The organism is Pseudomonas sp. Irchel s3a10, from assembly GCF_900187525.1.
GTDB classification, from domain to species: domain Bacteria; phylum Pseudomonadota; class Gammaproteobacteria; order Pseudomonadales; family Pseudomonadaceae; genus Aquipseudomonas; species Aquipseudomonas koreensis_G.
Genome location: NZ_FYDR01000015.1, coordinates 1 through 57,671 on the forward strand (window position 1 = coordinate 1; position 57,671 = coordinate 57,671).

At 59.9% G+C, this 57,671-nt stretch carries 45 protein-coding genes; 25 read left to right on the plus strand and 20 right to left on the minus strand.

The window, feature by feature from the left end:
• The first annotated feature begins 303 nt into the window (after window positions 1–303).
• On the plus strand, window positions 304–2,196 hold the full coding sequence (mrdA, locus tag CKW11_RS26280) for a penicillin-binding protein 2 (protein WP_027611428.1): 1,893 nt from the start codon (window positions 304–306) through the stop codon (window positions 2,194–2,196).
• A 68-nt stretch (window positions 2,197–2,264) separates the two neighbouring features.
• On the opposite strand, the gene CKW11_RS26285 is transcribed toward mrdA, so the two are convergent.
• The 5 genes from CKW11_RS26285 to CKW11_RS26305 form a co-directional block, all read right to left on the minus strand.
• Entirely contained in the window at window positions 2,265–2,936 is a 672-nt protein-coding gene (locus CKW11_RS26285) for a hypothetical protein (RefSeq protein ID WP_095140015.1), read from the minus strand.
• A gap of 78 nt (window positions 2,937–3,014) precedes the next feature.
• A complete protein-coding gene (locus CKW11_RS26290; protein WP_003226632.1) occupies window positions 3,015–3,221 on the minus strand; it encodes a helix-turn-helix transcriptional regulator in 207 nt (68 codons plus the stop codon).
• Between the two features lie 9 nt (window positions 3,222–3,230).
• Window positions 3,231–3,836 (minus strand): DUF2975 domain-containing protein, encoded by a 606-nt coding sequence (locus tag CKW11_RS26295; RefSeq protein WP_095140016.1) that lies wholly within the window; start codon window positions 3,834–3,836, stop codon window positions 3,231–3,233.
• A gap of 219 nt (window positions 3,837–4,055) precedes the next feature.
• Entirely contained in the window at window positions 4,056–4,460 is a 405-nt protein-coding gene (locus CKW11_RS26300; protein WP_095140017.1) for a lysozyme inhibitor LprI family protein, read from the minus strand.
• Between the two features lie 56 nt (window positions 4,461–4,516).
• The gene (locus tag CKW11_RS26305; RefSeq protein WP_095140018.1) at window positions 4,517–5,437 is read right to left on the minus strand and encodes an ADP-ribosylglycohydrolase family protein; all 921 of its coding nucleotides are present in this window, start codon (window positions 5,435–5,437) and stop codon (window positions 4,517–4,519) included.
• Window positions 5,438–5,634: 197 nt separating this feature from the next.
• On the opposite strand from CKW11_RS26305, the gene CKW11_RS26310 reads away from it, so the two are divergent.
• Window positions 5,635–6,123 carry an SRPBCC family protein gene (locus tag CKW11_RS26310; protein WP_095140019.1) on the plus strand — a complete coding sequence of 163 codons (489 nt, stop codon included), beginning with the start codon at window positions 5,635–5,637 and terminating at the stop codon, window positions 6,121–6,123.
• Window positions 6,110–6,931 carry an aminoglycoside phosphotransferase family protein gene (locus CKW11_RS26315; RefSeq protein WP_095140020.1) on the plus strand — a complete coding sequence of 274 codons (822 nt, stop codon included), beginning with the start codon at window positions 6,110–6,112 and terminating at the stop codon, window positions 6,929–6,931. Before CKW11_RS26310 ends, CKW11_RS26315 begins: the two co-directional genes overlap by 14 nt.
• Before the next feature lie 341 nt (window positions 6,932–7,272).
• Here CKW11_RS26315 and acnA read toward each other — a convergent pair whose 3' ends face one another.
• Window positions 7,273–10,014 carry an aconitate hydratase AcnA gene (acnA, locus tag CKW11_RS26320; RefSeq protein WP_095140021.1) on the minus strand — a complete coding sequence of 914 codons (2,742 nt, stop codon included), beginning with the start codon at window positions 10,012–10,014 and terminating at the stop codon, window positions 7,273–7,275.
• 222 nt (window positions 10,015–10,236) lie between these two features.
• On the opposite strand from acnA, the gene rlmM reads away from it, so the two are divergent.
• Both rlmM and tusA read left to right on the plus strand, forming a co-directional pair.
• Window positions 10,237–11,310: a 23S rRNA (cytidine(2498)-2'-O)-methyltransferase RlmM gene (gene rlmM / locus CKW11_RS26325; protein WP_095140022.1), complete on the plus strand. Its 1,074-nt coding sequence runs from the start codon at window positions 10,237–10,239 to the stop codon at window positions 11,308–11,310.
• A 178-nt stretch (window positions 11,311–11,488) separates the two neighbouring features.
• On the plus strand, window positions 11,489–11,740 hold the full coding sequence (gene tusA, locus CKW11_RS26330; RefSeq protein WP_003226616.1) for a sulfurtransferase TusA: 252 nt from the start codon (window positions 11,489–11,491) through the stop codon (window positions 11,738–11,740).
• 137 nt (window positions 11,741–11,877) lie between these two features.
• Here the strand turns inward: tusA and CKW11_RS26335 are convergent, their stop codons facing one another.
• Window positions 11,878–13,287: an MATE family efflux transporter gene (locus CKW11_RS26335; protein ID WP_095140023.1), complete on the minus strand. Its 1,410-nt coding sequence runs from the start codon at window positions 13,285–13,287 to the stop codon at window positions 11,878–11,880.
• A gap of 309 nt (window positions 13,288–13,596) precedes the next feature.
• On the opposite strand from CKW11_RS26335, the gene pdxB reads away from it, so the two are divergent.
• Window positions 13,597–14,739: a 4-phosphoerythronate dehydrogenase PdxB gene (pdxB, locus tag CKW11_RS26340; protein WP_095140024.1), complete on the plus strand. Its 1,143-nt coding sequence runs from the start codon at window positions 13,597–13,599 to the stop codon at window positions 14,737–14,739.
• Between the two features lie 158 nt (window positions 14,740–14,897).
• Here pdxB and CKW11_RS26345 read toward each other — a convergent pair whose 3' ends face one another.
• Entirely contained in the window at window positions 14,898–15,077 is a 180-nt protein-coding gene (locus tag CKW11_RS26345) for a PA1571 family protein (RefSeq protein ID WP_095140025.1), read from the minus strand.
• A 257-nt stretch (window positions 15,078–15,334) separates the two neighbouring features.
• Between CKW11_RS26345 and CKW11_RS26350 the strand changes: the two genes are divergently transcribed.
• On the plus strand, window positions 15,335–17,113 hold the full coding sequence (locus tag CKW11_RS26350) for an ABC transporter transmembrane domain-containing protein (RefSeq protein ID WP_095140026.1): 1,779 nt from the start codon (window positions 15,335–15,337) through the stop codon (window positions 17,111–17,113).
• Window positions 17,114–17,197: 84 nt separating this feature from the next.
• Here CKW11_RS26350 and CKW11_RS26355 read toward each other — a convergent pair whose 3' ends face one another.
• Window positions 17,198–19,126, minus strand: a complete 1,929-nt coding sequence (locus CKW11_RS26355) for a transglycosylase SLT domain-containing protein (protein WP_095140027.1) — start codon at window positions 19,124–19,126, stop codon at window positions 17,198–17,200.
• 214 nt (window positions 19,127–19,340) lie between these two features.
• Here CKW11_RS26355 and CKW11_RS26360 point away from each other — a divergent pair, with 214 nt between their 5' ends.
• Window positions 19,341–21,263: an ATP-binding cassette domain-containing protein gene (locus tag CKW11_RS26360; RefSeq protein WP_027611442.1), complete on the plus strand. Its 1,923-nt coding sequence runs from the start codon at window positions 19,341–19,343 to the stop codon at window positions 21,261–21,263.
• A 180-nt stretch (window positions 21,264–21,443) separates the two neighbouring features.
• On the opposite strand, the gene CKW11_RS26365 is transcribed toward CKW11_RS26360, so the two are convergent.
• Window positions 21,444–21,881 carry a universal stress protein gene (locus tag CKW11_RS26365; RefSeq protein ID WP_095140028.1) on the minus strand — a complete coding sequence of 146 codons (438 nt, stop codon included), beginning with the start codon at window positions 21,879–21,881 and terminating at the stop codon, window positions 21,444–21,446.
• Window positions 21,882–21,984: 103 nt separating this feature from the next.
• Between CKW11_RS26365 and CKW11_RS26370 the strand changes: the two genes are divergently transcribed.
• From CKW11_RS26370 to CKW11_RS26405, 7 genes are all read left to right on the plus strand, one after another.
• Window positions 21,985–22,422, plus strand: coding sequence for a hypothetical protein (locus tag CKW11_RS26370; protein WP_027611444.1), 438 nt, complete (start codon window positions 21,985–21,987; stop codon window positions 22,420–22,422).
• Window positions 22,423–22,951: 529 nt separating this feature from the next.
• Complete coding sequence (gene fadB, locus CKW11_RS26380) at window positions 22,952–25,099, plus strand: fatty acid oxidation complex subunit alpha FadB (protein WP_024013640.1); 2,148 nt, start codon at window positions 22,952–22,954, stop codon at window positions 25,097–25,099.
• Window positions 25,100–25,128: 29 nt separating this feature from the next.
• Entirely contained in the window at window positions 25,129–26,304 is a 1,176-nt protein-coding gene (gene fadA, locus CKW11_RS26385) for an acetyl-CoA C-acyltransferase FadA (protein WP_095140029.1), read from the plus strand.
• Between the two features lie 99 nt (window positions 26,305–26,403).
• Window positions 26,404–26,640, plus strand: a complete 237-nt coding sequence (locus CKW11_RS26390; RefSeq protein WP_095140030.1) for a DUF1653 domain-containing protein — start codon at window positions 26,404–26,406, stop codon at window positions 26,638–26,640.
• A gap of 114 nt (window positions 26,641–26,754) precedes the next feature.
• Complete coding sequence (topA, locus tag CKW11_RS26395; RefSeq protein ID WP_095140031.1) at window positions 26,755–29,385, plus strand: type I DNA topoisomerase; 2,631 nt, start codon at window positions 26,755–26,757, stop codon at window positions 29,383–29,385.
• 144 nt (window positions 29,386–29,529) lie between these two features.
• Window positions 29,530–30,054 (plus strand): DUF6586 family protein, encoded by a 525-nt coding sequence (locus CKW11_RS26400; protein WP_095140032.1) that lies wholly within the window; start codon window positions 29,530–29,532, stop codon window positions 30,052–30,054.
• Between the two features lie 106 nt (window positions 30,055–30,160).
• Window positions 30,161–30,394, plus strand: coding sequence for a hypothetical protein (locus tag CKW11_RS26405; RefSeq protein ID WP_003226592.1), 234 nt, complete (start codon window positions 30,161–30,163; stop codon window positions 30,392–30,394).
• Between the two features lie 94 nt (window positions 30,395–30,488).
• On the opposite strand, the gene sulA is transcribed toward CKW11_RS26405, so the two are convergent.
• Both sulA and lexA read right to left on the minus strand, forming a co-directional pair.
• On the minus strand, window positions 30,489–30,962 hold the full coding sequence (sulA, locus tag CKW11_RS26410) for an SOS-induced cell division inhibitor SulA (protein ID WP_095140033.1): 474 nt from the start codon (window positions 30,960–30,962) through the stop codon (window positions 30,489–30,491).
• Window positions 30,963–30,972: 10 nt separating this feature from the next.
• Window positions 30,973–31,581 carry a transcriptional repressor LexA gene (gene lexA, locus CKW11_RS26415; protein ID WP_003226590.1) on the minus strand — a complete coding sequence of 203 codons (609 nt, stop codon included), beginning with the start codon at window positions 31,579–31,581 and terminating at the stop codon, window positions 30,973–30,975.
• A 229-nt stretch (window positions 31,582–31,810) separates the two neighbouring features.
• On the opposite strand from lexA, the gene CKW11_RS26420 reads away from it, so the two are divergent.
• The 4 genes from CKW11_RS26420 to CKW11_RS26435 all read left to right on the plus strand — a co-directional run bounded on the left by CKW11_RS26420 (window position 31,811) and on the right by CKW11_RS26435 (window position 37,739).
• Window positions 31,811–32,518, plus strand: coding sequence for a TetR/AcrR family transcriptional regulator (locus tag CKW11_RS26420; protein ID WP_007961819.1), 708 nt, complete (start codon window positions 31,811–31,813; stop codon window positions 32,516–32,518).
• Window positions 32,519–32,676: 158 nt separating this feature from the next.
• A complete protein-coding gene (nagZ, locus tag CKW11_RS26425) occupies window positions 32,677–33,687 on the plus strand; it encodes a beta-N-acetylhexosaminidase (RefSeq protein ID WP_095140034.1) in 1,011 nt (336 codons plus the stop codon).
• Window positions 33,688–33,698: 11 nt separating this feature from the next.
• Entirely contained in the window at window positions 33,699–34,436 is a 738-nt protein-coding gene (locus CKW11_RS26430) for an S-methyl-5'-thioinosine phosphorylase (protein ID WP_095140035.1), read from the plus strand.
• Between the two features lie 9 nt (window positions 34,437–34,445).
• The gene (locus tag CKW11_RS26435; protein ID WP_095140036.1) at window positions 34,446–37,739 is read left to right on the plus strand and encodes a DEAD/DEAH box helicase; all 3,294 of its coding nucleotides are present in this window, start codon (window positions 34,446–34,448) and stop codon (window positions 37,737–37,739) included.
• A 147-nt stretch (window positions 37,740–37,886) separates the two neighbouring features.
• Here CKW11_RS26435 and CKW11_RS26440 read toward each other — a convergent pair whose 3' ends face one another.
• The 3 genes from CKW11_RS26440 to mfd are packed head-to-tail and all read right to left on the minus strand — an operon-like array spanning window position 37,887 to window position 44,615.
• Window positions 37,887–40,577, minus strand: coding sequence for a DEAD/DEAH box helicase (locus CKW11_RS26440; RefSeq protein ID WP_095140037.1), 2,691 nt, complete (start codon window positions 40,575–40,577; stop codon window positions 37,887–37,889).
• An 11-nt stretch (window positions 40,578–40,588) separates the two neighbouring features.
• Window positions 40,589–41,155, minus strand: coding sequence for a CsiV family protein (locus tag CKW11_RS26445; protein WP_095140038.1), 567 nt, complete (start codon window positions 41,153–41,155; stop codon window positions 40,589–40,591).
• 10 nt (window positions 41,156–41,165) lie between these two features.
• Complete coding sequence (gene mfd, locus CKW11_RS26450; protein ID WP_095140039.1) at window positions 41,166–44,615, minus strand: transcription-repair coupling factor; 3,450 nt, start codon at window positions 44,613–44,615, stop codon at window positions 41,166–41,168.
• A 354-nt stretch (window positions 44,616–44,969) separates the two neighbouring features.
• Between mfd and CKW11_RS26455 the strand changes: the two genes are divergently transcribed.
• Window positions 44,970–46,433, plus strand: a complete 1,464-nt coding sequence (locus CKW11_RS26455) for a glyceraldehyde-3-phosphate dehydrogenase (protein ID WP_095140040.1) — start codon at window positions 44,970–44,972, stop codon at window positions 46,431–46,433.
• A gap of 181 nt (window positions 46,434–46,614) precedes the next feature.
• Here the strand turns inward: CKW11_RS26455 and CKW11_RS26460 are convergent, their stop codons facing one another.
• Complete coding sequence (locus tag CKW11_RS26460) at window positions 46,615–47,916, minus strand: MFS transporter (RefSeq protein ID WP_095140041.1); 1,302 nt, start codon at window positions 47,914–47,916, stop codon at window positions 46,615–46,617.
• A gap of 72 nt (window positions 47,917–47,988) precedes the next feature.
• Between CKW11_RS26460 and CKW11_RS26465 the strand changes: the two genes are divergently transcribed.
• Complete coding sequence (locus tag CKW11_RS26465; protein ID WP_177440044.1) at window positions 47,989–49,038, plus strand: FAD:protein FMN transferase; 1,050 nt, start codon at window positions 47,989–47,991, stop codon at window positions 49,036–49,038.
• A gap of 197 nt (window positions 49,039–49,235) precedes the next feature.
• On the plus strand, window positions 49,236–50,630 hold the full coding sequence (gene sthA / locus CKW11_RS26470; RefSeq protein WP_003226580.1) for a Si-specific NAD(P)(+) transhydrogenase: 1,395 nt from the start codon (window positions 49,236–49,238) through the stop codon (window positions 50,628–50,630).
• A 42-nt stretch (window positions 50,631–50,672) separates the two neighbouring features.
• Here the strand turns inward: sthA and CKW11_RS26475 are convergent, their stop codons facing one another.
• Entirely contained in the window at window positions 50,673–51,395 is a 723-nt protein-coding gene (locus CKW11_RS26475; protein WP_095140042.1) for a glycerophosphodiester phosphodiesterase, read from the minus strand.
• Between the two features lie 14 nt (window positions 51,396–51,409).
• Window positions 51,410–51,991, minus strand: a complete 582-nt coding sequence (locus tag CKW11_RS26480) for a PilZ domain-containing protein (protein WP_039772787.1) — start codon at window positions 51,989–51,991, stop codon at window positions 51,410–51,412.
• A 94-nt stretch (window positions 51,992–52,085) separates the two neighbouring features.
• Here CKW11_RS26480 and CKW11_RS26485 point away from each other — a divergent pair, with 94 nt between their 5' ends.
• The 3 genes from CKW11_RS26485 (at window position 52,086) to CKW11_RS26495 (ending at window position 55,336) form a co-directional block, all read left to right on the plus strand.
• Window positions 52,086–53,336 carry a lipoprotein-releasing ABC transporter permease subunit gene (locus CKW11_RS26485; RefSeq protein WP_095140043.1) on the plus strand — a complete coding sequence of 417 codons (1,251 nt, stop codon included), beginning with the start codon at window positions 52,086–52,088 and terminating at the stop codon, window positions 53,334–53,336.
• Window positions 53,337–53,343: 7 nt separating this feature from the next.
• Window positions 53,344–54,027: a lipoprotein-releasing ABC transporter ATP-binding protein LolD gene (gene lolD / locus CKW11_RS26490; RefSeq protein WP_177327499.1), complete on the plus strand. Its 684-nt coding sequence runs from the start codon at window positions 53,344–53,346 to the stop codon at window positions 54,025–54,027.
• Window positions 54,028–54,091: 64 nt separating this feature from the next.
• Window positions 54,092–55,336: a lipoprotein-releasing ABC transporter permease subunit gene (locus tag CKW11_RS26495; protein ID WP_041068958.1), complete on the plus strand. Its 1,245-nt coding sequence runs from the start codon at window positions 54,092–54,094 to the stop codon at window positions 55,334–55,336.
• Between the two features lie 163 nt (window positions 55,337–55,499).
• Here the strand turns inward: CKW11_RS26495 and CKW11_RS26500 are convergent, their stop codons facing one another.
• Window positions 55,500–56,849 carry a heavy metal sensor histidine kinase gene (locus CKW11_RS26500; protein ID WP_095140044.1) on the minus strand — a complete coding sequence of 450 codons (1,350 nt, stop codon included), beginning with the start codon at window positions 56,847–56,849 and terminating at the stop codon, window positions 55,500–55,502.
• Window positions 56,849–57,529 (minus strand): heavy metal response regulator transcription factor, encoded by a 681-nt coding sequence (locus CKW11_RS26505; RefSeq protein ID WP_095140045.1) that lies wholly within the window; start codon window positions 57,527–57,529, stop codon window positions 56,849–56,851. Before CKW11_RS26505 ends, CKW11_RS26500 begins: the two co-directional genes overlap by 1 nt.
• Between the last annotated feature and the right edge of the window lie 142 nt (window positions 57,530–57,671).

The following is a 57,671-nucleotide window of genomic DNA, read 5'->3' on the forward strand; positions in this document are numbered from 1 at the left end:
AAGTGAAACGATGCATCGCCGATGGTAGTGTGGGGTTTCCCCATGTGAGAGTAGGTCATCGTCAAGATTAAATTCCGAAACCCCAATTGCGAAAGCAGTTGGGGTTTTGTTTTGCCTGCAGGAAAGTGGTTTGCCTGCCAATTCATGCGGTATGAGCGTCCCAGCTGTCACCAGGGACTGCCATTAGGGAAAAACCATCTGAACTGACCACTCGGTTTTTGGTATGGTGCAGCTCGTTTTTTAACGGACTGATGTCATGCCCACGGATCGGCACTCAAATTATGTCAAAGAGTTGCTGTAGAAATGCCTGAACCCATCCCGATCAAGGATCACGAAAAAGAGACGCGTCTGGTCAACAAGCGGTTGATCGCTTGTGCTCTGTTCGTCTTTGCCATCAGTTGCGCGCTGGTGGTACGCCTGTACATCCTGCAAGTGGTTGAATACGACTACCACTCGACCATCTCTGAAAACAACCGCGTGCACGTCCTGCCGATTCCGCCGACAAGAGGCCTGATCTACGATCGCAATGGTGTGCTGCTCGCTGATAACCGTCCCAGTTACAACCTGATCATTACCCGCGAACGCGCCACTGATGTTAATCAGGAGCTGGACGAGGTAATCAATCTGCTGCATTTACCCGCCGAAGATCGTACGATTTTCGATAAGGCCATGAAGCAGTCCCGTCACCCATTCACCCCGGTGACACTGTTCTACGAGCTGACGGAGGAACAAATCGCCGTGTTGGCGGTTAACGAGTTCCGTCTGCCGGGCCTTGATGTCGAGCCGCAGTTCGTTCGGCATTACCCGTTGGGGGCGCACTTCGCGCATTCGATCGGCTACGTTGGCCGCATCAACGAAAAAGAATCCAAGACCCTCGATTCGGTTGAATACCGTGGCACGCAATCCATCGGTAAAACCGGTATCGAACGCTTCTACGAAGCGCAGCTGCACGGCCACGTCGGTTATGAAGAGGTTGAGACCAACGCCCAAGGCCGCGTGCTGCGAGTGCTCAAGCACACCGATCCAGTGCCTGGCAAAAACATTGTTCTGAGTCTCGATGTCAAACTGCAGGAGGCTGCCGAAGCCGCGCTGGGTGATCGTCGTGGGTCGGTGGTCGCGCTTGATCCATCCACGGGTGAAGTGCTGGCCATGGTCAGCAATCCGAGTTTCGACCCGAACCTGTTCGTGACCGGTATCAGCTCCAAGGAATACTCAGCGCTACGCGATTCCATCGATCGCCCGCTGTTCAACCGTGTGCTGCGCGGCCTTTATGCGCCGGGCTCGACCATCAAGCCGGAAGTGGCAATCGCCGGCCTCGATGCCGGTGTAGTGACGCCGCAGACCCGCGTCTTCGACCCAGGCTACTACCAACTCCCGGATTTCGATCACAAGTACCGCAACTGGAACCACAGTGGCGATGGCTGGGTGGACATGGACGCGGCGATCATGCGCTCCAACGACACCTACTTCTACGACCTGGCACACAAGCTCGGCATCGATCGTCTGCACGACTATATGGCGATGTTCGGCCTCGGCGAAAAAGTCTCGCTGGACATGTTCGAAGAGTCGCCCGGTTTGATGCCATCTCAGGCCTGGAAACGTGCCACACGTCGTCAGGCGTGGTTCCCTGGGGAAACGGTGATTCTGGGTATCGGCCAGGGTTATATGCAGGTTACGCCGTTGCAACTGGCTCAGGCCACCGCGCTGATTGCCAACAAGGGCGTATGGAATCGCCCGCACCTGGCGAAAACGGTCGATGGCGTGGCACCGGTCGACGAGCATCCGATGCCGAATATCCTGCTGAAAAACCCGCGTGACTGGGATCAGGTCAACCACGGCATGCAGATGGTAATGCACGATGCCCGGGGTATCGCGCGCGCCGCAGCGGCAGGTGCGCAGTACCGCATTGCCGGTAAGAGTGGTACCGCGCAGGTGGTAGCGATCAAGCAGGGCGAGCGCTACAACCGCGAGAAAACCCTCGAACGTCATCGCGACAACGCCTTGTTTGTCGGTTTCGCTCCGGCGGAGCACCCGAAGATCGCCATCTCGGTGATGATCGAAAACGGTGAGGCCGGTGGTCGAGTGGCCGGCCCTGTGGTGCGGCAGATCATGGACGCCTGGTTACTGGACCAGGACGGCCACCTCAAGCCGCAATACGCGGCGCCGGCCAAGCCGCCGGGTGATCCCCACGTCTAACCCGAGCCAGCTTCACAGCACCGCCTCACGCCGGCTGAGCTGTGAAGCTCTCACGTTTGGGCAACTGACTACTTGCAGCTGTAACCCTCGGGCATCGTGACGCTGTAGTTGCGTTGCATGCGATCCTGGAAGTTCAAATTCTGCAGGCCCTGCTCGACCAGAAACGCTTCGACCTTGGCGGCCTGACAGTCCTCGTTATAAGACGACGCCCGCAGCAGATACACCGTGCGCTTGCTCGCTTCATCCCGGGCGGTGGCAATGAACGTACTGAGGGTGGTGTAACCAATACGCTCTGAAGTTCCCACCGGGCCATAGGTCGTATTGGGCTTACTGGTGCAGGTCAGTCGGTCATCTTTCTTCTTGGCGTTCTTGCACACGGTCGTAGTGCTGGTTGGCACTTGCCCATAGTCGGTGGCGGTATAGCGGTAAGACACTTGCCGGCTGCCGATATCGAGAGTAATGGTCATTTTGATCGGCGCGTGACTCCTGGGCAGGCTGGCGTCGGTATAAACCTCCTGAAAGCCTCTGTCTTTCAGTGCGTTGACCATGTCGCGAAGATAGTAGCGGGCATTCAGTGCGTTCTCATCGGCGCCGTTGGCCGAGGTCACCAGCACGGTTGCCTTTTGATCGAACTGATAGTCCGGATCAGGTATTGCGTTGAGTGCTACGTCTATTTGCGTGGCGCAGCCGCCAAGCAACGCGGTCAGCATTAATAGGACGCAGAACAAATAACGGGACATGACAAAGACGCCTTGCAACTAAGGATTGAATAAAAGTTAAACGGATGAGGGGGCGATAAATAAACCGCCGCCAGCGGGCTAGTCTTTCTGGTATTCCAGCAGATCGCCCGGCTGGCAATCGAGCGCAGCGCAGAGCTTGTCCAGAGTTGCCATCTTCACGCCTTTGACTTTGCCGTTTTTGAGCAATGACAGATTCGCCTCGGTGATCCCGAGCAGGGCGGCTAACTCTTTTGAACGAATTTTTTGCGTGGCCATGACTACGTCAAGGCGGACAATAATGGTCATTATATTGTTCTATATGTATTGGCTTTGCTCATCGCTGAGTACTTTTGCGTCACGCATGATAATTGAAAAAATACAGAGTAATACGCCTTTGATTATTTCATAGGCGGAAGCGGAAGACATTCCGATAGAGAACTGGAAAATCCGATCCCCCGGCGGTAGATCTATCGACAACGCCAGACCTTGCAAGGTCTCTATTAACGGGTAGGTTGCCGGAGAAACGATGCAGAGTACGCCTACTCGCCAGAGGACCCTGATGTTGCGGTCGGTCCAGGTTTCGCCGCGCGACAAGCGCAGAAAGAACAAACCGGTCAGCCATAACGCGTACGCCGACAGGACCACGGGCAGGAAATCCAGAAAGACGATCAGCGCCGTGACCGTTGATGACAGCCAGGTGTCGGGATCAAGCAGTGCACCTTCGACAAACGGGTCAAGCAATTGCGGCGAGCCCTCAGCAAAGGCATAGAGCAGGCCCGCCAGCATTTCATCCTTTTTGAAGAACCAGATCGTTGCGTTGCCGCCGACCTCCGTTACCCCCAGAACCCAGACGAGAATTGCTGCCAGCAGCCCGATCCAATGCATGCGCTGCAGCGCCAATCCGTTGATGTGAGTACTCATGAAAATTCCTGGTTGCTACAATTTGGTAGCGAATTCTCGATGATAAATTATCTAATAACAATAATTAATTTGATTTTGTTGCTTGAGCATCCTCTTCTGATCCGGCTCCGCATGGTCGCTCGCAATGGTACGGGCAGTCGCTAGGCTGGCCAGCGCGCCGACAGGTGCTCCGAGTGGGGAATCAACAAACCTGTCGGCGAGACTGAAACCCCTGCAACATCAGGCCCCTGGCACCGGGCAACTCATGTCTCCTTCCTGACACTTCAAATACTGCTTCAGCGCCTCGACCCGCACCTTGGTCACCTCGGTCAGGCAATTGCTGTGAATCAATGGATAAACACTCCCGCCGTCCACACCGGACGCGGAAAACTTGCACTCGGCATCACGAAAGCCGATCCACGCCCGCTGCGCGCTCACCAGCAGCTTTTTGGCGTCGGCGTTGTCCTTCAAACGACCGGTGATCTGCTGATACACCGCGTTCAATTCCTTGTCCGCCGTCTTGAATTCCTGCCCGGCACACTGATTCATGGTGGCCTGATCGCTGGCGTTGGCGCAGTCGACGGCGGCGTGGGCGAAAGGCGTTAACAGGAAGGGGGTCAGGGCCAGGAGCAGGCGTGGGAGCATGGTTAATCTCACTGTGTCGGATGAAAGTGCAGAGCAGTTTAGCGGCAGTGGTGCGGCTATTCAGGAACGCGCAGCCGGGAGGCTTCGAGCAGGCGATCCGCGGCGGCTGCAATTTCCTCGCCGTCATGAAGTATTTCCAGCCAGTGGGCAGGAATCGCCCGAACGCCATAATAGGCCCCGGCCAATTGACCGACGATCGCGGCAGTGGTGTCCGCATCATCGCCGAGGTTGGCGGCTTGCAGGATCGCCGCTGTAAAACTGTCTGTGTGATGAAAACACCACAGCGCGGCTTCCAAGGACTCGACGCTGTAACCGCTGCCACGGATATCATTGACTGATTTGGCCAGATAATCTCCTCGAGCAATCGCGGCAACTTTAGGCTCAGTGAAAGCTGAGCTCGGCAGCCTGCACAGTTTGCTTTTGCAGGTACCGAACAGCGCGTTGGCGATCAGTTCGGCAAACAATTGACAGCATTCGATGGCTTCAGGGGCCGCGTGGGTTGTGCGCGAACTGTCGCTGGCGAACTGGCGGATCTGCTGGACGTCAGGGAAGAAAAACAGCACCACCGGCGCCAAACGCATGAGTGAGCCGTTGCCGGCGGTAAACGGGTCGGTTGACCCTGCAAAGGGCTGACCGGTTTGCTGATACTGCGACAGTGCCTGACTGACGGTCATGCCAATATCGAAACAATCCCCTGTCGAGCTCAGATACCCCCATCGCCACCAGTTCAGATAGCGTCCCATCTGGTCCGCCGCATCGAATGTGTTTTTGCTCAGAAGACTCTCGGCCAGGCACAGCGCCATCGAGGTGTCATCCGTCCATTGCCCGGGCTTCAAGTGAAAGGGGCCACCGCCGACCATGTCCGTCAGCGGCTGGAATGAACCTCGCGGCTTGAACTCCACCGTGGTGCCGACGGCGTCGCCGCAAGCGAGACCGAGCAGGGCGCCGCGATAACGTTCGGATAGAGATGGCTGCATGCTTCGTCCTTGTTTGTATCCATTACGCTGGAAAAGGTAACAGGTTCAGCGGGAGGGTTGCGTCAGTCATTCACTCATTCAACGATCGGAAATGCCGCCGAATGTTTCCTTTGGACTGAACAGGTGCAGCTCTTTGATACAACTTCAGGTTGGACATGTGGTCATACAAGCCTACTGTTCAAAACAGGAGGTGACTTATGAAACCGGTACCCAATAGTTTCGAACGCAAAATCATGCTCAAGGCATCGCGTTCTTATGTCTGGCGCGCATTGGTCGATGCCGAGGCGTTTGGCCAGTGGTTTGGTGTAGCGCTGGAGGGCAGGCGGTTCATTGCCGGGGAATGGACGCAAGGGCAGGTCACGTATCCAGGTTATGAACACGTGTTGTGGAATGTGCTCGTCGAGCGGGTCGAGCCACAGCAGTTGTTTTCGTTTCGCTGGCACCCGTACGCGGTCAATCCAAAGATCGACTATTCACAGGAGCCGACGACGCTGGTCAAGTTTGAGCTGCAGGATTACGAGGGCGGCACTTTGCTCAAAGTGTCTGAGTCCGGCTTCGCGCACATTCCCGATGTGCGGCAGAAGGAGGCGTATTACATGGACAGCCGTGGCTGGGAGGAACAGCTGAGTCGACTTGAACAGTTTCTCGCCGAAAGCGCGAAGGCGCGCGAGCGTGACGGTGACTGACTGCGCAATCTTCGAACCCTGGTTGCAACGCTGGGCGCTGGTGCCGGACGGTGAACCGATCATCACCCCCGGCAGCCGTCTGTTGCCGGTGCGTTTTGGCGACACGCCGGCCATGCTCAAGGTTGCGCTGGATACCGACGAGCAATTCGGCAATCGACTGATGACTTGGTGGAACGGTGAGGGCGCAGCGCAGGTGCTGGCCCATCACGAGGAAGGTTTGTTGCTGGAACGGGCCATGGGTCGGCGTTCGTTGATGCACATGGCGCTCAACGGTGAAGACGACGAAGCCACGCAGATCATGTGCACGACACTAGCGCGCTTGCATGCGCCGCGCCCGACGCCGCTACCGCCGCTGGTGGAGCTGGCACCGTGGTTCGCCTCGCTGCGCGTGGCCGCGGCCGAACATGGCGGGACCTATGCCCTGAGCCTGCGAGCGGCTGAAGCCTTGCTCGCAGATCCGCAGGACGTGGTGGTGCTGCACGGTGACATGCACCACGACAATGTTCTCGATTTCGCTGCACACGGCTGGCTCGCTATTGATCCCAAACGAATACGCGGCGAGCGCGGTTATGACTACGCCAACCTGATCTGCAACCCGGACTTGCCGACGGCTGGCGATTCACAGCGATTGCGCCGGCAGGTCGAGGTGATCGTCGAGGCGTCCGGGCTTGATCGCCGACGTTTGCTGCAATGGGTGCTGGCGTTTGCCGGATTGTCGGCCGCCTGGTTCCTGGAAGACGATTCGCAGCAACAGGCTGCCGAACAGCTGCAGGTCGCGCAAATCGCCGCTTGCCTGCTGGATGACTGAGAGGGCTAAGGGTTTTCGGAAGGGCTGGTATAGCGAATGTCTTACACGCGGTGGTAGCTTTTGCGACTATTGCCGATTGGATCCACCGCGTAATCTACACCCATCAACTGAGACACAGGGAGTGTTTCAGGATCACGGATGATCGACCATAGCAAGGATCGCTGCCGACAGGGAGTCGATAATGGTCTTGGGAAAAACCCGCTTCGGCGGGTTTTTTTTCGCCTGTAGAAAAGTACATCACCCTGTAGGAGCTGCCGCAGGCTGCGATCTTTTGATCTTGCTTTTGAAAGCCAAAATCAAAAGATCGCAGCCTGCGGCAGCTCCTACAGGGAAACGTGTTTTCAGGAAGCGATCAGCTGCCGCAACACGTAATGCAGAATCCCGCCGGACTTGAAGTACTCCACCTCATTCAATGTATCGATGCGGCACAGCACCTCGATTTTCTCTTGGCGCCCGTCTTCACGGGTGATCACCAGATTCAGGTTCATGCGCGGCGTCAGCTCGACGCTGGTCAGGCCCTGAATATCCAGGGTTTCCTTGCCAGTGAGGTTCAGGCTCTTGCGGTTCTGATCGAGCTTGAACTGCAGCGGCAACACGCCCATGCCCACCAGATTGGAACGGTGGATGCGCTCGAAGCTTTCGGCGATCACCGCTTTGACGCCCAGCAGGTTGGTGCCTTTGGCGGCCCAGTCGCGGCTGGAGCCGGTGCCGTATTCCTGACCGGCAATCACTACCAGGGGCGTGCCTGATGCCTGATAACGCATGGCGGCATCGTAAATCGGCATCTTCTCGCCGCTCGGGATGTAGATCGTGTTGCCGCCTTCTTCGCCGCCGAGCATTTCGTTACGAATGCGGATGTTGGCAAACGTCCCGCGCATCATCACTTCATGGTTGCCACGCCGTGAGCCGTAGGAGTTGAAGTCCCGCGGCTCCACGCCTTTCTCGCGCAGATAGCGCCCGGCCGGGCTGTCAGCCTTGATGTTGCCGGCAGGGGAGATGTGGTCAGTGGTCACCGAATCGCCCAGCAGCGCCAGAACTCGCGCGCCTTTGACGTCGGTGATCACCGGCAACGGGCCGGAAATATCGTCGAAAAACGGCGGATGCTGGATATAGGTCGAGTCGTCCTGCCACACATAGGTAGCGGCTTGCGGTACCTGGATTGCTTGCCATTGCTCGTCGCCGGCAAACACCTCGGCGTATTCCTTATGGAACATCGCGGTGTTGACCTGACTGACTGCGTCGGCGATTTCCTTGCTGCTCGGCCAGATATCGCGCAGGTACACCGGATTGCCTTGCTGGTCGTTGCCCAGTGGTTCGCTGCTGATGTCGGTACGCACGCTGCCCGCCAGGGCGTAGGCGACCACCAGCGGTGGTGAGGCCAGCCAGTTGGTCTTGACCAGCGGATGCACCCGGCCCTCGAAGTTACGGTTGCCGGAGAGCACCGACGCCACGGTGAGGTCAGCTTTCTGAATGGCTTTCTCGATCGGTTCCGGCAGTGGCCCGGAGTTGCCGATGCACGTGGTGCAGCCATAGCCGACCAACGAAAAGCCCAGTTGATCGAGGTATTGCGTCAGCCCCGCCGCCTTGTAGTAGTCGGTGACCACTTTCGAACCGGGTGCCAGCGAACTCTTGACCCACGGCTTGCGGGTCAGGCCTTTCTCCACGGCTTTTTTTGCCAGCAGACCGGCCGCCATCATCACGCTCGGGTTGGAGGTGTTGGTGCACGAGGTAATCGCTGCGATCACCACCGCACCGTTTTTCAGGCGATAGGTCTGGCCCTCGTACTCGTACTCGGTTTCGCCGACCAGATCGGCGTTGCCCACGGCCACGCCACCGCCGCCCTCGCTTTCCAGACGGCCTTCTTCCTTGCTGGTAGGTTTGAATTGCAGGTCCATGAAATCACTGAAAGCCTGTGCCACGTTCGGCAGCGAAACCCGATCCTGCGGGCGCTTTGGCCCGGCCAGGCTGGCTTCGACGCTGCCCATGTCCAGCGCCAGGCTGTCGGTGAACACCGGTTCCTGACCGGGCAGGCGCCACAGGCCCTGGGCCTTGGTGTAGGCCTCGACCAGTTTCACCACTTCGGCCGGGCGACCGGACAGGCGCAGGTATTCGAGGGTTACGTCATCGACCGGGAAAAAGCCGCAGGTCGCGCCGTATTCCGGGGCCATGTTGGCAATGGTTGCGCGGTCGGCCAGTGGCAGGTCGGCGAGACCGTCACCGTAGAATTCGACGAATTTGCCGACCACACCTTTCTTGCGCAGCATCTGCGTGACGGTCAGCACCAGGTCGGTGGCGGTGATGCCTTCCTTGAGTTTGCCGGTGAGTTTGAAACCGATCACTTCCGGAATCAGCATCGACACCGGTTGGCCGAGCATTGCCGCTTCCGCCTCGATCCCGCCGACGCCCCAGCCGAGTACGCCGAGGCCGTTGATCATGGTGGTATGGGAGTCGGTGCCGACCAGGGTGTCGGGGAAGGCGTAGGTGCGGCCGTCCTCATCCTTGGTCCACACCGTGCGCCCGAGGTATTCGAGGTTGACCTGGTGGCAGATCCCGGTGCCCGGCGGCACCACGCTGAAGTTGTCGAAAGCGCTCTGGCCCCAGCGCAGGAACGCGTAGCGCTCGCCGTTGCGCTGCATCTCGATGTCGACGTTCTGTTCGAAGGCGCTCGGGGTGGCGAATTTGTCGACCATCACCGAGTGGTCGATCACCAGATCCACTGGTGACAGCGGGTTGATCCGCTGCGGATCACCGCCGGCCTTGGCCATGGCGGCGCGCATTGCGGCGAGGTCGACCACGGCGGGTACGCCGGTAAAATCTTGCATCAATACCCGGGCGGGGCGGTACTGGATTTCCCGGTCGGAGCGGCGCTCTTTGAGCCAGGCAGCGATGGCCTTGAGGTCGGCGCCGGTGACAGTTTTTTCATCTTCCCAGCGCAGCAGGTTTTCCAGGAGGACTTTCAGCGACATCGGTAGCTGGTCGATATTGCCCAGGCTCTTGGCGGCATCGGGCAGGCTGAAATAGTGGTAGGTCTTATTGTCGATTTGTAGAGTTTTAAGGGTCTTCAGACTATCGAGGGACGGCATTACGATCACTCCTTTGAGTCCGCACGGCTACGGACGGAGGGGACGGGCAGAGCTATCAACGTAGCCCTGTTTTCAGTAGCTGGCTAATAACTGGACTCTATGGGCAAGTCCAAGGTTCCGACATCGGCTATCATGCGCCGGTTTTCGTGACAGGCTTTGCTTCACCGCAAGGCTTGAGCAGCGTGCAGGGGCCGAATGTCCGCCCTCTGCCCAGGAGTAAGAATGAACACCCTATTCATGCATTGCCGGCCAGGCTTCGAAGGCGAAGTCTGTTCGGAGATTTCCGACCTCGCCGCCCAACTCAACGTCGCCGGTTACGCCAAGGCCAAACCGGCCACCGCGTACGCCGAGTTTGTCTGCAGCGAAGCCGATGGTGCCGAACGGCTGATGCGCGGCCAACGATTCGCCGAATTGATTTTCCCGCGGCAATGGGCGCGTGGCGTCTTCATCAATCTGCCGGAAACCGACCGCATCAGCGTGATCCTCGAGCACATGGCGGACTTCCCGGTCTGCGGCAGCCTGTGGCTGGAAGTGGTCGACACCAACGACGGCAAAGAGCTGTCGAACTTCTGCAAGAAATTCGAAGGCCCGCTGCGCAAGGCGCTGACCGGCGCCGGCAAACTGGTGGAAGACGAAAACAAGCCGCGCCTGCTGCTGACCTTCAAAAGTGGCCGCGAAGTGTTCCTCGGCATGGCCGATGCCGGCAACTCGGCGATGTGGCCGATGGGCATTCCGCGCCTGAAGTTTCCGCGCGAGGCACCCAGCCGTTCGACGTTGAAGCTGGAGGAGGCCTGGCACCACTTCATCCCGCGGGATCAGTGGGACGAGCGCCTGCACAGCGACATGACCGGCGTCGACCTCGGCGCGGCTCCGGGCGGCTGGACCTGGCAATTGGTCAACCGCGGCATGCTGGTGACTGCCATCGACAACGGCCCGATGGCTGAAAGCCTGATGGACACCGGGCTGGTGCAGCACTTGATGGCCGACGGTTTCACCTTCAAGCCCAAGCAGCCGGTGGACTGGATGGTCTGCGACATCGTCGAGAAGCCGGCGCGTAACGCGGCGATGCTGGAAGAGTGGATCGGCGAGGGCCATTGCCGCGAAGCGGTAGTCAATCTCAAGCTGCCGATGAAGCAGCGTTATGCCGAAGTGAAGCGCTTGCTCGAACGCATCGCCGATGGCTTCAAGGCGCGTGGGATCAAGGTGGATATTGGCTGCAAGCAGCTGTATCACGACCGCGAGGAAGTGACCTGCCATTTGCGTCGGCATGACATCAAGAAAGCCAAATCCCGCTAAGTCACCACTAAACCCTGTGGGAATGATCTCTGTGGTGAGGGGATTTATCCCCGATGGGATGCAGCGCATCCCCAGCCTTTGGGGCCGCTTCGCGACCCATCGTGGATAAATCCCCTCGCTACAGATGACTGAGCACCCGGCATTGCGCGACAATGCCGGCCAGTTTCAGGAGTTAATCATGAGTGAAATGATCGATACCCCGGTCGACGGCACCCTCGATGCCACCGGTCTCAATTGTCCGGAGCCGGTGATGATGCTGCATCAGCACATCCGTGACCTGGTGCCTGGCGGCCTGCTCAAGGTGATCGCCACCGATCCCTCGACCCGTCGCGACATTCCCAAGTTCTGTGTGTTTCTCGACCATGAACTGGTGGGCCAGCACGAAGAGGCCGGTACTTATCTGTACTGGATCCGCAAAAAACAAGCCTGACCCTCAGGCAAACGCAAATCCCAATGTGGGAGCGGGCTTGCCCGCGAAGGCGGTGTGTCAGTCACTGAAGATGTCGACTGAAGCACCGCCTTCGCGAGCAAGCCCGCTCCCACATTTTTTTGTGCTGCGTATGGGGTTTAGCCGGCGCTGCGACTGATCCGAATACGTTTGCGCGCACTGCGGGTCAGGCGGATCGACAGCATCAGCGCCGCGCAGCTCAAACCAACGATCAAACCCTGCCACAAGCCGCTCGGGCCACGCGGTTCGCCGAGCCAGTCGGTCAGGCCGAGCGCGTAACCCACCGGCAGGCCGATGCCCCAGTAGGCGAACAGGGTCAGAATCATCGTTACCCGGGTGTCCTGATAACCGCGCAGCGCGCCGGCGGCGGTGACCTGGATCGCGTCGGAAAACTGGAACAGCGCCGAGTACACAATCAGCATCGCCGCGATGTGGATCACCGTCGGATCGGCGGTATAGATCGATGCAATCGGCTCGCGCAGCAACAGCATCATGCTCGCCGAAATACAGGCGTAGGCCAGCGCAGTCCCCATGCCGACACCGGCGGCAAAGCGTGCTTCACGCGGCTCTTCACGACCCAGTGCCTGGCCGACGCGTACGGTCACCGCCATGCCCAGCGAATACGGAATCATGAACACCAGCGAGCTGACGTTCAGCGCGATCTGATGCCCGGCCACCACGGTGGCGCCGAGGCTGCCGATCAGCAGGGCGATCACCGCGAAGATGCTCGACTCGGCAAACACCGCGATGCCAATCGGCAGACCGATCGCCAGCAGACGCTTGATCACCGCCCATTGTGGCCAGTCGAAGCGGCTGAAGATTTCACTCGAACGATAGGCCGGCGCCCAGCGCTCGTAACCCGCCAGACCCAGCGCCATGACCCACATCACGATGGCCGTGGCCCAGCCGCAGCCAACGCCGCCCATGGCCGGTACGCCGAAATGGCCATAGATGAAGATGTAGTTCAGCGGAATGTTCAGCGCCAGACCGCACAGGCCCAGCACCATCGCCGGGCGGGTACGGCCAATGCCGTCACTGGTGCAGCGCAGCACGTGATAGAACGCCACCGCCGGCAGGCCGCTGGCAATGCCGTGCAGGTATTGCATGCACGGGCCGATCAGCTCGGGATCGACCTTCATCAGGTGCAGTACCGGTTCGGCGGCGACCAGCATGCACGTGGCGATCAGGCCGACCACCAGCGCCAGCCACAGCGCCTGACGCACGATCGGGCCGATCTCGCTGTGGGTGCCGGCGCCGAAATGCTGAGCGACTTTCGGCGTGGTGGCCAGCAGGGTGCCGGTCATCAGCAGAAACACCGGGACCCAGATCGAGTTGCCCAGCGCTACCGCCGCCAAATCTTTCGGCCCGACGCGGCCGGCCATCACCGCATCGACGAAGCCCATCGCGGTAGTCGCCAGTTGCGCGATGATGATCGGCAAGGCCAGGGCGAGCAGGTTCCTGAACTCCAGGCGAATTCGCGCGGGGCGGGTGAGTGAGGCAGCGAGAGGTTGATCAGTAACAGAATTCACAGGCAAAGCGTCCACAGGTGTTGATGCGCAAGGCGCCGCATTCTACGCCGCTGACGTGACAGTCAGGAAAAATCCTCTGTTGCGGATTTGTAATCATCGATGCCATCCACTGTGGCGAGGGAGCTTGCTCCCGCTGGGGTGCGAAGCGGCCCCAAAACCATCCGGCGTGGTGGATCAGGAAAATCCCGATTGCAGACTTTCCGCCTGCTGCGCAGTCGAGCGGGAGCAAGCTCCCTCGCCACAGTGCAGTCTGCGCTGGCTCAACGGTGGATCTGCACCTAAACTGCCGATCCCCCCAAGGAGCCCGCCATGCTGATTGTTGCCGACGAAAATATCCCGCTGCTCGATGCCTTTTTTGCCGGTTTCGGCGAGATCCGCCGGGTGCCGGGCCGTTCCATCGACCGTGCGACGGTCGAGCAGGCCGACGTGCTGCTGGTACGTTCGGTGACCAACGTCAACCGCGCGTTGCTTGAAGGCACCAAAGTGCGTTTCGTCGGCACGTGCACCATCGGTACCGATCACCTCGATCTCGATTATTTCAACGAGGCCGGCATCAGTTGGTCCAGTGCGCCCGGTTGCAATGCACGGGGCGTGGTCGATTACGTGCTTGGCAGCCTGATGACCCTGGCGGAAATCGAAGGCGTTGATTTGCCGCAACGTACGTACGGTGTGATCGGTGCCGGTGAAGTTGGCGGGCGGCTGATCAAGGTGCTCAAAGGACTGGGCTGGAATGTCAAAGTCTGCGATCCGCCGCGTCAGGCGGCCGAGGGCGGCGATTATGTAAGCCTCGAGCAGATCATCGAGCAGTGCGACGTGATCAGCCTGCACACGCCGCTGACGCGCACCGGCGAAGGCGCGACCTGGCATCTGTTTGACGAACGGCGTCTGCAACAGCTCAAACCCGGCACCTGGCTGATCAATGCCGCCCGTGGCCCGGTGGTGGATAACGCCGCGTTGCGCAACGTGCTGCTGGAGCGCGAAGACCTGCAAGCGGTGCTTGATGTTTGGGAAGCCGAGCCTGAAGTCGATGTCGCCCTCGCCGAACTCTGCGTGTTGGCCACGCCGCACATTGCCGGCTACAGCCTCGATGGCAAACAGCGCGGGACGGCGCAGATTTATCAGGCTTATTGCGAATTTATCGGTCAACCACCGAGCATTCAGCTCAGTGACCTGCTGCCGGCACCCTGGCTGTCAGAAGTGACCCTGCACGCCGACAGCGATCCGGCCTGGGCGCTGGCGATGTTGTGCCGTGGCGTGTACGACCCGCGCCGAGATGACGCAGATTTTCGTCGCAGTCTTGTAGGCAATGTCGCTGAACAACGTGCAGCGTTCGACGTTTTGCGCAAGCAGTATCCGGTGCGGCGCGAGATCGAGGGGCTGAAGGTGCGGATCGACGGTGATTCGCCGCAGTTGCAAAAGATTGTGGCGGCGCTGGGGGCGGTGGCTGTCTGAAGATCCTGTAGGAGCTGCCGGAGGCTGCGATTTTTTGATCTTGCCTTTGAAAAACAAAGTCAAAAGATCGCAGCCTTCGGCAGCTCCTACACAGGAGAGAACGGCAGGCAGAAAAAACCCGGCCAAATGGGGGCCGGGTCAGGAAGACGGTGGCTATATCACTTTTGTTCGGCAGGCTTGACCAATCGCTTGTCCAGTTCGCGGCATGCGTCCTGGATCATGTCTTCGGTGATCGGTACCTCACGCCCATCCTTGTCAATAATCGAGCAACCCAGAGGTTGGCCGGGTTTGGTGCGGATCACTTCAATTTTGTCTTCGCTGCTGTGTTGCAAGGACATGGCCTGTCTCCTCATCAGGTTGTGCACGTAGATTAAAACCGCCACGTGACCAGGCTGTGACAACACCCTCAGGGTCTGTCAAAAGCGGCATCTCCAGTCCAACAGAAATGACCGCTCGTCTCAACCGGGACATTAGACCAATAGCAACTATGGCCTAGTCTTTGGGGGCATATTTAACCTGACTCATTGTGATTTACAGAGTTCCGCCCCATAGAAGGTTTAGGCTAGCCCTTTCACCAACACGGATGTGTACCTGAATGATCTCGAAGCTTTCTTCCCGGCACCGTCGAGCGCTGAGTCTGACCAGCCGGTTTCTGGCGCCTTATCGTTGGCAAGTCGGCGCTGCGCTGCTGGCGCTGATCGTCACCGCGGCCGTGACTTTGTCGATGGGGCAGGGGATCAAACTGCTGGTCGATCGGGGTTTCATGACCCAGTCGCCGCACCAGCTGAACCAGAGCATCGGCATCTTCATGCTAATGGTGCTGGGCCTGGCGATCGGCACGTTTGCACGGTTTTACTGGGTGTCGTGGATCGGTGAGCGCTGCGTGGCGGATATTCGGCGCGAGGTCTTCAACCATCTGGTGTACCTGCATCCCGGGTTCTATGAAAACAACCGCAGTTCGGAGATTCAGTCACGACTGACCGCCGACACCACGTTGCTGCAATCGGTGATCGGCTCGTCACTGTCGATGTTTCTGCGCAACCTGTTGATGGTGATCGGCGGGGTGGTGCTGCTGTTCGTGACCAACCCGAAACTCACCAGCATCGTGGTGATTGCCTTGCCGTTCGTGGTCGCGCCGATTCTGATTTTCGGTCGGCGCGTGCGCAATCTGTCGCGGCTGAGCCAGGATCGGGTCGCCGACATCGGCAGCTATGTTTCCGAGACCCTCGGTCAGATCAAGACCGTGCAGGCCTACAACCATCAGGTGCAGGACGAGCGGCGTTTCGCCACGACGGTCGAGGACGCGTTCGACACCGCACGCAAAAGGATTTTTCAGCGTTCCTGGATGATCACCGTGGTGATCGTGCTGGTGCTCGGCGCGGTGGCGGTGATGTTGTGGGTCGGCGGCATGGACGTGATTGCCGGGCGCATTACCGGTGGTGAACTGGCGGCGTTCGTTTTCTACAGCCTGATCGTCGGCAGCGCGATCGGCACGTTGAGCGAGGTCATTGGCGAATTACAGCGTGCGGCGGGTGCCGCCGAGCGCATCGCGGAACTGCTCAGTTCGCAGAACATCATCCAGCCACCGACCATCGGGCTGGTGACGTTGCCAGAACGGATCAAGGGCGAACTGCAATTGCAGAATGTGCGCTTTTCCTACCCGTCACGTCCGGACAGCTACGCGGTCAACGGCTTGAGTCTGACCATCAGGGCCGGCGAGACCCTGGCCCTTGTCGGGCCATCCGGTGCCGGCAAGTCCACGGTGTATGACTTGCTGCTGCGCTTCTACGACCCGCTTGAAGGGCGGATTTTGATCGATGGTGTGCCGCTGACCAGTCTCGACCCGCTGGATCTGCGGCGCAATTTCGCTCTGGTCTCGCAATCGCCTGCGCTGTTTTTCGGCAGCGTCGAAGAGAATATTCGTTACGGCAATGCGGGCGCGACACTGGAGCAGGTCAAGGAAGCGGCAAGAATTGCCCACGCCCATGACTTCATCGAGAAAATGCCCAACGGCTATCAGACCCATTTGGGTGACGCTGGCCTCGGACTTTCCGGCGGCCAGCGTCAACGCTTGGCGATTGCCCGCGCGTTGCTGGTGGATGCGCCGATTCTGCTGCTGGACGAAGCCACCAGCGCCCTCGATGCGCAGAGCGAGCACCTGATCCAGGAAGCCTTGCCCAGCCTGATGCAAAACCGCACCACACTGGTGATCGCGCATCGCCTGGCCACGGTCAAGAACGCCGACCGGATCGCGGTGATGGATCAGGGCAGCCTGGTGGCGATCGGTACGCATCAGGAGCTGATCGTAAGCAATCCGTTGTATGCGCGGCTGGCGTCGCTGCAGTTCAATGATGGGCATGCGGTGGCGGTGTAGAACTGCCGCAGGCCTTTGCTGAAGACAAAAAAATGCCCGCATCGATTGATGCGGGCATTTTTCATTTCAGGCATTCAGCACCTGTCATTGATCGTCGAAATACCGCTCATGCCAATCCACCAGCGGCTGCGGCGAATTGAGCTTCTGCCCGTAGATCACCGAGTACGACAGCACGTTCTGCACGTACTGGCGGGTTTCGTCGAACGGGATGCTTTCCACCCACACATCGAAGCTCAGGTGATCGGCACCGCGCAGCCACTGGCGCACACGGCCGGGGCCGGCGTTGTAGGCGGCGGAGGCGAGCACGCGGTTGCCGTTGAACTGGCTGTGCACCTGGCTCAGGTAAGCGGCGCCGAGCTGGATGTTCTTGTCCGGATCGAGCACTTGCTGCGGCGAGGCCAGCGGGATGCTGAACTTGCGCGCGGTTTCCTTGGCAGTGGCGGGCATCAGTTGCATCAGACCGCTGGCGCCGACGCCGGAGCGGGCGTCGTCCATAAAGGCGCTTTCCTGGCGAGTGATGGCGAACACCCAGCTCGAATGCAGTCCTCGCGTCTTGGCTTCACGCACGAGGGTGTCGCGGTGGGCCATCGGGAAGCGGATATCCAGGTCGTCCCAGTATTGCGCCTGACTGATGGTGCGGATGGCCGGGAAGTACCATTTCAGGTCGTAGGCCAATTTGGCCTGGGCGACCATTTCGTCACGATTGAAATGGCGACTGACGTGATACCACTCGCGGCGCCCGTCGACGATCTGCCCGCGCGCATGGAATTCCAGCGCGCGGCGTACGCCCGGGGTGTTGCGCACCTTGTTGATCAGCGCCTGGCTGAGGACCAGCGGCTTGTTGTTCAGCGAGTACGGCGATTGCGAGCGGTCGGCGGCGAGGAAACCGTAGAAGTCACGTTCGCGCGCAAGGTTTTTGTAAAGGGTCTGTGCTTCCGGGTTTTGTGGCTGGGCCAGTTCCAGACTGCGCGCCTGCCAGTAGCGCCAGCGGTTGGTGGTCGCCAGATCCTGCGGCAGGCGTCGGGTCAACTGATACGCATCGTCCCAGCGTGCCAGACGCAGCAGCAGACGCAGGCGCCATTCGGACACGGTGTTGTCGCGCAGTTCCGGGTCGTACTTGGTCATCACGTCCAGCGCGCGGCTGTCGAAACGCCGGGCCAGGGTCAGGCCGATTTCCCGGGCGATCGCGACTTTCTCGTCACGGGAGAAATGCATGCTGCTGGCGTATCCGTCGAGCAGCGCCATGGCCTTGTCCGGATCCTGACGGGCGAGGCGGCGCAGGCCGAGGCTGACCACGTCGGACATCGGCTCGTCGGCCGGGGTGAAGCGCGATGGTTGATTGAGCAGCTCGGGTTTTTGCGCGACATCCACCAGCAGCCGACCGCGCGGGGCGAGGGTGGTCAGGCCGTTGACCAGGCTGTTGGCCAGTGGATAGTTACGCGCCTGGGCGGCGAGTTTGGTGCGTTCCCAGCGTTTCTGTTCGGTCAGCTGGCCGTCGGCGGCCCAGATCCCGAACAGCCCGTCACAGGCGGCCGGTTGCGATTTGCCGGTCAGCCACAGTTTGTCGGCGTTGGCATAGCCCTCGGCCTTGTGGCCACTGCTGATCTGGTACTGCGCATTGAGGCAGTCCAGCTCGGTGAAGTTGAGTTTCGGATCGTAATACTTGGTGAAGGTCGACCAATCGCCACGGTCGGCGAGCCAGCGCAACCAGCGCAGCTTCATCCAGTTGGCCTGGGGCAGGTCGCCGTGCTCGGCGAGGAACTTCTCGATTTCGGCGTTGCTCGCGGTTTTCAGACGCGCGGTCAGTTCGTCGTAGGCCAGATACGGTTCCAGCGGGTAATCAGCCAGGGCCTGGCTGTAACGGAAGTACGGGCCGGTATCGCCCTTGGCCAGAGCGCGTTTGGCTTCATCGTAATACTGGCGTTGGGTGGACAGGTCCACCGCCTGGGCGGATTGAGCGGCAGCGGCGGTAAGTAGCAGACAGGACAAGACACTGAAAAGGCGACTGCGCATGAGACATCCGGGCAGAGAAATCATGACAAGCACCGGCCGCGGCCAGCACTGAATTGTCTGTAGCTTAGCCTTTTGCCAGCAACGGGCGAAAGCTTTGCCGGTCTCGCAGCACAAGTTCGCAACAAATGTTGTGCAGAGTGCTTCGGCAGACAAATTGCCGGCCTGCTGAGAGCCTGAATCAGGTAGAATGCGCGCCCGGTTTTTGGAGAAGCTCATGACCCTGCTCAAATTCAGCGATGTGTCCCTTGCATTCGGCGCGATGCCGTTGTTGGACAAGGTGTCCTGGCAGATCGCCCGTGGTGAGCGGGTGTGCATCATCGGCCGCAACGGCACTGGCAAATCCAGCATGATGAAACTGGTCAAGGGCGACCAGAAGCCCGATGACGGCTCGGTGTGGCGTGCCCCCGGTCTGAAAATCGGCGAATTGCCGCAAGAATTGCCAGTGGCCGACGGGCGGACCGTATTCGACGTGGTTGCCGAAGGCCTCGACGGCGTTGGCGCCTTGCTCGCCGAATATCATCACCTGAGCCAGAACATCGTCACCGACGCCGATCTGGACAAGCTGATGCACGTCCAGCACGACCTCGAAGCCCGTGACGGCTGGCGCTTGCAGACCCTGGTCGACAGCACTCTGAGCCGCCTGCAACTGCCGGCCGACAAAACCCTCGCCGAGTTGTCCGGCGGCTGGCGTCGTCGCGTGCTGCTGGCGCAGGCATTGGTGTCCGAACCGGATCTGTTGCTGCTCGACGAACCGACCAACCACCTGGACATCGGTGCGATTGCCTGGCTCGAAGAAGCCCTGAAGGATTTCCAGGGCGCCGTGCTGTTCATCACGCACGACCGTTCCTTCCTGCAGAACCTCGCCACGCGCATCCTCGAACTGGATCGCGGCGGCCTGATCGACTGGAACGGCGATTACGCCAGCTTCCTCGTGCACAAAGAAGCCGCGCTGGCCGCTGAAGAAACCGCCAACGCGCTGTTCGACAAGCGTCTGGCCCAGGAAGAAGTGTGGATCCGTCAGGGCATCAAGGCTCGTCGGACCCGTAACGAAGGCCGTGTGCGCGCCCTGAAAGCCCTGCGTGTTGAGCGCAGCGAGCGTCGCGAGCGTACCGGCAAGGCGAATATCCAGCTGGAAACTGCCGACAAGTCCGGCAAGCAAGTGATGGTGTTGGAAAATGTCAGCTTCCATCACCCGGACGGTCCGTACCTGATCAAGGACTTCTCGATGGTCCTGCAGCGCGGCGACCGTATCGGCCTGCTCGGCGCCAACGGTACCGGCAAGACCACTCTGCTGAAGCTGATGCTCAATGGTCTGCAACCGACCAGCGGCAAAGTGGAAGAGGGCACCCGGATTGACGTGGCCTACTTCGACCAGTTGCGCCATCAGCTGGATCTGGAAAAGACCGTGATCGACAACGTCGCCGAAGGTCGCGACTTCATCGATATCGACGGCCAGAGCCGCCACGTCCTGAGCTACCTCGGTGACTTCCTGTTCAGCCCGCAGCGTGCGCGCACGCCGGTCAAGGCGCTGTCCGGTGGTGAGCGTGCGCGCTTGCTGCTGGCCAAACTGTTCAGCAAACCGGCGAACCTGCTGGTACTCGACGAACCGACCAACGACCTCGACGTGGAAACCCTCGAGCTGCTCGAAGAAGTGCTGCTGACCTTCAACGGCACTGTGCTGATGGTCAGCCACGACCGGGCATTCCTCGACAACGTGGTCACCAGCACCCTGGTCTTCGAAGGTGAAGGCAAGGTGCGGGAATACGTCGGTGGCTATCAGGACTGGATTCGTCAGGGCGGCTCGCCGCGCCTGCTGGGCGTGACCGAGAGCAAGTCGGGCAAGGCTGACCTGAATTCGGCGGTGGTCACTGCTGAACCAGCCGTGGTTGCCGCACCTGCCGCTGCCGCACCGGCAGCCAAGAAGAAGCTGAGCTACAAGCTGCAGCGCGAGCTGGAAGCGTTGCCGGGTGATATCGATGCCAAGGAGCAGCAGATCGCGGCCGTCGAGGCTGAGATGGCCGAAGCCGGTTTCTATCAGCGTCCGCCGGCAGAAACGGCCAAGGTGATTGCTTCGCTGGAGCAGTTGCAGGCTGAGCTGGACGCGCTGGTGGAGCGTTGGGCCGAGCTGGATGCCTGATTGATCCGGTAACAAAAAAGCCCGACGCTCAGTGATGAGCGCCGGGCTTTTCATATTCGGGTATCGGTGAAGATTCAATGTGGGAGCGGGCTTGCTCGCGAAATCGATGTGTCAGGCAGCATCAATGTTGAATTTAACGACGCCTTCGCGAGCAAGCCCGCTCCCACAGGTTTTTGTGTTTCAGCGTTTGATCAGGTGCACCGCCAGCACATCGCAAGGGGCGCCGTGCAGCACGTCGTTGGCCGTGGAGCCCAGCAACAGTGCCAGACCGTGACGGCCATGGCTGCCGACCACGATAAGATCGCACGTGTTTTCCTTGGCGAAATGATGGATTTCCTGGCGTGGCTGGCCATAGGTCAGATGGCAATTGGCGCCCTCAAGTTCGGCGTATTTGGCTTTCAAACGCTCAAGGCGTTCCTTGGCCTGATCGAACTGCTGCTGTTGCAGTTGTGACAGATCCATCGGCACATCGCCGCCGAACGCCATGGCCATCGGTTCGACGATATGTACCAGCGACAGCTTGGCGCCATTGCTCTTCGACAGCTCGCGGGCGCGGTGAATCACAGGGTCGCACTCTTCGGTCAGGTCTACGGCGACCAGGATATGGTTGTAGGGCATGAGGTGCTCCTCGTGACGGTTCGATATTGTTAAGTATGGCTGGTTTCAAGCGCATTGGTTCCAAAGTGACACAATGCGCTCACCTTAAGTCGGGAGTAGAGATATGACGGTCTGGTTGGTGGTGTCAATCCTGCTGGTGGTTTTGAGTCCACTGGCATGGTTGCGCCCCTCGCGCGTGCAGAGTGGCCGGATGGCCTTGCGCATGGAGGCGCGACGCATCGGGCTGGCCATGCAGCTGGCGCCTCAAGAGTGGCCGCACTGGCTGTCTCAGGAGCCGCCCAGCCCGTGCGCGCAATATCATCGACCACGGCGTGGCACCCAGCCGGCGTGCTGGACCTACTGGCAGAAATCGCCGGGTGTGTGGGTCAATCAGTGGCAGGAGGTCTGCGAGGATCGCCTGCTGCTCGATCATTTCGAAAAGTTGCCGGGCAACGTGTTCAAGGTCGAGGCCGACAAGCAAATGATCGCCTTGTACTGGGGCGAGAAGGGCGAAGCCACGGTTTTGCAGGATATCGACGCGACTCTGAAAGCGCTGGCTTGACCCGCGGACTTTTCCCACTGCAAGGGTGGGGGGCGTCCGGCAGACGAGCAATAAAAAGCCCGACATGATTCATCGGGCGGGGTTGGCCAGGCAGGCCGGTAACTGTTTTTTATCGCTGACTCGGCTGTTTACGGTCAGCGACTTTCCCTGTAGTCCCGCCAGCGTAGCCTTTTAAACAGGGCTCGTCAGGAATTAGGGCGACTTTTCTAACTATTGATTCTATGAATGGCTTTGCATGCACCTGCGTGTTGCGGATCTGTGTGCAACGGAAATGACCATAAAGTCGCATTTCAACCCGTATTTTGGGCGATTGACAATTGTTGGAAATTCCGTGAAGGTGACGTACCCAAATCAAACGGGCGTATGAATTGAGCGTTTGTCTTACAGACTGCTCCTACAGAATCCCGACTATCGCGTTGGCGGGTGTGCCGGGTGGATTGGCGTCAGCATCGACGAAAAAGCGTCCTGCCGAGCCGTTTACCTGCGTCCGACGTGTACTGTTCAGCTTCCATATCGTGGAGATCAGTTGATGATTTACGAAGGTAAAGCCATCACGGTTAAAGCTCTTGAAAGTGGCATCGTCGAATTGAAATTCGACCTCAAGGGTGAGTCCGTCAACAAGTTCAACCGTCTTACCCTGAACGAACTGCGTCAGGCCGTGGACACCATCAAGGCAGATGCTTCGATCAAGGGCGTGATCGTCAGCAGTGGCAAGGACGTGTTCATCGTCGGCGCCGACATCACCGAATTTGTCGACAACTTCAAGCTGCCGGATGCCGAGCTGGTTGCTGGCAATCTCGAAGCCAACAAGATCTTCAGCGATTTCGAAGACCTCAACGTTCCGACCGTGGCCGCGATCAACGGCATCGCCCTGGGTGGCGGTCTGGAAATGTGCCTGGCGGCGGACTACCGCGTCATGTCGACCAAAGCCAAGATCGGTCTGCCGGAAGTCAAACTGGGCATCTACCCAGGCTTCGGCGGTACCGTGCGTCTGCCACGTCTGATCGGCGTCGATAACGCCATCGAGTGGATTGCCGCTGGCAAGGAAAACCGTCCTGAAGACGCGCTGAAAGTCAGCGCCGTCGACGCCGTGGTTGCTCCAGAGAAGCTGCAGGAAGCTGCCCTTGAGCTGATCAAACGCGCCATCTCCGGCGAGTTCGATTACAAGGCCAAGCGTCAGCCAAAACTTGAAAAGCTCAAGTTGAACGCCATTGAGCAGATGATGGCTTTCGAAACCGCCAAAGGTTTCGTGGCAGGGCAGGCTGGCCCGAATTATCCGGCGCCGGTCGAAGCCATCAAGACCATCCAGAAAGCCGCGAACTTCGGTCGTGACAAGGCGCTGGAAGTCGAAGCCGCCGGTTTCGTCAAACTGGCCAAGACCTCTGCCGCGCAGAGCTTGATCGGTCTGTTCTTGAACGATCAGGAGCTGAAGAAAAAGGCCAAGGCCTACGACGAAATCGCCAAGGACGTGAAGCAGGCTGCCGTACTCGGTGCCGGCATCATGGGTGGCGGTATCGCCTATCAGTCGGCCTCCAAAGGCACGCCGATCCTGATGAAGGACATCAACGAACACGGTATCGAGCAGGGTCTGGCCGAAGCCGCCAAACTGCTGGTTGGCCGCGTTGACAAAGGCCGCATGACCGCCGCGAAAATGGCTGAAGTGCTCAACGGCATTCGTCCGACCCTGTCCTACGGCGACTTCGGTCACGTCGATCTGGTTGTTGAAGCCGTGGTCGAGAACCCGAAGGTAAAGCAAGCGGTACTGGCTGAAGTCGAAGACAAGGTCAAAGAGGACACCATCCTCGCGTCCAACACCTCGACCATTTCCATCAGCCTGCTGGCGAAGGCCCTCAAGCGTCCGGAAAACTTCGTCGGCATGCACTTCTTCAACCCGGTGCACATGATGCCGCTGGTGGAAGTGATCCGTGGCGAGAAGTCCAGCGAGCTGGCGATTGCCACCACCGTTGCCTACGCCAAGAAAATGGGCAAGAACCCGATCGTCGTCAATGACTGCCCGGGCTTCCTGGTCAACCGCGTTCTGTTCCCGTACTTCGGCGGTTTCGCCAAACTGGTCAGCGCCGGTGTGGATTTCGTCCGCATCGACAAGGTCATGGAGAAATTCGGCTGGCCGATGGGCCCGGCGTACCTGATGGACGTGGTCGGCATCGACACCGGTCACCACGGTCGTGACGTGATGGCTGAAGGTTTCCCGGATCGCATGAAGGATGACCGTCGCTCGGCCATCGACGTGCTCTACGAAGCCAAGCGTCTGGGTCAGAAGAACGGCAAGGGCTTCTACGCCTACGAGGCCGACAAGAAAGGCAAGCAGAAGAAGGTGGCCGATCCGTCGGTGCTGGAAGTGCTCAAGCCGATCGTTTACGAGCAGCGCGAAGTCACCGACGAAGACATCATCAACTGGATGATGATCCCGCTGTGCCTGGAAACCGTGCGTTGCCTGGAAGACGGCATCGTTGAAACCGCGGCCGAAGCCGACATGGGTCTGGTTTACGGTATCGGTTTCCCTCCATTCCGTGGCGGTGCGCTGCGCTACATCGATTCGATCGGTGTTGCCGAGTTCGTTGCCCTGGCTGACCAGTACGCTGATTTGGGCGCGCTGTACCACCCGACCGCGAAGCTGCGCGAAATGGCCAAAAACGGCCAGAGCTTCTTCGGTTAAGCGCCCCCAACTAGAGTGAGAGTGAACTTATGAGCTTGAATCCTAGAGACGTCGTGATTGTCGACTTCGGTCGTACTCCGATGGGCCGCTCCAAGGGCGGCATGCACCGCAACACCCGCGCCGAAGACATGTCGGCGCACCTGATCAGCAAACTGCTGGAACGTAACGCCAAGGTCGATCCTGCTGAAGTCGAGGACGTGATCTGGGGCTGTGTGAACCAGACCCTGGAGCAGGGCTGGAACATCGCGCGCATGGCGTCGCTGATGACCCAGATTCCGCACACCTCGGCCGGCCAGACCGTCAGCCGTCTGTGCGGCTCGTCGATGAGTGCCCTGCACACTGCAGCGCAAGCGATCATGACCGGCAACGGTGACGTATTCGTGGTTGGCGGCGTCGAGCATATGGGCCACGTGAGCATGATGCACGGTGTCGATCCGAACCCGCACATGTCGCTGTACGCGGCGAAAGCCTCGGGCATGATGGGCCTCACCGCTGAAATGCTCGGCAAAATGCACGGCATCACTCGCGAACAGCAGGACGCCTTTGGCGTGCGCTCCCACCAGCTCGCCCATAAGGCGACGGTGGAAGGCAAGTTCAAAGACGAAATCATCCCGATGCAGGGCTACGACGAAAACGGCTTCCCGAAGCTGTTCGACTACGACGAAACCATTCGTCCGGAAACCACTCTGGAAAGCCTGGCGGCTCTCAAGCCTGCCTTCAATCCAAAGGGCGGCACCGTGACTGCCGGTACTTCGTCGCAGATCACCGATGGTGCTTCGTGCATGATCGTGATGTCGGCGCAGCGTGCGCAGGACTTGGGGATCCAGCCGATGGCCGTGATCCGTTCGATGGCAGTGGCGGGTGTGGACCCGGCGATCATGGGCTATGGTCCAGTGCCGGCTACACAAAAAGCCCTGAAGCGTGCGGGTCTTGGCATCAACGATATCGACTTCTTCGAGCTCAACGAAGCTTTCGCTGCACAGGCCCTGCCAGTGCTGAAAGATCTGAAAGTACTCGACAAGATGAACGAGAAGGTTAACCTGCACGGCGGCGCGATCGCCCTGGGTCACCCGTTCGGTTGCTCCGGTGCCCGTATCTCCGGCACTTTGCTGAACGTGATGAAGCAGAATAGCGGCACCTTCGGGGTGGCCACTATGTGCATTGGTCTCGGCCAAGGCATCTCCACCGTCTTCGAACGCGTTTAAGCGTCTCGTCGATGGAAGCCGGGGCCAAGTGCCCCGGTTTTTGTTTTTGCGGATTTATTTTTGTATTTATTTTGAAAATATTTGAGTGAGGGCCGAAGCATGCCGATACAACCTGGGCTCTACCAACATTACAAAGGTCCGCGGTACCGCGTATTCAGTGTTGCGCGGCATTCCGAGACCGAAGAAGAAGTGGTCTTTTACCAAGCCCTGTATGACGATTACGGCTTTTGGGTACGCCCATTGAGCATGTTCGTCGAGTCGGTCGAGGTTGACGGCGAGCAGGTGCCACGCTTTGCTTTGGTGCAAGCCGAACCGAGCCTTTTTTCCAAGCCATGAGGCGAGTGCGCACGCAACCCTGTGCTTGACCTCACCTTGTAGCCACTATATATAGCGGTGCCGCGTCAGGCGCCAACCGCCTTTCACTTCTAGAATTCAGGAATTTTCTGATCCATGGGCAAATCGCTGGTCATTGTGGAATCCCCGGCTAAGGCCAAGACCATCAACAAGTATCTGGGCAACCAATACGTGGTGAAGTCGAGTATCGGCCATATCCGAGACCTGCCCACCAGCGGTTCGGCTAGCGCCAGCAAAGAGCCAGCCGCCAAGCGCGGCAAGGCTGCCGCGGGCGAAGGGCCGGTGCTCACGCCGAAAGAGAAAGCGCGCAAGCAACTGGTCTCGCGCATGGGTGTCGATCCGGAGCATGGCTGGAAAGCCCAGTACGAGATCCTCCCGGGCAAAGAGAAGGTCATCGAAGAGCTGCGCCGGCTCGCCAAGGATGCTGACACCATCTATCTCGCAACCGACTTGGATCGCGAGGGGGAAGCCATTGCCTGGCACCTGCGCGAAGCCATTGGTGGTGACGACAGCCGTTACAAGCGCGTGGTGTTCAACGAAATCACCAAGAAGGCGATTCAGGAAGCCTTCTCCGAGCCGGGCGAGCTGGACATCGATCGTGTAAATGCCCAGCAGGCGCGTCGTTTCCTCGATCGCGTTGTGGGCTACATGGTCTCGCCGTTGCTGTGGGCCAAGATCGCCCGTGGCCTGTCGGCTGGTCGCGTGCAATCGGTTGCGGTGAAGCTGGTGGTCGAGCGTGAGCGCGAGATCCGTGCGTTCAACCCGGAAGAGTACTGGGAAGTGCACGCCGACCTCGGCACCGCCAAGGGCTCGACCGTACGTTTCGAAGTGGCGCGCGAGAAGGGTGAAGCCTTCAAACCGCTGAACGAAGCCCAGGCCACGGCCGCGCTGGAGAAGCTCAAATCCTCCAGCTACAGCATCGTCAAGCGCGAAGACAAGCCGACCAGCAGCAAGCCGTCGGCGCCGTTCATCACGTCCACCCTGCAACAGGCCGCGAGCAACCGCCTGGGCTTCGGCGTGAAGAAAACCATGATGATGGCCCAGCGTCTGTACGAAGCCGGCTACATCACTTATATGCGTACCGACTCGACCAACCTTTCGGCCGATGCCGTGGCGATGGCGCGCACTTACATCGAAGACGAGTTCGGCAAGAAGTACCTGCCGGAAACGCCGAACGTCTACAGCAGCAAAGAAGGCGCACAAGAGGCTCACGAAGCGATTCGTCCTTCCGATGCCAACACCACGCCAAGCAAGCTTGCAGGCATGGAGCGTGATGCGGAGCGCCTCTACGAGCTGATCTGGCGCCAGTTCCTCGCTTGCCAGATGCTGCCGGCGCAATACCTGTCGACCACCGTCAGCGTTGCCGCTGGCGACTTCGAGCTGCGTGCCAAGGGCCGCATCCTCAAGTTCGACGGCTACACCCGCGTTCTGCCGCAAATCACCAAGCCTGGCGACGACGATGTTCTGCCGGACATGGCGCAGGGCGACGCGATGAAGCTGATCAAGCTCGATCCGTCGCAGCACTTCACCAAACCACCGGCCCGTTACTCGGAAGCCAGTCTGGTGAAAGAAATGGAAAAACGCGGCATCGGTCGTCCTTCGACCTATGCGGCGATCATTTCGACCATTCAGGATCGCGGTTATGTGACTCTGCACAACCGTCGTTTCTATTCGGAAAAGATGGGCGACATCGTCACCGAGCGTCTGTCGGAGAGCTTCTCGAACCTCATGGACTACGGCTTCACCGCCGGCATGGAAGAGAACCTCGATGATGTTGCTCAGGGCGAGCGCGACTGGAAAAACGTGCTGGACGAGTTCTATGGGGACTTCAAGAAGAAGCTCGAAGTAGCCGAGAACCCGGAAAGCGGCATGCGTGCCAACCAGCCGGTCATGACTGATATTCCATGCACTACGTGCGGCCGTCCGATGCAGATCCGTACTGCATCGACCGGCGTGTTCCTCGGTTGCTCGGGTTACAGCCTGCCACCGAAAGAGCGCTGCAAGGCCACCGTCAATCTGGTACCGGGCGACGAAATCGCAGCGGACGACGAGGGTGAGTCGGAATCGCTGGTACTGCGCGGCAAGCATCGCTGCCCGATCTGCAGCACGGCGATGGATGCTTACCTGCTCGATGAAAAGCGCAAGCTTCACATCTGCGGTAATAACCCGGATTGCGCCGGCTACGAAATCGAAGAGGGCAACTACCGCATCAAGGGCTACGAAGGTCCGAGCCTGGAATGCGACAAGTGCGGTAGCGAGATGCAGCTCAAGACCGGTCGTTTCGGAAAGTTCTTCGGTTGCACCAACCCGACCTGCAAGAACACCCGCAAGCTGCTGAAGAGCGGAGACGCGGCGCCGCCGAAGATGGACCCGGTGAAGATGCCTGAGCTGAAATGCGAAAAGGTCAACGACACCTACATCTTGCGCGATGGTGCTTCGGGTCTGTTCCTGGCGGCCAGCCAGTTCCCGAAAAACCGTGAAACCCGTGCTCCGCTGGTGATCGAGATTTTGCCGCACAAGGACGAGATCGATCCGAAGTACCACTTCCTCTGCGAAGCGCCACAGAAGGATCCTGATGGTCTGCCAGCGGTCATCCGCTACAGCCGCAAGACCAAGGAGCAATACGTGCAGACCGAGGTCGACGGCAAGCCTACCGGCTGGAAAGCGTTCTACGACGGTGGCAAGTGGACTGTTGAAGACAAGCGCACGAAAGCCAAGGCTGAGTAAGCGTTAGCCTGATCCACAAAAGGCCGCATGATGACCCTCGGGTTTTCATGCGGCCTTTTTGTTTTGTGCTTGCGGTGGGATCGGCTGATCCATGACACTGTCGGGTCTGTGTGACGCAATTATTTCGCTGTGGAGACTGCCGGCATGGCGCACGAACTCTATACCCGCACCAATCAGAAGATCTATTTCGCCGGCCTGTCGCTGGAAGCTCTGGCTCGCGCCGAAGAGGGGCGGGCGATGAATTCGTTGGCTTTGATTCAGGCTGGACGTGAGTCGGCGTTGTTTCATCTCTACGGCGCGCTGTTGGGGCTGTGCCATGAGATCGCCGGTTTCTATCGTCTGCCTCAGGCCAATGCGTCGCGGGCCGAAGCGTTACTGACTGGCGAAGTCCTGGAATCGATTGCGATCCCTGAGCTGGCCGAGATGGTGGAGCTGGCCGGCAACCCTGAAACCTGGCTGGCGAAATTGTTGGCGGAGCACTCGGCGTTGTTCCAGCCGCCACGGGCAGCACGCAAGCCCAAGGGTGATGTGACGCAGCCACTGATTCAGGCGGTTAATCTGGATGAAGAAGAGGCGCCGCAGGAGTTGAGTCGCGAAGAGCTGGAGAGCTGGCGGCAGAATCTCAAAGGTCTGGCCATCCGCTTTCGCGAAGGCTTGAACGAATGCTGACGGCAATTGGCGCGGTGGCAATCTGAAACATGCTGCTGGTCAAGATCCCGAGCGAAGCCTGAATGATGTCTATATAATCCCTGCCTTTCGTGGAGAACAGACCTATATGCCAACGTCCTTTCTAGAAATTGTCGAGTTACCAGATGGCCGAATCGAGCTGCGCAGGGCTGAGGACGAGGGTTCTCTGGTGACGCTGGATTTCTCCGAGGATGCCAAGGCGTTCCTGCAAGGCCAGCACGTGGAAATCGCCAAGGCGATGTTGAGCGTCGGCGTTCAGATGGCCGGTCGTATGGTCGAGGGCGAATTTGATAAGGAAGAAGGGCCGCGGGTTCTTCACTGAACCCCGCCTGTAGGCGCTTGCCGCTCCCGCATCAAGTCGGCTTCTCTGTCCCTGGAGAAGCCATGCGCTTCACACAGCGCGCGTTACAAGTGAATCAACCCAGTCGAATGTTCAGGCTCTGAGCGTCGCCCGTGCGGGCTGCGCTGATCAGTTGTTGCCGTGAACTTGTATTCAGCGGGTTGAGCCAGGTTACCACCGTGTGGCTACGACCCAAGCGCAGTGCTTCGCAGGCCAGTTGCTGAGCGCTTTGCGCGCCACGTGGTTGCAGCAGCAGAATGCGTTCACGGTTCAGGCCGGCCTCTCGCAGCCAGGTTTGGGTCAGGCTGGCTGGAGGGGCGATCAGCGTCAGCCAGCGTGCATCCTGATCCTCGCTCAGTTCGCGAAGAATCGGGGCGAGCAGGTTCAGGCAGTTCCCGGCCGCACCGCGCAGTGACAGCTCACTGAATACTTCCGGTTCGGCAATCCATGGGCGCTCGACCACATCCTTCAGGATCGGCGCCATCGGTTGTGCCAGAAACGCTTCGAATAAAGGCAGTTGTGTTTGCTGAGGTGCGTGTGGGAACTGCATAAAACCTCCTTTAGCGGCGGATTACGCCGACACTCAAGCCTTCGATCACCAGTTCCTGATCTTTCAGGTCGACTTCGATAGGAGCGAACTCAGGGTTTTCGGCAATCAGCCAGACTTTGCTGCCTTCGCGCTTGAAGCGTTTGACCGTCACTTCATCGCCGATGCGTGCTACCACCACTTGGCCGTTGCGGGCCTCGCGGGTGGTATGCACCGCCAGCAGGTCACCGTCGAAAATGCCGATATCCTTCATGCTCATGCCGTGTACGCGCAACAGGTAATCGGCCCGTGGGTGAAAGAACGCAGGATTGATGTTGCAGGACTCTTCGATGTGCTGCTGGGCGAGGATCGGTGCGCCGGCAGCGACCCGACCAATGATCGGCAGGGTAGAGTCGTCAGCCTTGGCTTCGAAGCCCGGGATGCGAATACCGCGGGAGGCGCCCGGGGTCATTTCGATTGCACCTTTGCGGGCGAGGGCCTTGAGGTGTTCTTCCGCCGCGTTGGGCGACTTGAAACCCAGTTCCTGAGCGATTTCCGCGCGGGTTGGCGGGTAGCCGTTGTCTTCGAGGCAGCGTTTGATAAAGGCCAGAATCTCGGCTTGGCGTGGCGTCAGCTTTAGCATATTGATCGCTCTGTCTTTTTATACAGTGACTGGGATTATATACAGTGAAACCGTCTTGGCAATGCCCGTTTTTTTGCAGCCCGCCGGACGGTCGGTTGCGGTGCTTATTAATGCGCCGGGCGAGTGTGGTTAAATAGCTGACCGACCATTCCCAAAACGGACTGGCAGGCTTGACAAGGCACAGGCTGAAACGTATGTTTCAAACAAGTGTTTGTCAGGCGGAGTAGCCATGGCCCAGTCGGAAACCGTTGAACGCATTCTTGATGCTGCCGAGCAGTTGTTCGCGGAGAAAGGTTTCGCTGAAACCTCATTGCGTTTGATCACCAGCAAGGCCGGAGTAAACCTGGCGGCGGTGAACTATCATTTCGGCTCCAAGAAAGCCCTGATTCAGGCGGTTTTCTCGCGCTTCCTCGGGCCGTTCTGCATCAGTCTCGATAAAGAGCTGGAGCGTCGTCAGGCCAAGCCGGAAAACAAGCCGACGCTTGAAGAACTGCTTGAAATCCTCGTTGAACAGGCGCTGGTGGTACAGCCACGCAGCGGTAACGACCTGTCGATCTTCATGCGCTTGCTCGGTCTGGCGTTCAGCCAGAGTCAGGGGCACTTGCGTCGTTATCTGGAAGACATGTACGGCAAGGTGTTCCGCCGCTACATGCTGTTGGTCAACGAAGCCGCGCCGCGCATTCCTCCCATCGAGCTGTTCTGGCGTGTGCACTTCATGCTCGGCGCTGCGGCGTTCAGCATGTCCGGGATCAAGGCCTTGCGCGCGATTGCCGAGACCGATTTCGGCGTCAACACCTCGATTGAACAGGTGATGCGCCTGATGGTGCCGTTCCTCGCCGCCGGCATGCGTGCCGAAACCGGTGTCACCGACCCGGCGATGGCGACTGCGCAACTTCGCCCGCGCAGCAAATCGACCCCGGTGGCCGCCAAGGTTTAACCGCGCACGGGTGGGCGCGGCTGCTTGTATCCGCTAAGCTAGCCGCCCATGCCGACTCTCGTTCTGAACCCGAAATCCATGGAAATTGCCAACCTGCCGAGCATTGCTCACGGTAGCGATTTCTCGCGGATCGGGTTTTTCGTTTTCAAGGAATCTCTATGACTGCTGGCCTGCAAGGCTCGTTGATGGTGGACGTCGCCGGTACCTGGCTGACGGCCGAAGATCGCCAACTGTTGCGTCAGCCCGAAGTGGGCGGCCTGATCATTTTCGCGCGTAACATCGAGCACCCGCGCCAGGTGCGTGAGCTCAGCACAGCGATTCGAGCGATTCGCCCGGATCTGCTGCTGGCGGTCGATCAGGAGGGCGGTCGCGTGCAGCGCCTGCGTCAGGGCTTTGTGCGCCTGCCGGCCATGCGTGCCATCGCCGACAACCCCAACGCTGAATACCTCGCCGAGCAGTGCGGCTGGATCATGGCCACCGAAGTGCTGGCGGTCGGCCTCGACCTGAGTTTCGCCCCGGTGCTGGATCTGGATTACCAGCGCAGCGCCGTAGTCGGCACCCGTTCATTCGAAGGCGATCCCGAGCGCGCCGCGTTGCTCGCCGGCGCCTTCATTCGCGGCATGAACAGCGCGGGCATGGCTGCGACCGGCAAGCATTTCCCAGGTCACGGCTGGGCGGAGGCGGACTCCCACGTCGCGATTCCGAATGACGAGCGCAGCCTCGACGAGATCCGCGCCAACGACCTCGTACCGTTCGCCAGGCTCAGCAAACAACTGGCCGCTGTGATGCCCGCTCACGTTATCTATCCGCAAGTCGATTCGCAGCCGGCCGGGTTCTCCCGCCGCTGGTTGCAGGACATTTTACGCGGCGAGTTGCAGTTCGATGGCGTGATCTTCAGCGACGATCTGTCGATGGCCGGCGCCCATGTGGTCGGCGATGCCGCCAGCCGTATCGAAGCCGCGTTGACGGCCGGCTGCGACATGGGCCTGGTGTGCAACGACCGCGCGGCAGCCGAACTGGCCTTGAGCGCTACGCAACGGATGAAGGTCAAGCCGTCCGCGCGCATCGCGCGGATGCGCGGGCAGGCGTTCGCCAGCACCGACTACCGCCAGGATCCACGCTGGCTCACCGCCATCGGCGCGCTCAAAGACGCTCAACTGATCGATTAAGGATTTTTGCTATGACGGTTTACGCAATCATCGGTGGCACCGGCCTGACACAGCTCGAAGGCTTGACCATTCGCCAGTCGCTGGCTGTGGACACGCCCTACGGCGCGCCATCGGCCGACGTGCAGATCGGCGAATACGCCGGCCAGGAAGTGCTGTTCCTCGCCCGTCACGGCCATCCGCACCGTTTCCCGCCGCACAAGGTCAACTACCGCGCCAACCTGTGGGCGCTGAAGCAGGCCGGCGCCGAGGCGATCATAGCGGTCAACGCGGTGGGCGGGATTCATTCGGCCATGGGCACCGGGCATTTCTGCGTGCCGCACCAGATCGTCGACTACACCAGCGGTCGCGAACACACGTTTTTCGCCGATGATCTGGAGCATGTTACCCACATCGATTTCAGCTTCCCGTACAGCGAGCCGCTGCGTCAGCAACTGATCGCCGCACTGGCGGCCGAAGGCTGTGAATACAGCGATCAAGGCGTGTATGCCTGCACTCAGGGCCCGCGTCTGGAAACCGTGGCCGAGATTGTGCGTCTGGAGCGCGATGGCTGCGATATCGTTGGCATGACCGGCATGCCTGAAGCAGCACTGGCCCGTGAGCTGGAACTGGATTACGCCTGCCTGGCGCTGGTGGTGAATCCGGCGGCGGGCAAGACCACGGCGGTGATCACCATGGCCGAGATCGAGCAGGCGTTGCATGACGGCATGGGCAAGGTGAAATCGACGTTGGCGCGGGTGTTGGCCAGCTAAGGACTGTCCATGAGCAGTTTCATCGAGCGGCTTAAAGGGCTGGCATGGACTCACGCATTCAGTAGCAAGGCGTTGGCCAAGGCCCGCGCTTATGCTGCCGATGATCGGGTAGAGATCATCGAGATCGATGACAGGAAAATCGAGGCGTTCTGCGTCGGTTCGGAAACACAGGCGTATGAACAAAGCATCTACCTGTCCGATGATCGCCTGGGATCGGTTAATTTGCGTTGCTTATGCACCTGCCCCGTCGCGATTGATTGCAAGCACTGCGCGGCGGTGCTCTATCACCTGCAGGGCATTGACGACGATACGTCCGAAAGTGACGCACAGATCCCCTTGGGTCGGGCGCTGGAGCATTGGCTTTCGACAGTCCCCGTCCCGGCCAGGCCCGTCGACGAAGGGGCGCAAACCGCGGGCACGCGCCTGTTTTACAAACTCAAACCCACATCTGCGAACGGCAAGTGGCTGCTGGATATTTTCAAGGTCTATCAGCTCAAGAGCGGCGAGTTACGCGAAGTAAAACCGATGTATTCGCTGTCGGACATTCTCATGCGTCAGCCCGGTTATCTGTCCGAACTGGATCTGCGCGTTGCCAGGCTGTTGGTCGCCATGCATTCCCATCACGCCTATTACAGCGGCTATCCGCTGGAAGGCAGCAGTGGCGCGGAACTGTTGGAAATGCTCCTGCGCACCTCCCGCCTGTTCCTCGACTTCGAAAACTTGCAGGCACTGACGCCGGGCGCGAAACGCATGGGTCTGTTCTCTTGGGCCGAGCAGGCCGACGGTGGGTTCCGCGCCCAGTGGAGCAGTGCCGAGGCTGCGCAGGAAACCGTGCTGGCGCTGGAGCCGCTTTATTACATCGATCGTGAGCAGCGACAGGTTGGCCCTCTGTTCAGTGAGTTGGAAGAAAAACTGGCCTGCCATTTGACCCTCGCCCCAGACATCCCGGCGCGTCAGGCGATGCAGTTCAGCCATCGCATGAGCGCGATGACCAAAATCCCGCCGCCGCACAAGCTCACCGAACGAATCATCGATGACGTGCTTCCGCAGCCGCAACTGACCTTGGTCAGCGGCCGGGAGCGTTCGCGCTGGGAATACGTTCTTGAGCACCGCGCCGCCCTGGTGTTTACCTACAACGGCCAGCCGACGGTGGATCGCAACCCGGAAGTAATGATCCTCAACGGCACCGAAACCCAGCGCATTCAACGCCAGCCTGCGATGGAAAAGAAGCTGCGCCAGAGCCTGCAAAAGCTCGGCTTCAAAAAAGCCACGCGCAAGAGCGCTATGGATCGTCCCGGCGAGATGTTCACTTTGCCGGATGATTCCGCCTGGCTCGGATTCATGCATGAAGGGCTTGCCACACTGCGCGCCGCGGACTGGGAAATCGAAATCAGTCCCGGCTTCCATTTCGATGTGCAGCCGGTTGAACACTGGTACGCGGAGGTCGAAGAAGAGGCCGGGCATCAATGGTTTGATCTGCAACTGGGCATCGTCGTCAATGGCGAGCGCTACAGCTTGTTGCCGATCCTTCTGCATCTGTTGCGCACCCAGCCACGTTTGCTCGACCCAGTGAATCTGGCGCAACGCAGCGACGACGAAAAACTCCTGATCGAACTCAAGCCCAGCGGTTTTGGCGACCCGGCAGGCGCCAAGGTGGCGTTGCCGCTGAGTCGGGTCAAACCGCTGATGGCGACGCTGGGCGAGCTGTACCTGGGCGGACATCAGGGCGATGCGCTGCGCTTGACTGCTCCAGACGCCGCGCGCCTGAGTATGCTCGATGGCATGCCACTGGAATGGCAGGGCGGCGAACGCCTGCGCACTTTTGCCAAGCGGCTGCACAATTCCAGTCACACCCATATTGCTGCGCCGGCCGGCCTTAATGCGCAACTGCGCCCATATCAGCTCGAAGGCCTTGGCTGGATGCAGACTCTGCGGGAGCTGGAGGTCGGCGGCATTCTTGGCGATGACATGGGTTTGGGCAAAACCCTGCAGACCCTGGCGCATCTGCTCACGGAAAAGCACGCCGGTCGCCTCGATTGCCCGGCACTGGCGGTGATGCCGACCAGCCTGATTCCCAACTGGCTCGACGAGGCCCAGCGCTTCACGCCTCAGTTGAAGGTCCTGGCGCTGCATGGGGCCGGGCGGCAAAAAGACTTCGCCAATCTCGCCGAATACGACTTGGTGCTGACCACTTACGCCTTGCTGCCCAGGGATCTTGAAACGTTGCGGCCGCAGTCGTGGAGCGTGCTGATTCTCGACGAAGCGCAGAACATCAAGAACCCGCTGAGCAAAGCGGCGCAGGCCGCACGTGACTTGCAGGCCCGTCAGCGCTTGTGTCTGAGCGGCACGCCACTGGAAAACCATCTCGGCGAGCTGTGGTCGCAGTTTCATTTCCTCATGCCTGGCTGGCTGGGCGACAGCAAATCCTTCAACCGCGATTACCGCACACCGATCGAGAAACATGGCAATGTCCAGCGCATGCAGCACCTGACGGCGCGCATCAAGCCGTTTTTGCTGCGTCGCAAGAAAGATCAGGTCGCCACTGAGCTGCCGCCGAAAACCGAAATCATCCATTGGGTTGAACTCAGCGACGGCCAGCGCGACGTCTATGAAACGGTGCGCGTGGCGATGGACAAAAAAGTGCGCGACGAAATTGCCCGCAGTGGTGTGGCGCGCAGTCAAATCATTATTCTTGATGCCTTGCTCAAGCTGCGTCAGGTCTGCTGCGATCTGCGCTTGATCAACATGCCTCTCACGGCGAAGGCATTGCGCTCGGGCAGCGGCAAGCTGATCAGCCTGATGGAGATGCTCGAAGAGTTGCTCGGCGAAGGTCGGCGCATCCTGCTGTTCTCCCAGTTCACCTCGATGCTGGCGCTGATCGAGCAGGAGTTGCAGCAGCGCGCTATCGGTTATTCGTTGCTGACTGGCGACACCACCGACCGGCGCACGCCAGTCAAGAATTTCCAGGGCGGCAAGGTGCCGTTGTTCCTCATCAGCCTCAAGGCTGGCGGTACCGGTCTGAACCTGACGGCTGCGGACACGGTGATCCACTTCGACCCGTGGTGGAACCCGGCAGTGGAGAATCAGGCAACTGATCGCGCTTATCGTATCGGGCAGAACAATCCGGTGTTTGTTTACAAGTTGATTGCCAAAGGTACCGTGGAGGAAAAAATCCAGGCGCTGCAGCAGGAGAAGGCTGCGCTGGCCGGGGCGGTGCTGGAAGGGGGTACGACAGGTGGGTTCAAGCTGGAGCAGAGTGACATCGAGGCGCTGTTTGCGCCGCTGCCGGTTTCCAGGGGTTGACTGTCCAGGTCAGAGTTCGACATCTGATGGCCCCATCGCTGGCAAGCCAGCTCCCACAGGTTTTGTAATGTTCACAAAATAGTGCTCAACGCAAAGCACCGAGGGGGCTGACTTGCCAGCGATGGCAATTTATCTGAAAAACACATCTCAACGCTTGTCGAACTTGTCCGGCAACGGCGCAAACAGCGCTTCAATATCATCGCTCTGCAATTTCCAGTCCCCGGCCTTGCGCCCATCCAGCACGCCTGCCGCCAAGTCGGATTTTTCCTTCTGCAGGTGCTGAATCTTCTCTTCCACCGTGCCGCGGGCAATCATCTTGTAGACGAACACCGGTTTTTCCTGGCCGATTCGATAGGCGCGGTCGGTTGCCTGGTTCTCGGTGGCCGGGTTCCACCATGGATCGTAATGGATCACCGTGTCCGCTTCGGTCAGGTTCAGGCCGACGCCGCCGGCCTTCAGGCTGATCAGAAAGATCTGACGCTTGCCGCTTTGGAATTCCTTCACCGGCGTGCGCCGATCGCGGGTCTGGCCAGTCAACAAGGCGTAGGCCACGTTGCGTTTTTTCAGTTCCTCCTCAATCAGCGTCAGCATCGAGGTGAACTGCGAGAACAACAGAATCCGCCGGCCTTCCTCAAACAGCTCTTCGAGCATTTCCATCAGGCTGTCGAGCTTGCCCGAGGTGCTGCCGCGGGCGGGCAGGGTGGCGTCGTTGACCAGACGCAGATCGCAGCAGACCTGACGCAACTTGAGCAAGGCTTCAAGAATGATGATCTGGCTGCGCGCCACGCCCTTGCGAGTGATCTCGTCGCGGACTTTCTTGTCCATCGCCAGGCGCATGGTTTCGTACACGTCGCGCTGGGCTTCGTTGAGATCGACCCAGTGAATGATCTCGGTTTTGGGCGGCAGTTCGGTAGCCACCTGTTCCTTGGTGCGGCGCAGCAGAAACGGTTTTATCCGACCGTTGAGGTGCTGCAGTCTGACTTCGCTGGCGCGTTTTTCGATCGGCACGCGGTAGTCGGCATTGAAGCTTTTCACGTCGCCGAGCCAGCCCGGCAGTAGAAAGTGGAACAGCGACCACAATTCACCGAGATGGTTTTCCAGCGGTGTGCCACTCAGACACAGGCGTTGACGCGCGTTGAGTTCGCGAGCGGCCTGCGCGGCCTTGCTGTTGGGGTTCTTGATGTACTGGGCTTCGTCGAGCACCAGCACGTGCAACGGCTGTTGCGTCAGGCGTTCGATGTCCTTGGGCAGCAGCGCGTAAGTGGTCAGGATCAGGTCGTAGTCGGCCAGATGCTCGAAATGCTTTTTACGGCCGGCTCCGTACAGCGCGACCACTTTCAGTTGCGGCGTGAAGTGCGCAGCCTCATCGAGCCAGTTCGGGATCAGGCTGGTGGGCATTACCACCATGCACGGCCGATCCAGGCGCCCGGCGTTTTTCTCACTGAGAATATGCGCCAGGGTCTGTAGGGTTTTACCCAGACCCATGTCGTCCGCCAGAATCCCGCCGACCTCAAGGTGACGCAGGGACTGCATCCAGCTCAAGCCTTCGAGCTGATAAGGCCGCAACGTCGCGTTCAAGCCCTTCGGCGCTTTGGCGCTGAAGTCGCGAATGTCGCGCAAGCGTTGGGCGAAGCTGCGAATCTGTTCGCCGCCTTCCCACAACAGGGGAAGGCCTTCCAGCGAGTTCAGGCGCGTGGCGTCGGCCTTGCTCAGGCGCAGAGTAGTCTCGCCCGGTTCCTGCAAGTAGAACTCGCCCAGCGTCGCCAGTACCGGTTTCAGTCGGCCCAGGGGCAGCGCCACTTGCAGTGGCCCGTGCTCACTGTTGCGTTGCGGAATATTGACCAGAATCAGCTCGTCATCGCGTCGCCGCGCCAGGCGTTCCGGATTGAGGATTTCCGCGTGCGAGCGCATCAGGTTGAGCAGGATCGGCAGCAGGCTCAGGCGTTCGCCATTGACGATGATCCCCAATTCCAGATCGAACCAGTCGCGCTCCGGCGCCTGTTCGACGGTGGCGTACCAGTCGTCGACGGCGGTCAGGTCGAAACCGAATTCCTCGTCGATCTGCAATTCCCAGCCTTGGGTGCGCAGCTTCGGCAGTTCGTTGAGGGTGAACGTCAGCCACGCGCTGTCGTTGACCATTTCGTACAGCTCACCGGCGCTTTCCGGCAGCGCTTTACTCTGGCGCGTGGCGATGCGAAAGCCGAGGATTCTTAACTGCTCGCGGTAGGACTGTTCCACTTCAGGGTGGCGTTTTATCCGCAGGGTCTGAGTTTCTTGGCGGATCAGAATGTCGCTGTTTTTCTGCCCGCTGACGTATTCATCCAGATAGCTGAACGACAGCGCCGCGCGATGCTGGATGTAGCGCTGCATCTTGCCGTTGCGCGGCTCGAACGCGCTGAACTCGACGCTGGCCAGCCACAGGCGCGGCAGCGGTTGCACGTTGTCCACCAGCACTTGTGGCGGCGCTTTGGGGCTACGGTTCTCCAATACGGCCTGGAGCTTTTCCAGCAGTTCGGCGTCTTTGGCGGCGGCCGGGTATTCGAGGGTTTCCTGCACTTGCAGCAGCACCGCAGCGCAGTGCTTGCAGTTGTTGCGCACCGGGCAGGTACAGGTGGCGTCAACCAGCAGCAGGGTGTCTTTGGCTGACTCGCGCAGGTGAATGGTCTGACGGTAGACGTTACCGCCAGAGCCTTCGCAACTGGCGGTAATGGTCGCATCGCCAACCTGCGCGATGCGTACCCGGTTCTCTAGGGCGTAGCGGCGGCCACGCTCCAGGCTCTGTTCCTTGAATCGGCTGACCCAGGAGGGTGCCAACGGTTTACTCAGGGGCGGGGGCATAAGGACTTCGATCAGTCCGGAATCGCTTCAGGGGCTTGCCGTGGGGCGGGCGCCGTCAGGGAAGTGATCTTGATCAGCAGCGCCAGGTGCCCGTTGTCGAGATAGTTGAGCTGGCCGTTTTTGGTGTGGCTGTCCTGCTTCAGGCGTTCGCTGGCGGTGACCATGCCGTTGGCGTCGATCTGGTTGACCCAGAAGTCGGCATTCACGTCGGTGAAGCGCCCGAGTTTCATTTCCAGGGTGCCCTCGATCGGGAACTGGCCGAACTGCTCCTGGCCGTCGCTGACCGCAACTTTAGTCGGCGCTTCGCCGAGGGTCTGCTGCCAGGCCTTATGCATCAGCACGCTGTAATCCCCGCTGGCGCTGAGTTTACTGGCAACGTCGCCGAGTGCAGGCGTGCGCAGGCTGTCATCGCCCAAGCGTTGGGCGCCAGCGGCCCAGTCTTCCGGCGCGGCACGGCTGACGATAGCCGGCACCGCGTTCTGGCGCACCAGAATCATTTCGACCATGTAGATGTCATCGGCAAACGCCATCGGTGCTACGAAAGTGAGTAGCAAAGTCAGTGAGCGAAACAGGCGCATGCGGCGTCCTTCAAACAGTTTTCGGGAGGAGGCGCTCGAACAGCGCCTCTACAGTATTAAAGCGCTCTTCCGGACGTTCCATCGGCACCTGGAACTTGAACATCGTAGCGCCTTCGAATTTGTAGCGTTTTGGCTGAGTCTGGATCAGTTTGATCAAGGTCATCGGATCGACTGGCGTCTGCGCGGCGAACTCAATGCGCCCACCCTGCGGGCCACCATCGACCTTCTTGATGCCCAGCTGCTCGGCCTGCAATTTCAGCGCGGTAATGCGCACCAGATTCTTGGTTGGCTCCGGCAGCAGACCGAAACGGTCGATCATCTCCACTTGCAGGTCCTTCAGGCCTTCCTCGTCGGTGGCCGACGCGATGCGCTTGTACAGAATCAGACGGGCGTGAACGTCCGGCAGATAATCTTCCGGAATCAGCGCCGGCACCCGCAGGTTGACCTCCGGGCCACCGCCGAGCGGTTGATCGAGGTTCGGCTGTTCGCCCTTGCGGATCGACTTCACCGCGCGTTCGAGCATCTCCATGTACAGCGTGAAGCCCACGGCCTGAATCTGCCCGCTCTGGCCATCGCCGAGCAGTTCGCCGGCGCCACGGATTTCCAGGTCGTTGGTCGCCAGCACGAAACCGGCGCCCAGATCCTGAGTGTTGGCAATCGCTTCCAGACGCTTTTCCGCGTCCGAAGTGATTTGCTGACGCGGCGGTGTCAGCAGGTAAGCATAGGCCTGGTGGTGACTGCGGCCGACGCGTCCGCGCAACTGGTGCAACTGCGCCAGGCCGAACTTGTCGGCGCGCTCGATGATGATGGTGTTGGCGCTTGGCACGTCGATGCCGGTCTCGATGATGGTCGAGGCGATCAGCACGTTGAAGCGCTTGTGATAGAAGTCGCTCATCACCTGTTCGAGTTCGCGTTCGCGCATCTGCCCGTGACCGATGCCGATCCGTGCCTCCGGCACCAGTTCGGCGAGATCCGCCGCGCATTTCTCGATGGTCTTCACGTCGTTGTGCAGGTAGTACACCTGACCACCGCGCAGCAGCTCACGCAGCAAGGCCTCTTTGACCGTGCTCTTGTTCTGCTCCATGACGAAGGTGCGCACCGACAGGCGTCGCGCCGGCGGGGTGGCGATGATCGACAGGTCGCGCATGCCCGACACCGCCATGTTCAGCGTGCGCGGAATCGGCGTGGCGGTCAGGGTGAGAATGTCGACTTCGCTGCGCAGGGCCTTGAGCTGTTCTTTCTGGCGGACACCGAAGCGGTGTTCTTCGTCGATGATCACCAGACCAAGGTTTTTGATCTTCACATCGTCGGACAGCAGCTTGTGCGTACCGATGACGATGTCGATCTTGCCTTCCGCCAGATCGGCAATCGCCGCGTTGACTTCCTTGGCCGACTTGAAGCGACTCATCACTTCCACGGTCACCGGCCAGTCGGCGAAGCGGTCGCGGAAGCTGTTGTAGTGTTGCTGGGCGAGCAGGGTGGTCGGCACCAGAATCGCTACCTGACGCCCGCCGTGCACGGCGATGAACGCGGCGCGCATCGCCACTTCGGTCTTGCCGAAACCGACGTCGCCGCAGACCAGACGATCCATCGGCTTCGGCGCGAGCATGTCTTCGCGCACGGCTTCGATGGTCGCTTGCTGATCCGGAGTTTCTTCGAACGGGAAGCCGGCACTGAAGGTTGCGTAATCGGCTTTCGGGTCGGCAAATGCATAGCCTTCGCGCGCGGCGCGACGGGCATAGATGTCGAGCAGCTCAGCAGCGACATCGCGAACCTGTTCGGCCGCCTTGCGCTTGGCTTTCTGCCAGGTCTCGGAGCCGAGGCGGTGCAGCGGCGCCAGTGAGTCGTCGCTGCCGGTGTAACGGGCGATCAGGTGCAGGTTGGCCACCGGCACGTAGAGCTTGGCGTTCTCCGCATATTCCAGGGTGAGGAATTCGGCCGCCTGATTGTCGATTTCCAGAATCGTCAGGCCCAGATAACGCCCGACACCGTGATCGATGTGCACCACCGGTGCGCCTTCACGCAGTTCGGTGAGGTTCTTGATCACTGCATCGTTGTTGGCGTCGGCGCGTTTTTCGCGACGGCGGCGCTGCATGACGCGCTGACCGAACAGCGGACTTTCCGCCACCAGCGCCAGCGCCGGGTCGTCGAGCATCAAGCCTTCGTCGAGCGGGGCAATGGTGATTGCCAGACGATCCTTGCTTGAAACGAAATCCGGCCAGCTGTCGACGGTTTTCGGCCGCAGCTTCAGACGTTCCAGCAGCTCCAGCAGGACTTCACGCCGGCCCGCGGATTCGGCGGTGAACAGCACGCGTCCGGGGAATTCGTCGAGGAATGTCGAGAGCGCCGCCAGTGGTTGTGTGGCCTTGGCTTCGATCGCCAGGTTCGGTAGCGCTTGCGCCGGGAAGCGCTCGCGACCGGCACCGGATTCGACGTCCTGCTGACTGGCGACTACCCGTGGCCAGCTCTTGAGGCGGGCGAAGCAGTCTTCTACCGGCAAGAACAATTCTGCGGGCGGCAATAAAGGACGCGATGGATCGACACGGCGCTCTTCGTAGCGATTGCGCACGTCGTTCCAGAAATTTTCCGCTGCTTGTTCGATGCCGGGCAGCGAGAACACCTGGGTGTCCTGCGGCAGGTAATCAAACAGCGTCGAAGTTTCATCAAAGAACAGCGGCAGGTAGTACTCGATACCGGCGGGCGTGATGCCGCTGCTCAAGTCCTGGAAGATCGGGCAGCGCCGGAAGTCGACGTCGAAACGCTCGCGGAACCGCGCCTTGAAGCGAGTGACCGCATCTTTCTGCAGCGGAAATTCTCGCGCCGGCAGCAGCTTGACCGATTCGACCTTGTCGATGGAACGCTGGTTTTCCGGGTCGAAGGTGCGCAGGGTTTCGATTTCGTCGTCGAACAGGTCGATGCGATAGGGCAGTTTGCTGCCCATCGGGAACAGGTCGATCAGCGCGCCACGTACGGTGAACTCGCCGTGCTCGTAGACCGTATCGACGTAGCGATAGCCGCTGGCTTCGAGTCGCGAGCGCATCTGTTCGACATCGAGCTTCTGCCCGACATCCAGCACCAGGCTGCTGCCAAGCAGAAACTTGGTCGGCGCCAGGCGGTGCAGGGCGGTGGTGATTGGCACCACCAGCACGCCGTGCGCCAGTTCCGGCAGTCTATAAAGGCTGGCGATACGCTGGGAAATGATGTCCTGGTGCGGCGAGAACAGATCGTACGGCAGGGTTTCCCAGTCGGGAAAATGCAGCACGGGCAAATCCGGGGCGAAGAAACTCAGCTCCTGTTCCAGCCGTTCGGCACTCTGGCTGTCGGCGGTCAGTAGCAGGGTGAAGCGCTTGGCAGCGCTGGCAGCCTCGGCAATCGCCAGGCTCAGGGCGGCACCGGGCAGGTTGCCCCAGTGCTGTTTACCTGCCTCGGCAGGGAGAAGCGGTAGACGCAGAACAGGCACGGAAGGTTGAGCTCCAGGCGTTGCGACAAAGTCGGTAATTGTAGCGGCGTCAGGTGCCGGCTGTCAGTTGCAGACTGCGTCTATCTTCGCGGTTTGCGCGAAATGTAGTGGTAACCATAAAAACGAGCACTTTTTTAGTGGTTATGTAGTGCCGAAATCGACTCGTGTTACGGAGGGTTACAGACATCGTCTAACAGTCGTCGAAAAATTGACTGCGCTGAAAGCCCCGGTTTTACTGGGCTGGCGCGAGGCGTAATTTTTTTGAACGGAATTTTGTTACCGATTGCGCGACAAGCGCGCATTGCTACAAGAGGTTCTCGGCGGCATAATGTAGCCCCTTTTTTCTGCCCCTACATGTGGAAGGTTCCCGTGACTCAGAAGCCCGACCAGTGTCTTGGTGAATGGATCGACCGTGAAGCACTCGCAGAAGCGATGATTCCGCTTATCGGTCAGCTCTACCGCAATAACAACGTGGTGAGCTCGATCTATGGCCGCAGCCTGATCAACCAGTCTGTCATCGCGATTCTCAAAGCTCACCGCTTTGCTCGCCACCGTTCCTCCGACGATAGCGAACTCTCCGTCCACGAAACATTCCCTCTGCTGAAAGCCATGAGCGAGCTCAAGCTCGGCGCGGCTTCGGTAGACCTGGGCAAGTTGGCGTTCAAATTCCGCAGCGAAGGCAATGGCCGCAGCGCCGAGCAGTTCGTGCGTGAAGAACTGGCTGACGTGGTTGGCCAGCAAAACGCTTCGGCCCGCAAAGGCACTGACGTTGTGCTGTACGGCTTCGGTCGTATCGGGCGTCTGCTGGCGCGCATCCTGATCGAGAAAACCGGTGGTGGCGACGGTCTGCGTCTGCGTGCCATCGTCGTGCGCAAGGGCGCCGAAAACGACCTGACCAAACGCGCCAGCCTGCTGCGTCGCGATTCGGTACACGGTCCGTTCAACGGCACCATCGTCATCGACGAAGAAAACAACACCATCACCGCCAACGGTAACCTGATCCAGGTGATCTACGCGAAGAACCCGACCGAGGTGGATTACACCCAGTACGGCATCAAAGACGCGCTGCTGGTGGACAACACCGGTGTATGGCGTGACGCCGATGGCTTGGGCCAGCACCTGCAATGCCCGGGTGTCGCTCGCGTTGTGCTGACCGCGCCTGGCAAAGGCAAGCTGAAGAACATCGTTCACGGTATCAACCACAACGAAATCACCGCTGACGACAAGATCGTGTCTGCCGCTTCCTGCACCACCAACGCCATCGTGCCGGTGCTGAAGGCTGTGAATGACAAGTTCGGCATCATCAACGGTCACGTCGAAACCGTTCACTCGTACACCAACGACCAGAACCTGATCGACAACTTCCACAAGGGCGATCGCCGTGGCCGTTCCGCCGCGCTGAACATGGTTATCACCGAGACCGGTGCTGCCACTGCTGCTGCCAAGGCTCTGCCTGAATTGGCCGGCAAGCTGACCGGTAACGCGATCCGCGTTCCGACGCCAAACGTGTCGATGGCCATTCTCAACCTGAACCTTGAGAAAGCCGCCAGCCGTGAAGAGATGAACGAGTACCTGCGCTACATGGCGCTGCACTCCGATCTGCACAAGCAAATCGACTTCGTCAACTCGCAGGAAGTGGTGTCCACTGACTTCGTGGGTTCGCGTCACGCCGGTGTGGTCGACGCTGAAGCGACCATCGTTCAGGACAACCGCGTTGTGCTGTACGTCTGGTACGACAACGAGTTCGGCTACAGCTGCCAGGTGGTTCGCGTGATGGAAGACATGGCTGATGTAAATCCGCCAGCGTTCCCGCGCTAAGCCTTGACTGCAAATGAAAACGCCCCGACTTAGGTCGGGGCGTTTTTTTATGCCTGCTGAATCTCTATTGCCTGTGCCGGCCTCTTCGGGAGCAAGCCCCCTCCCACAGGTCTGGCGGTGTTCAAACAATCGTGTTGGCACCACCGGACACTGTGGGAGGGGGCTTGCTCCCGAAGGCGTCCTATCGGGCGCCGCCGGGTATTGCCGCTTGCGCTGTCCGCAGTTCATGCTTGTTGCCGCGGAACAGCACCAGCGTCGCAATCAACCCCAGCACCGCCGCGCCGCTGAGCCAGATGCCCGGCGCAGCCTTGTTATCCAGCACATGGATCAGATAAGTACACGCTGCCGGCGTAAATCCACCGAACGTCGCAGTTGCGAGACTGTAGGCCAGCGAGAACCCGGTGGTACGCACTTCCACCGGCATGATTTCGGTCAGCGCCACCACCATCGCGCCGTTGTACGAGCCGTACAGGAATGACAGCCACAGTTCGACGATCAGCAAATGACTGAAGCTCGGGTTCGCCACCAGCCACGACAGTGCCGGGTAAGCGGTCAGGATCGCCAGAAGGGTCGCCGCCAGCAGTAGGGGTTTGCGCCCGATCTTGTCGGACACCGCGCCCATCACCGGCAGCCAGAAGAAGTTCGACAGACCGATGCACACCGTCACCAGCAGCGCGTCGAAGTCCGACAGATGCAGTTCGGCTTTGCCGAAAGTCGGGGTGTAGGCAGTGATCAGGTAGAACGAAACAGTGGTCATCACCACCAGCGCCATGCCGGCGATGACGATGCCAAAGTTCTGACCGATCGAGCGGACGATTTCCCGCAGGGTAGGGCGATGCTTACGCGCCTGGAATTCCGGAGTTTCCTCCAGCGAACGACGAATGACGAAGATCACCGGAACGATCATGCAGCCGATCAGGAACGGCACACGCCAGCCCCAGTCACCCATCTGTTCCGGGCTTAGCCAGTGATTGAGGCCAACACCGAGCAGGCCGGCAAACACCACCGCCGCTTGCTGGCTGGCGGACTGCCAACTGACGAAAAATCCCTTGCGGCCCGGCGTGGCGATTTCCGCCAGATAGACCGAAACACCGCCCAACTCGACGCCGGCCGAGAAGCCTTGCAGCAAGCGACCGAACAGTACGATCAGCGGCGCAGCAACGCCGAGGGTGGCGTAGCCCGGCACACAGGCGATAAGCACTGTGCCAGCAGCCATCAACGCCAATGTGATGATCAGGCCTTGGCGACGACCGTGGCGGTCAATATAAGCGCCTAGGAAAATCGCTCCCAATGGACGCATCAGGAAGCCGGCGCCGAAAGTCGCCAGCGAAAGCATCAGCGAGGCGAAGGCGCTGTCGGTGGGAAAGAAGGTCTTGGCGATCGCCGTGGCGTAGAAGCCATAGACCATAAAGTCGAACATCTCGAGAAAATTGCCGCTGACAACGCGAAAAATCGCTTTGCCTTTGCCCGTGGTCGAGGACATTTTCAGTTACTCATTATTGGTTTCTGATGACGCGTTGCATCCGTTGGGGAGCGTGCGGGCCTTTGATCCATAATGGCCGGCGCGCTTTTATGGGGAGATGAAGAATTGTTCACTGGACGGTGGGTTTGGCTTGTGAGTACCGCGGTGGTCCTCGCTGCCTGTGGCAACGGTGATTCCATGGAAAGCTTTGGGGGGCCGACCATGGGCAGCACGTATTCGATCAAGTACGTGCGACGCGAAGGTATTGCCGAACCGGCGCACGTGCGCCGGGAAGTAGAGAGCATCCTCGCGGAAGTGGATCGGCAGATGTCGACCTACCGCAACGACTCCGACATTGAACGCTTCAATGCCTTGCCGGCGAACAACTGTCAGACCATGCCGGCCTCGGTGCTCGAACTGGTTCGCGTCGGCGAACAGCTGTCAGCGCAAAGTGAAGGTTCCTACGACCTGACCGTCGAACCGCTGATGAACCTGTGGGGGTTCGGCCCGCAAGGGCGTGAAGAGAAAGTCCCCGCCCCCGCCGCGCTGGCCGAAACCCTGCAGCAAGTCGGCTACCGCCATTTGCATATCGACGGCGACCGCTTGTGCAAGGACGCCGCTGTCGAAGTTGACTTCAACAGCATCGCCGCCGGTTACGCGGTCGACACCATCGCCGCCCGTCTCGAAACCATGGGCATCCATGACTATCTCGCCGAAGCGACCGGTGAACTGAAGGCCAAAGGCAAGAAGCTCGACGGCTCGGCATGGCGCATCGCGCTGGAGGCGCCGCGTGATGACCAACAGGTGGCCGAACGGATCATTCAGGTCGATGGCTACGGCGTGTCCACGTCCGGTGATTACCGCAACTATTTCCTGCAGGATGGCCGGCGTTATTCCCACACCTTCGATGCGCGGAGCGGGGCGCCAGTCCTACACAACCTGGCGTCAGTCACGGTGATTCATCCTTCAGCGTTGATGGCCGATGGACTATCGACGCTGTTGCTGATTCTCGGGCCTGAAAGGGCTTGGGACTATGCCGAAAAACACGACATTGGTGCATTCTTCGTGATTCGTGCCGATACAGGTTTTGTTATCCGCACCAGTGCAGCTTTCGAGCGCCTCAGTGGCGCAAAAGTTGACTGAAAACAGTACGAAAGCTGGCGTTGTAGTGCAGGCAAAAGTAGCCTACGACGCGACCAAGGGTTAATGTGCGCGGCGTTGACGCTTCTATAGACTGTGTCCGGGTTCTTTACTGACCCCCAATTGTTCCTTCGCGCCGCGATTCGGCGTGATTTAGCCGCAGGTGCTGCTGGCACCGCGGCCTGTTCTGAGGAGTACGCATGGCTGTCTACAACTACGACGTGGTGGTGTTGGGTTCCGGCCCGGCGGGAGAAGGCGCGGCAATGAACGCCGCCAAAGCAGGGCGCAAGGTGGCGATGGTCGACAGCCGTCGCCAGGTCGGCGGTAACTGCACCCACCTCGGTACCATCCCGTCCAAGGCCCTGCGTCACTCGGTGCGGCAGATCATGCAGTTCAACACCAACCCGATGTTCCGGGCGATCGGCGAACCGCGCTGGTTCTCCTTCCCGGACGTGTTGAAAAGCGCTGAAAAGGTTATCTCCAAACAAGTCGCTTCGCGCACTGGCTACTACGCCCGTAACCGCGTCGACGTGTTCTTCGGCACCGGCAGCTTCGCCGACGAGCAAACCATCGAAGTGGTCTGCGCCAACGGTGTGGTCGAGAAGCTGGTGGCCAAGCACATCATCATCGCCACCGGTTCGCGCCCGTATCGTCCGGCGGACATCGATTTCAATCACCCGCGTATCTACGATAGCGACACCATCCTCAGCCTCGGCCACACCCCGCGCAAACTGATCGTTTACGGCGCCGGCGTGATCGGTTGCGAATACGCTTCGATCTTCAGCGGTCTGGGTGTATTGGTTGAACTGGTGGACAACCGTGGTCAGTTGCTGAGCTTCCTCGACTCGGAAATTTCCCAGGCGTTGAGCTATCACTTCAGCAACAACAACATCACCGTACGCCATAACGAAGATTACGATCGTGTTGAAGGCGTCGATAACGGCGTGATCCTGCACCTCAAGTCCGGCAAGAAGATCAAGGCCGACGCCTTGCTCTGGTGCAACGGCCGTACCGGTAACACCGACCAGCTCGGTCTGGAAAACATCGGGGTCAAGGTCAACAGCCGTGGCCAGATCGAAGTCGACGAGGCTTACCGCACCTGCGTGCCGAACATCTACGGCGCCGGCGACGTGATCGGCTGGCCAAGCCTGGCCAGTGCCGCCCACGACCAAGGTCGTTCGGCGGCCGGCAGCATTGTTGATAACGGTAGCTGGCGCTTTGTGAATGACGTGCCGACCGGCATCTACACCATTCCGGAGATCAGCTCGATCGGCAAGAACGAGCAGGAGCTGACCCAGGCCAAGGTGCCGTACGAAGTCGGCAAGGCGTTCTTCAAGAGCATGGCGCGTGCGCAGATCGCCGGCGAGCCGCAAGGCATGCTGAAGATCCTGTTCCACCGTGAAACCCTGGAAGTGCTGGGCGTTCACTGCTTCGGTTATCAGGCGTCGGAGATCGTGCACATCGGTCAGGCGATCATGAGCCAGCCGGGCGAGCTGAACACCCTGAAGTACTTCGTCAACACCACGTTCAACTACCCGACCATGGCCGAAGCCTATCGGGTAGCGGCGTACGACGGCCTCAACCGGCTTTTTTGACGGGCTCCGGCCGGTGGCCTGAGCCGGCCGGGGAGACCGATTTCAGCAATTCTCGAGGGTGGCAGTGGCCAAACCGGGAAAGTCTGTAATCAGGCTGTCAACGCCGAAGTCGGCGAGTCTGCGCATCAGCGCAGGCTCGTTGACGGTCCACACCGACACATGCAGCCCCTGACGCTGCGCCTTCTGCAGGCGTTCCGGCGTACACAGCGTCCAGTTCAAAGCCAGAATCTCGCAGCCATAGCTGGCCGCGACCTTCAGTGGGTCGAGCCAGGCGTATTCGGCCACCAGTCCCCGTGACACGTCCGGCACCAGGTCCAGTGCCGCTTTCAGCACTTCGCGCGAACTCGACGTGATTGTCACCTTGTCCAGCAGGCCGTGGCGCTGAGCCATTTCACGAATTGCCAGCACCGTGGTTGACGCGCGGGTGCGTGAAGCGCTTTTGACTTCAAGCTGCCAGTGCTCGAAATCACACTTCTCGAACAGCTCTTCCAGCGTCGGAATCGGGCACGGCTTGATCCAGCCCGGGCCGCCCTTGCGCGCGTCGTAGGTCACCAGTTCGGCGGCGCTGTGCTCGACCACCTTGCCGCGCCGGTCGGTGGTGCGCTTGAGGGTCGGGTCGTGGATCACCATCAACTCGCCGTCCTTGGACAGGTGCAAGTCAAGTTCGCAACGGCGCACGCCGTGCTTGAGACATTCCTGAAAACTGGTCAGGGTATTTTCCGGTGCTTCGCCCTTGGCGCCGCGGTGGCCGTAGATGAGGGTCACGGTGCTTCCTTAATTTAAATGCCGGATTCGTTCTGTTCACGGGCCAGGCGTCGTTCCTGGGCCTGTTTCTGCAGGATATAGCGGGCGAGCAACTGGCGCTGGGCGTCGGTCAAGTGTTCGAACTCGGTGCCGACGTCGTAGCCGTCGCCCTTGCGGTCGCAATGGGTGACGCGGGCGCGCAGCAGCAGGCCCAACGCCTGGGGCATCAGCACCAGTTTCACCGACAGGTGCGCGCCGGTGGCGATCGGGGTCGGGTGCTGAAAGTCGATCCCGCCTTCGGAGATGATCACCGGTTGTGGCTCGCCGATATGGCCGAGCACGGTCAGGGCGACCACCTGGCTGAGCAGGTCGATGCGTTTGTTCTGGGATTTGAGGAACGCAGCGATCGCCCGGTCGCGCTCGCTGATCTGGCGCAACAGGTGCTGCGACTCGAATTCGCTCAGGTGCAGTTCGCTGAGCAGGTTGAACAGCGGGGAAGCATCCTGCAACACTTCCTGGCCTGCGGCTTCGGGAGCGGACAGGGGCCGAATTTCCAGTGCGATCGTGTCCTCGATACGGTAGTATTCGCGGCGATCTTCTTCATCTAATGTCGACATGGCGAACCCATGGTAGCGGCGGTGGTCTGAGTGTAAAGCTGGTTATCGACCCCCGCCACAAGGACGTTCCTTTTCCCTCCGAACAAGCCCCGACATGTTCAGACCTCTCTTCGTATTTATCGGCACGCGTTATACCCGTGCAAAGCGTCGCAATCATTTTGTGTCATTCATTTCCCTGACTTCGATGATCGGGCTCGCCCTTGGCGTGGTCGTGATGATCGTGGTGCTATCGGTGATGAACGGCTTCGATCATGAAATGCGCACCCGCGTGCTGGGCATGGTGCCCCACGCGACTCTTGAAACCGGCGAACCGATCAACGATTGGCAAAGCCTGGCGACCAAGGTCAAGCAGAACCCGCAGGTGACGGCCGTTGCGCCGTTTACTCAGATGCAGGGTTTGCTGACCAACAACGGCCAGGTGTCCAAGGTGTTGCTCAACGCCATCGACCCCGCGCTCGAACGCAATGTGTCGATCATCGACAACTTCATGAAGCAGGGCAAACTCGACGACCTGACGCCGGGCAGCTTCGGCATCGTCATCGGCGACAAGGCCGCGACCAAGCTCGGCGTAGGCCTGGGTGACAAGGTCACCTTCGTCGCGCCGGAGGTCAGCGTGACCCCGGCCGGGATGTTCCCGCGCATGAAGCGCTTTACCGTGGTCGGCATCTTCCATGTCGGCGCAGGTGAGCTGGACGGCTATCTGGGTGTCACCAACCTGCAGGATCTGGCGAAGATGCACCGCTGGAAGCCTGATCAGGTGCAGGGCATCCGGTTGAAGTTCGATGATCTGTTCCAGGCGCCGCGCGTGGCCTGGACCATCGCCCAGCAGTTGGGCGAAGACCATTACTACGCCCGCGACTGGACCCGTACCCACGGCAACCTGTATCAGGCAATCCGCATGGAAAAAGCCATGATCGGCCTGCTGTTGCTGCTGATCGTCGCAGTGGCTGCGTTCAACATCATTTCCACGCTGGTAATGGTGGTGAATGACAAGAAGAGCGACATCGCCATTCTGCGTACGCTCGGCGCCACACCAGGGACGATCATGCGCACGTTCATGGTGCAGGGCACCGTGATTGGCGTGGTCGGTACGGCGATTGGTGCGGTGCTCGGTATTCTCGCCGCGCTCAACGTCAGTGCGGCGATTTCCGCCCTCGAAGGGCTGATCGGCCACAAGTTCCTCAACGCCGACGTGTATTTCATCGATTACCTGCCGTCGCAGGTGCAGAGCCAGGATGTGGTCATGGTCTGCGCCGCTGCGTTGGTCCTGAGTTTCCTCGCCACCCTGTATCCCGCCTGGCGTGCCGCGCGCACCCAGCCGGCGGAGGCGCTACGTTATGAGTGAGTCGGGCATGAGTGATAAAGCAATCTTGAGCTGCCGCAACCTGGGCAAATCCTACGAGGAAGGCCCGGAGTCGGTACAAGTGTTGGCCGGTCTGCAACTGGAGTTGCACCCGGGCGAGCGTGTGGCGATCGTCGGCAAGTCCGGTTCGGGCAAAAGTACCTTGCTCAACCTGCTGGGCGGTCTCGACACGCCAACCGAGGGCAGCGTCTGGCTCGACGGCGAGGAACTGTCGGCGCTGAGTGAGAAGAAGCGTGGCCTGCTGCGTAACCGTGCCTTGGGGTTCGTGTACCAGTTCCACCACTTGCTGCCGGAATTCACCGCGCTGGAAAACGTCTGCATGCCGCTGCTGATCGGCAAGACCGCGATCCCGGAAGCACGCCAGCGCGCTACCGCGTTGCTGGAGCGCGTGGGGCTGGGCCATCGTCTGGAGCACAAACCGGCCGAGCTGTCCGGTGGCGAACGCCAGCGTGTGGCCATCGCCCGGGCGCTGGTGAACAATCCAGGCCTGGTTATGCTCGACGAGCCAACCGGCAACCTTGATTCGCACACCGCCGAAGGCATCCAGGACTTGATGCTGGAACTCAGCACTTCGATGCGCACGGCGTTCCTGGTGGTGACTCACGACATGAACCTGGCCCGCCAGATGGACCGCGTCCTGCAATTGCAGGAAGGCTGCTTGACCACCATCTGACCGACCGAAACCCGGTGCCTGTGTAAGGCATCGGGTCTTTTATTTTTATACGGTGCCCCAGCGAATGTTCAGACCGTTATCGATCTTTATCGGCACGCGCTATACCCGCGCCAAGCGCCGCAATCGCTTTGTTTCGTTCATCTCGATGACTTCGATGATCGGGCTCGCCCTCGGCGTGCTGGCGATGATCGTGGTGCTGTCGGTGATGAACGGCTTCCAGCGCGAGATGAGCTCGCGCATCCTCGGTATGGTGCCGCACGCGACCATCGTCGGCGTCAAGCCGATCGATGACTGGCAGCCGGTAGCCGCCGCCGCGCTGAAAAATCCTGAAGTGACCGCCGCCGTGCCGTTCACCGAGATGGAAGGCATGCTGTCCTACAAGGGCCTGATGCAGCCGATCCAGATCAGCGGTGTTGATCCGGCTCAGGAAGGCAAGGTGTCAATCGTTGCCCAGCACATTGTGCAGGGGCGTCTCGATGACCTGAAACCGGGCGAGTTCGGAGTGGTGATCGGTGAAATCACCGCGCGCCGCTTCCGTCTCAATGTCGGCGACAAGATCACCCTGATCGTCCCGGAAGTCAGCACCGCACCGGGTGGCATCACCCCGCGCATGCAGCGGCTGAACGTGGTCGGTGTGTTCAAGGTTGGCGCCGAACTGGACGGTTCGATGGGCCTGATCCACGTGGCCGATGCCGCGACCATGCAGCATTGGCAACCGAATCAGGTGCAGAGCGTGCGCCTGGCGGTGAAGGATCTGTACGCCGCGCCGAAAGTCTCCTCGGACATCGCCGCAGGCCTCGGTGCCGAGTTCAAGGCTGACGACTGGACTCACACCCAGGGCAGCCTGTTCAGCGCGATGAAAATGGAAAAAACCATGATCGGCCTGCTGTTGCTGATGATCGTCGCCGTGGCGGCGTTCAACATCATCGCCACGCTGATCATGGTGGTGAACGACAAGGGCGCGGACATCGCGATCCTGCGCACCATCGGCGCCACGCCACGGCAGATCATGGCGATCTTCATGGTGCAGGGCACGGTGATCGGAATTGTCGGCACGCTGATTGGCGGGGTGCTCGGCGTGATCGCGGCGCTGAACGTCAGTGAAATGGTTGGCTGGGTCGAGCGTGTCACCGGGCAGCACATCTTCAGTTCCGACGTGTATTTCGTCAGCAACCTGCCGTCGGAATTGCAGGGCGGGGATGTGCTGTTGATCTGCTCGGCGGGCTTTATTCTGAGCTTCCTGGCGACGGTGTATCCGGCGTTGCGGGCGGCGAAGATCGAGCCGGCTCACGCGCTGAGATATTCCTGAGCTTCAATACCGCCTTCGCGAGCAAGCCCGCTCCCACAGGGGATTTGTGTATGACACAGATCCCCTGTGTGGCTAGCTAACCCCCACAGTGATACAAATTCAGGATTAACGCAGATCCAATGTGGGAGCGAGCTTGCTCGCGAAGGGGCCGGAACTGTCGGCCTCAATCCTTCTTGGGCAACTCAATCACAAACCGCGTCCACCCCGCAGCCGATTCGCAATGAATCTGCCCACCATGCGCGCGGACGATCGATTGGGTAATCGCCAGCCCCAACCCCGCATGCTCACTGCTGCCTTCCTGCCGAGCCGGATCCGCCCGATAAAACCGGTCAAACAGCCGCGGCAACAATTCTGCTGAAATGCCCTCGCCACTGTTCTCCACCGACACCTGCACGGCATCCAGCTGATCGACAATCGACAGCCTCACGCTGCCCGCCGCCGGAGTGAAGCGCAGCGCGTTATCCAGCAGGTTCGACAAGGCCCGGCGCAGCATGCTGCGATCGCCCTCTATACGCGCATGACCTTCGCGGCTCAGCGTCACCCCGGCGTCCTCGGCCAGTGGCGCGAAAAACTCCAGCAACACATCGCTCTCATCCGCCAGCTCCAGCACCTCACGCTTAGGCATCAGCAAACCGTGGTCAGCCTTGGCCAGATAGAGCATGTCGTTGACCAGTTGTGCCATCCATTGCAGTTCTTCGAGGTTGCTGTGCAGGGCTTCGCGGTAATCCTCGAGCGGTCGTGGGCGGGTGAGGGTGACTTGGGTGTGGGTCAGCAAGTTCGACAGCGGTGTGCGCAGTTCATGGGCGATGTCGGCCGAGAACGCTGACAGCCGTTGAAACGAGTCATCGAGGCGTCCGAGCATGGCGTTGAAGCTGTGGGCCATTTCCGCAAGCTCCGGCGGCATTTGCGCTTCCGGTAGTCGGGCATTCAGTGATTGTGCGGAAATCCCACGGGCGACTGCGCTCATACGGCGCAACGGGCGCAAACCGCTGCGCGCGGCCCACGCGCCGAGCAGCGCAGTGGCCAGGGCCGACAAGCCGATGGTCAGCCAGATCAGATGCTGCATGCACTGCAGGAAGTGCTGGTGATGGGTGATGTCCAGCAGCAGCGTCAGTTGCGGCGAATCGGGTTGATCCGGGTGGAGCGGGGCATTGAGCACGCGGTAGTCAGTGCCTTGCTGACTCACGGTCGCCAGGCCGGATTGTTTCGGCAAATCCGTGGGGATCTGCGTCGAACTGTCGTACCAGCGCTGGCCGTCACTGCCGGTAATACGCAGCGCCAGATCGGCCTGACGGCTCAGCTCATCCGCCAGCCGCGCCTCACGCTGAGCGGGTTGCACATCCTGCAAGGCCCGGCGCAGACCGATCAGCTTGCCATCGAGCAATTGCTGATCGAGCTCAATGAAATGCGCCTCGCTGGCACGGTTGAACAGCACCCCGGCGAACAGCGAGACCACGGCAGTGCAGGCGGCAAACAGCAAGGCCAGACGAGAACTCAGGGACAGGCGACGCATCAGGCCGGACGCTCTTCAAGCACGTAACCCATGCCGCGCACGGTGTGGATCAGTTTGTTGGGGAAGTCATCGTCGATCTTCAGGCGCAGGCGGCGGATCGCGACTTCGATCACATTGGTGTCGCTGTCGAAGTTCATGTCCCAGACCTGCGAGGCAATCAGCGATTTTGGCAGCACTTCACCCTGGCGGCGCAGAAGCATTTCCAGCAGGGCAAATTCCTTGGCGGTCAGATCGATGCGCTGGCCATTGCGTTCGACCCGGCGGCGAATCAGGTCCAGACGCAGGTCGGCCAGTTGCAGGCTGGTTTCCTGCGGCGTCGCGCTGCCCCGGCGCAGCAGGCTGCGCACCCGTGCCAGCAATTCGGAAAAGGCGAAGGGTTTGACCAGATAATCGTCGGCGCCGAGTTCGAGGCCGTGCACCCGGTCTTCCACGGCGTCTTTGGCGGTGAGAAACAGCACCGGCGTGTCGAGGCCGGCGCTGCGCACCGCCTGCAGAATCTGCCAGCCACTGCGCCCGGGCAGCATCACGTCGAGGATCAACAGCGCATAATCACCGCTCAACGCCAGTTGCTGACCGCTGACGCCGTCGGCCACCAGTTCCGTGTTGAAGCCGGCCTCGGTCAGGCCCTGGCGCAGGTAGTGGCCGGTTTTCGGTTGGTCTTCGACGATCAGCAGTTTCATGGGCGGCTCGGATTGTAGGAACAAAAGCGTTATACCGTGGGAGCAGGCGACACGCGCCAACCTGACAAAGTTGTAATCTGCCTGTCAGGTAGCTGCCAGCGCACGCGGGCTAGAGTTTCCCACAGGCTGAACCTTATCTTGT

Coding starts and splice junctions, on each gene's coding strand:
- CKW11_RS26500 (WP_095140044.1), bottom strand. CDS start 56,849: ATGCGTCGCCTGTCCCTGAGTTCTCGTCTGGCCTTGCTGTTTGCCGCC.
- nagZ (WP_095140034.1), top strand. CDS start 32,677: ATGACTGCTGGCCTGCAAGGCTCGTTGATGGTGGACGTCGCCGGTACC.
- sthA (WP_003226580.1), top strand. CDS start 49,236: ATGGCTGTCTACAACTACGACGTGGTGGTGTTGGGTTCCGGCCCGGCG.
- CKW11_RS26455 (WP_095140040.1), top strand. CDS start 44,970: ATGTGGAAGGTTCCCGTGACTCAGAAGCCCGACCAGTGTCTTGGTGAA.
- CKW11_RS26345 (WP_095140025.1), bottom strand. CDS start 15,077: ATGTCCTTGCAACACAGCAGCGAAGACAAAATTGAAGTGATCCGCACC.
- CKW11_RS26370 (WP_027611444.1), top strand. CDS start 21,985: ATGACGGTCTGGTTGGTGGTGTCAATCCTGCTGGTGGTTTTGAGTCCA.
- topA (WP_095140031.1), top strand. CDS start 26,755: ATGGGCAAATCGCTGGTCATTGTGGAATCCCCGGCTAAGGCCAAGACC.
- tusA (WP_003226616.1), top strand. CDS start 11,489: ATGAGTGAAATGATCGATACCCCGGTCGACGGCACCCTCGATGCCACC.
- acnA (WP_095140021.1), bottom strand. CDS start 10,014: ATGCCGTCCCTCGATAGTCTGAAGACCCTTAAAACTCTACAAATCGAC.
- lexA (WP_003226590.1), bottom strand. CDS start 31,581: ATGCTAAAGCTGACGCCACGCCAAGCCGAGATTCTGGCCTTTATCAAA.
- CKW11_RS26430 (WP_095140035.1), top strand. CDS start 33,699: ATGACGGTTTACGCAATCATCGGTGGCACCGGCCTGACACAGCTCGAA.
- sulA (WP_095140033.1), bottom strand. CDS start 30,962: ATGCAGTTCCCACACGCACCTCAGCAAACACAACTGCCTTTATTCGAA.
- CKW11_RS26495 (WP_041068958.1), top strand. CDS start 54,092: ATGTTCAGACCGTTATCGATCTTTATCGGCACGCGCTATACCCGCGCC.
- CKW11_RS26485 (WP_095140043.1), top strand. CDS start 52,086: ATGTTCAGACCTCTCTTCGTATTTATCGGCACGCGTTATACCCGTGCA.
- CKW11_RS26435 (WP_095140036.1), top strand. CDS start 34,446: ATGAGCAGTTTCATCGAGCGGCTTAAAGGGCTGGCATGGACTCACGCA.
- CKW11_RS26350 (WP_095140026.1), top strand. CDS start 15,335: ATGATCTCGAAGCTTTCTTCCCGGCACCGTCGAGCGCTGAGTCTGACC.
- CKW11_RS26445 (WP_095140038.1), bottom strand. CDS start 41,155: ATGCGCCTGTTTCGCTCACTGACTTTGCTACTCACTTTCGTAGCACCG.
- CKW11_RS26480 (WP_039772787.1), bottom strand. CDS start 51,991: ATGTCGACATTAGATGAAGAAGATCGCCGCGAATACTACCGTATCGAG.
- mrdA (WP_027611428.1), top strand. CDS start 304: ATGCCTGAACCCATCCCGATCAAGGATCACGAAAAAGAGACGCGTCTG.
- fadA (WP_095140029.1), top strand. CDS start 25,129: ATGAGCTTGAATCCTAGAGACGTCGTGATTGTCGACTTCGGTCGTACT.
- CKW11_RS26465 (WP_177440044.1), top strand. CDS start 47,989: ATGGCCGGCGCGCTTTTATGGGGAGATGAAGAATTGTTCACTGGACGG.
- CKW11_RS26505 (WP_095140045.1), bottom strand. CDS start 57,529: ATGAAACTGCTGATCGTCGAAGACCAACCGAAAACCGGCCACTACCTG.
- CKW11_RS26285 (WP_095140015.1), bottom strand. CDS start 2,936: ATGTCCCGTTATTTGTTCTGCGTCCTATTAATGCTGACCGCGTTGCTT.
- CKW11_RS26405 (WP_003226592.1), top strand. CDS start 30,161: ATGCCAACGTCCTTTCTAGAAATTGTCGAGTTACCAGATGGCCGAATC.
- pdxB (WP_095140024.1), top strand. CDS start 13,597: ATGCTGATTGTTGCCGACGAAAATATCCCGCTGCTCGATGCCTTTTTT.
- rlmM (WP_095140022.1), top strand. CDS start 10,237: ATGAACACCCTATTCATGCATTGCCGGCCAGGCTTCGAAGGCGAAGTC.
- CKW11_RS26365 (WP_095140028.1), bottom strand. CDS start 21,881: ATGCCCTACAACCATATCCTGGTCGCCGTAGACCTGACCGAAGAGTGC.
- CKW11_RS26360 (WP_027611442.1), top strand. CDS start 19,341: ATGACCCTGCTCAAATTCAGCGATGTGTCCCTTGCATTCGGCGCGATG.
- CKW11_RS26300 (WP_095140017.1), bottom strand. CDS start 4,460: ATGCTCCCACGCCTGCTCCTGGCCCTGACCCCCTTCCTGTTAACGCCT.
- CKW11_RS26355 (WP_095140027.1), bottom strand. CDS start 19,126: ATGCGCAGTCGCCTTTTCAGTGTCTTGTCCTGTCTGCTACTTACCGCC.
- CKW11_RS26310 (WP_095140019.1), top strand. CDS start 5,635: ATGAAACCGGTACCCAATAGTTTCGAACGCAAAATCATGCTCAAGGCA.
- CKW11_RS26440 (WP_095140037.1), bottom strand. CDS start 40,577: ATGCCCCCGCCCCTGAGTAAACCGTTGGCACCCTCCTGGGTCAGCCGA.
- CKW11_RS26295 (WP_095140016.1), bottom strand. CDS start 3,836: ATGAGTACTCACATCAACGGATTGGCGCTGCAGCGCATGCATTGGATC.
- CKW11_RS26290 (WP_003226632.1), bottom strand. CDS start 3,221: ATGACCATTATTGTCCGCCTTGACGTAGTCATGGCCACGCAAAAAATT.
- fadB (WP_024013640.1), top strand. CDS start 22,952: ATGATTTACGAAGGTAAAGCCATCACGGTTAAAGCTCTTGAAAGTGGC.
- CKW11_RS26400 (WP_095140032.1), top strand. CDS start 29,530: ATGGCGCACGAACTCTATACCCGCACCAATCAGAAGATCTATTTCGCC.
- CKW11_RS26460 (WP_095140041.1), bottom strand. CDS start 47,916: ATGTCCTCGACCACGGGCAAAGGCAAAGCGATTTTTCGCGTTGTCAGC.
- CKW11_RS26420 (WP_007961819.1), top strand. CDS start 31,811: ATGGCCCAGTCGGAAACCGTTGAACGCATTCTTGATGCTGCCGAGCAG.
- CKW11_RS26305 (WP_095140018.1), bottom strand. CDS start 5,437: ATGCAGCCATCTCTATCCGAACGTTATCGCGGCGCCCTGCTCGGTCTC.
- CKW11_RS26390 (WP_095140030.1), top strand. CDS start 26,404: ATGCCGATACAACCTGGGCTCTACCAACATTACAAAGGTCCGCGGTAC.
- lolD (WP_177327499.1), top strand. CDS start 53,344: ATGAGTGATAAAGCAATCTTGAGCTGCCGCAACCTGGGCAAATCCTAC.